The organism is Streptomyces sp. NPDC001604 (assembly GCF_042893475.1).
Taxonomy (GTDB): domain Bacteria; phylum Actinomycetota; class Actinomycetes; order Streptomycetales; family Streptomycetaceae; genus Streptomyces.
Window position 1 is genome coordinate 1 of the sequence record NZ_JBIAUY010000019.1, and the last position, 56,032, is coordinate 56,032.

The 56,032-nt window shown below is 69.8% G+C and carries 54 protein-coding genes and 1 tRNA gene (1 of these 55 cut by a window edge); 29 read left to right on the top strand and 26 right to left on the bottom strand.

What is annotated here, in order from left to right; translation table 11 throughout:
* The 8 genes from ACFY1E_RS37400 to ACFY1E_RS37435 all read left to right on the top strand — a co-directional run.
* Nucleotides 1-487 (top strand): DUF5753 domain-containing protein (locus ACFY1E_RS37400; protein WP_389084319.1); only part of this gene is annotated, 487 nt, incomplete at its 5' end.
* Nucleotides 484-672 (top strand): DUF397 domain-containing protein, encoded by a 189-nt coding sequence (locus ACFY1E_RS37405; protein ID WP_389084321.1) that lies wholly within the window; start codon nucleotides 484-486, stop codon nucleotides 670-672. The genes ACFY1E_RS37400 and ACFY1E_RS37405, both read left to right, overlap by 4 nt.
* A 59-nt stretch (nucleotides 673-731) precedes the next feature.
* Nucleotides 732-1,241, top strand: a complete 510-nt coding sequence (locus ACFY1E_RS37410; RefSeq protein WP_389084324.1) for a YbaK/EbsC family protein — start codon at nucleotides 732-734, stop codon at nucleotides 1,239-1,241.
* Entirely contained in the window at nucleotides 1,238-2,083 is an 846-nt protein-coding gene (locus ACFY1E_RS37415; RefSeq protein WP_389084326.1) for an EamA family transporter, read from the top strand. Before ACFY1E_RS37410 ends, ACFY1E_RS37415 begins: the two co-directional genes overlap by 4 nt.
* A gap of 410 nt (nucleotides 2,084-2,493) precedes the next feature.
* Nucleotides 2,494-3,438 (top strand): ABC transporter ATP-binding protein, encoded by a 945-nt coding sequence (locus ACFY1E_RS37420; protein ID WP_389084329.1) that lies wholly within the window; start codon nucleotides 2,494-2,496, stop codon nucleotides 3,436-3,438.
* The gene (locus ACFY1E_RS37425; RefSeq protein ID WP_389084331.1) at nucleotides 3,435-4,787 is read left to right on the top strand and encodes an ABC transporter permease; all 1,353 of its coding nucleotides are present in this window, start codon (nucleotides 3,435-3,437) and stop codon (nucleotides 4,785-4,787) included. The genes ACFY1E_RS37420 and ACFY1E_RS37425 overlap by 4 nt, the downstream gene beginning before the upstream one ends.
* A 35-nt stretch (nucleotides 4,788-4,822) precedes the next feature.
* Complete coding sequence (locus tag ACFY1E_RS37430) at nucleotides 4,823-7,579, top strand: phosphoesterase (RefSeq protein ID WP_389084334.1); 2,757 nt, start codon at nucleotides 4,823-4,825, stop codon at nucleotides 7,577-7,579.
* Nucleotides 7,580-7,692: 113 nt separating this feature from the next.
* Nucleotides 7,693-7,968, top strand: coding sequence for a DUF1876 domain-containing protein (locus ACFY1E_RS37435; protein WP_389084336.1), 276 nt, complete (start codon nucleotides 7,693-7,695; stop codon nucleotides 7,966-7,968).
* Nucleotides 7,969-8,001: 33 nt separating this feature from the next.
* Here the strand turns inward: ACFY1E_RS37435 and ACFY1E_RS37440 are convergent, their stop codons facing one another.
* The 6 genes from ACFY1E_RS37440 to ACFY1E_RS37465 form a co-directional block, all read right to left on the bottom strand.
* Nucleotides 8,002-9,159 (bottom strand): serine hydrolase domain-containing protein, encoded by a 1,158-nt coding sequence (locus ACFY1E_RS37440; RefSeq protein WP_389084338.1) that lies wholly within the window; start codon nucleotides 9,157-9,159, stop codon nucleotides 8,002-8,004.
* A gap of 34 nt (nucleotides 9,160-9,193) precedes the next feature.
* Nucleotides 9,194-9,667, bottom strand: coding sequence for an organic hydroperoxide resistance protein (locus tag ACFY1E_RS37445; RefSeq protein ID WP_389084341.1), 474 nt, complete (start codon nucleotides 9,665-9,667; stop codon nucleotides 9,194-9,196).
* 104 nt (nucleotides 9,668-9,771) lie between these two features.
* On the bottom strand, nucleotides 9,772-10,248 hold the full coding sequence (locus tag ACFY1E_RS37450) for a MarR family winged helix-turn-helix transcriptional regulator (protein ID WP_389084343.1): 477 nt from the start codon (nucleotides 10,246-10,248) through the stop codon (nucleotides 9,772-9,774).
* Nucleotides 10,245-11,015, bottom strand: coding sequence for an energy-coupling factor ABC transporter ATP-binding protein (locus ACFY1E_RS37455; RefSeq protein ID WP_389084346.1), 771 nt, complete (start codon nucleotides 11,013-11,015; stop codon nucleotides 10,245-10,247). The genes ACFY1E_RS37450 and ACFY1E_RS37455 overlap by 4 nt, the downstream gene beginning before the upstream one ends.
* Nucleotides 11,003-11,764: a cobalt ECF transporter T component CbiQ gene (cbiQ, locus tag ACFY1E_RS37460; RefSeq protein WP_389084348.1), complete on the bottom strand. Its 762-nt coding sequence runs from the start codon at nucleotides 11,762-11,764 to the stop codon at nucleotides 11,003-11,005. Before cbiQ ends, ACFY1E_RS37455 begins: the two co-directional genes overlap by 13 nt.
* Nucleotide 11,765: 1 nt before the next feature.
* Entirely contained in the window at nucleotides 11,766-12,812 is a 1,047-nt protein-coding gene (locus ACFY1E_RS37465) for an energy-coupling factor ABC transporter permease (protein WP_389084351.1), read from the bottom strand.
* A gap of 161 nt (nucleotides 12,813-12,973) precedes the next feature.
* Here ACFY1E_RS37465 and ACFY1E_RS37470 point away from each other — a divergent pair, with 161 nt between their 5' ends.
* Nucleotides 12,974-13,321, top strand: a complete 348-nt coding sequence (locus tag ACFY1E_RS37470; protein ID WP_389084353.1) for an SsgA family sporulation/cell division regulator — start codon at nucleotides 12,974-12,976, stop codon at nucleotides 13,319-13,321.
* A gap of 92 nt (nucleotides 13,322-13,413) precedes the next feature.
* On the opposite strand, the gene ACFY1E_RS37475 is transcribed toward ACFY1E_RS37470, so the two are convergent.
* The 3 genes from ACFY1E_RS37475 to ACFY1E_RS37485 all read right to left on the bottom strand — a co-directional run bounded on the left by ACFY1E_RS37475 (nucleotide 13,414) and on the right by ACFY1E_RS37485 (nucleotide 18,687).
* Complete coding sequence (locus ACFY1E_RS37475) at nucleotides 13,414-15,087, bottom strand: penicillin-binding transpeptidase domain-containing protein (protein ID WP_389084356.1); 1,674 nt, start codon at nucleotides 15,085-15,087, stop codon at nucleotides 13,414-13,416.
* 99 nt (nucleotides 15,088-15,186) lie between these two features.
* Nucleotides 15,187-16,815, bottom strand: coding sequence for a penicillin-binding transpeptidase domain-containing protein (locus ACFY1E_RS37480; protein WP_389084358.1), 1,629 nt, complete (start codon nucleotides 16,813-16,815; stop codon nucleotides 15,187-15,189).
* Nucleotides 16,816-16,947: 132 nt separating this feature from the next.
* The gene (locus tag ACFY1E_RS37485; protein WP_389084360.1) at nucleotides 16,948-18,687 is read right to left on the bottom strand and encodes a dolichyl-phosphate-mannose--protein mannosyltransferase; all 1,740 of its coding nucleotides are present in this window, start codon (nucleotides 18,685-18,687) and stop codon (nucleotides 16,948-16,950) included.
* A gap of 96 nt (nucleotides 18,688-18,783) precedes the next feature.
* On the opposite strand from ACFY1E_RS37485, the gene rsmI reads away from it, so the two are divergent.
* From rsmI to ACFY1E_RS37515, 6 genes are all read left to right on the top strand, one after another.
* Nucleotides 18,784-19,644 (top strand): 16S rRNA (cytidine(1402)-2'-O)-methyltransferase, encoded by an 861-nt coding sequence (rsmI, locus tag ACFY1E_RS37490; RefSeq protein ID WP_389084362.1) that lies wholly within the window; start codon nucleotides 18,784-18,786, stop codon nucleotides 19,642-19,644.
* Between the two features lie 246 nt (nucleotides 19,645-19,890).
* The gene (locus tag ACFY1E_RS37495; protein WP_389084364.1) at nucleotides 19,891-20,298 is read left to right on the top strand and encodes a hypothetical protein; all 408 of its coding nucleotides are present in this window, start codon (nucleotides 19,891-19,893) and stop codon (nucleotides 20,296-20,298) included.
* Nucleotides 20,299-20,347: 49 nt separating this feature from the next.
* Nucleotides 20,348-21,244, top strand: coding sequence for a TatD family hydrolase (locus tag ACFY1E_RS37500; RefSeq protein ID WP_389084367.1), 897 nt, complete (start codon nucleotides 20,348-20,350; stop codon nucleotides 21,242-21,244).
* A 164-nt stretch (nucleotides 21,245-21,408) separates the two neighbouring features.
* Nucleotides 21,409-22,803, top strand: a complete 1,395-nt coding sequence (locus ACFY1E_RS37505; RefSeq protein WP_389084369.1) for a ubiquitin-like domain-containing protein — start codon at nucleotides 21,409-21,411, stop codon at nucleotides 22,801-22,803.
* A gap of 174 nt (nucleotides 22,804-22,977) precedes the next feature.
* Entirely contained in the window at nucleotides 22,978-23,853 is an 876-nt protein-coding gene (gene rsmA / locus ACFY1E_RS37510; protein WP_389084372.1) for a 16S rRNA (adenine(1518)-N(6)/adenine(1519)-N(6))-dimethyltransferase RsmA, read from the top strand.
* Complete coding sequence (locus ACFY1E_RS37515; RefSeq protein ID WP_389084374.1) at nucleotides 23,850-24,743, top strand: 4-(cytidine 5'-diphospho)-2-C-methyl-D-erythritol kinase; 894 nt, start codon at nucleotides 23,850-23,852, stop codon at nucleotides 24,741-24,743. The genes rsmA and ACFY1E_RS37515 overlap by 4 nt, the downstream gene beginning before the upstream one ends.
* Nucleotides 24,744-24,756: 13 nt before the next feature.
* Here the strand turns inward: ACFY1E_RS37515 and ACFY1E_RS37520 are convergent, their stop codons facing one another.
* Complete coding sequence (locus ACFY1E_RS37520; protein ID WP_389084376.1) at nucleotides 24,757-25,350, bottom strand: Uma2 family endonuclease; 594 nt, start codon at nucleotides 25,348-25,350, stop codon at nucleotides 24,757-24,759.
* 355 nt (nucleotides 25,351-25,705) lie between these two features.
* Here ACFY1E_RS37520 and ACFY1E_RS37525 point away from each other — a divergent pair, with 355 nt between their 5' ends.
* The 5 genes from ACFY1E_RS37525 (at nucleotide 25,706) to ACFY1E_RS37545 (ending at nucleotide 33,228) form a co-directional block, all read left to right on the top strand.
* Nucleotides 25,706-26,788, top strand: a complete 1,083-nt coding sequence (locus tag ACFY1E_RS37525) for a peptidoglycan recognition family protein (protein ID WP_389084378.1) — start codon at nucleotides 25,706-25,708, stop codon at nucleotides 26,786-26,788.
* A gap of 110 nt (nucleotides 26,789-26,898) precedes the next feature.
* A complete protein-coding gene (locus ACFY1E_RS37530; protein ID WP_389084380.1) occupies nucleotides 26,899-28,701 on the top strand; it encodes an ABC-F family ATP-binding cassette domain-containing protein in 1,803 nt (600 codons plus the stop codon).
* A 188-nt stretch (nucleotides 28,702-28,889) separates the two neighbouring features.
* Complete coding sequence (locus ACFY1E_RS37535; protein ID WP_389084382.1) at nucleotides 28,890-30,521, top strand: PQQ-binding-like beta-propeller repeat protein; 1,632 nt, start codon at nucleotides 28,890-28,892, stop codon at nucleotides 30,519-30,521.
* Between the two features lie 52 nt (nucleotides 30,522-30,573).
* Nucleotides 30,574-32,262 carry a PQQ-binding-like beta-propeller repeat protein gene (locus tag ACFY1E_RS37540; protein ID WP_389084385.1) on the top strand — a complete coding sequence of 563 codons (1,689 nt, stop codon included), beginning with the start codon at nucleotides 30,574-30,576 and terminating at the stop codon, nucleotides 32,260-32,262.
* 270 nt (nucleotides 32,263-32,532) lie between these two features.
* Nucleotides 32,533-33,228 (top strand): LuxR C-terminal-related transcriptional regulator, encoded by a 696-nt coding sequence (locus tag ACFY1E_RS37545; protein WP_389084387.1) that lies wholly within the window; start codon nucleotides 32,533-32,535, stop codon nucleotides 33,226-33,228.
* A gap of 89 nt (nucleotides 33,229-33,317) precedes the next feature.
* Here the strand turns inward: ACFY1E_RS37545 and ACFY1E_RS37550 are convergent, their stop codons facing one another.
* Nucleotides 33,318-33,629, bottom strand: coding sequence for a hypothetical protein (locus ACFY1E_RS37550; RefSeq protein WP_389084389.1), 312 nt, complete (start codon nucleotides 33,627-33,629; stop codon nucleotides 33,318-33,320).
* A 21-nt stretch (nucleotides 33,630-33,650) separates the two neighbouring features.
* On the bottom strand, nucleotides 33,651-35,342 hold the full coding sequence (locus ACFY1E_RS37555; RefSeq protein WP_389084392.1) for a sodium:solute symporter family protein: 1,692 nt from the start codon (nucleotides 35,340-35,342) through the stop codon (nucleotides 33,651-33,653).
* A 179-nt stretch (nucleotides 35,343-35,521) separates the two neighbouring features.
* Here ACFY1E_RS37555 and galT point away from each other — a divergent pair, with 179 nt between their 5' ends.
* From galT to galK, 3 genes are read left to right on the top strand one after another with little or no spacing between them, the layout of a single operon-like run.
* Nucleotides 35,522-36,580: a galactose-1-phosphate uridylyltransferase gene (galT, locus tag ACFY1E_RS37560; RefSeq protein WP_115907702.1), complete on the top strand. Its 1,059-nt coding sequence runs from the start codon at nucleotides 35,522-35,524 to the stop codon at nucleotides 36,578-36,580.
* Complete coding sequence (gene galE, locus ACFY1E_RS37565; RefSeq protein ID WP_389084395.1) at nucleotides 36,580-37,554, top strand: UDP-glucose 4-epimerase GalE; 975 nt, start codon at nucleotides 36,580-36,582, stop codon at nucleotides 37,552-37,554. Before galT ends, galE begins: the two co-directional genes overlap by 1 nt.
* A complete protein-coding gene (galK, locus tag ACFY1E_RS37570) occupies nucleotides 37,554-38,717 on the top strand; it encodes a galactokinase (RefSeq protein WP_389084397.1) in 1,164 nt (387 codons plus the stop codon). Before galE ends, galK begins: the two co-directional genes overlap by 1 nt.
* On the opposite strand, the gene ACFY1E_RS37575 is transcribed toward galK, so the two are convergent.
* A complete protein-coding gene (locus ACFY1E_RS37575) occupies nucleotides 38,710-39,153 on the bottom strand; it encodes a GNAT family N-acetyltransferase (protein ID WP_389084400.1) in 444 nt (147 codons plus the stop codon). The genes galK and ACFY1E_RS37575 overlap by 8 nt on opposite strands.
* A 304-nt stretch (nucleotides 39,154-39,457) precedes the next feature.
* Here ACFY1E_RS37575 and ACFY1E_RS37580 point away from each other — a divergent pair, with 304 nt between their 5' ends.
* Nucleotides 39,458-40,225 carry a response regulator transcription factor gene (locus ACFY1E_RS37580; protein ID WP_351473656.1) on the top strand — a complete coding sequence of 256 codons (768 nt, stop codon included), beginning with the start codon at nucleotides 39,458-39,460 and terminating at the stop codon, nucleotides 40,223-40,225.
* Nucleotides 40,226-40,346: 121 nt separating this feature from the next.
* On the opposite strand, the gene tamR is transcribed toward ACFY1E_RS37580, so the two are convergent.
* Nucleotides 40,347-40,844 carry a MarR family transcriptional regulator TamR gene (tamR, locus tag ACFY1E_RS37585; RefSeq protein WP_030941878.1) on the bottom strand — a complete coding sequence of 166 codons (498 nt, stop codon included), beginning with the start codon at nucleotides 40,842-40,844 and terminating at the stop codon, nucleotides 40,347-40,349.
* An 89-nt stretch (nucleotides 40,845-40,933) separates the two neighbouring features.
* Here tamR and ACFY1E_RS37590 point away from each other — a divergent pair, with 89 nt between their 5' ends.
* From ACFY1E_RS37590 to ACFY1E_RS37600, 3 genes are all read left to right on the top strand, one after another.
* On the top strand, nucleotides 40,934-41,752 hold the full coding sequence (locus ACFY1E_RS37590) for a trans-aconitate 2-methyltransferase (RefSeq protein WP_389084404.1): 819 nt from the start codon (nucleotides 40,934-40,936) through the stop codon (nucleotides 41,750-41,752).
* Nucleotides 41,749-42,117, top strand: coding sequence for a VOC family protein (locus ACFY1E_RS37595; RefSeq protein WP_389084406.1), 369 nt, complete (start codon nucleotides 41,749-41,751; stop codon nucleotides 42,115-42,117). Before ACFY1E_RS37590 ends, ACFY1E_RS37595 begins: the two co-directional genes overlap by 4 nt.
* 64 nt (nucleotides 42,118-42,181) lie before the next feature.
* Nucleotides 42,182-42,355, top strand: a complete 174-nt coding sequence (locus ACFY1E_RS37600) for a CsbD family protein (protein ID WP_389084409.1) — start codon at nucleotides 42,182-42,184, stop codon at nucleotides 42,353-42,355.
* Nucleotides 42,356-42,382: 27 nt separating this feature from the next.
* Here the strand turns inward: ACFY1E_RS37600 and ACFY1E_RS37605 are convergent, their stop codons facing one another.
* Both ACFY1E_RS37605 and ACFY1E_RS37610 read right to left on the bottom strand, forming a co-directional pair.
* Entirely contained in the window at nucleotides 42,383-43,060 is a 678-nt protein-coding gene (locus tag ACFY1E_RS37605; RefSeq protein WP_030941872.1) for a TetR/AcrR family transcriptional regulator, read from the bottom strand.
* Nucleotides 43,057-44,064 (bottom strand): acyl-CoA desaturase, encoded by a 1,008-nt coding sequence (locus tag ACFY1E_RS37610; RefSeq protein ID WP_389084411.1) that lies wholly within the window; start codon nucleotides 44,062-44,064, stop codon nucleotides 43,057-43,059. The genes ACFY1E_RS37605 and ACFY1E_RS37610 overlap by 4 nt, the downstream gene beginning before the upstream one ends.
* Nucleotides 44,065-44,377: 313 nt before the next feature.
* On the opposite strand from ACFY1E_RS37610, the gene ppc reads away from it, so the two are divergent.
* A complete protein-coding gene (gene ppc, locus ACFY1E_RS37615) occupies nucleotides 44,378-47,107 on the top strand; it encodes a phosphoenolpyruvate carboxylase (protein WP_389084414.1) in 2,730 nt (909 codons plus the stop codon).
* 67 nt (nucleotides 47,108-47,174) lie between these two features.
* On the opposite strand, the gene ACFY1E_RS37620 is transcribed toward ppc, so the two are convergent.
* The 8 genes from ACFY1E_RS37620 to ACFY1E_RS37655 form a co-directional block, all read right to left on the bottom strand.
* The gene (locus ACFY1E_RS37620) at nucleotides 47,175-47,855 is read right to left on the bottom strand and encodes an LPXTG cell wall anchor domain-containing protein (RefSeq protein ID WP_389084416.1); all 681 of its coding nucleotides are present in this window, start codon (nucleotides 47,853-47,855) and stop codon (nucleotides 47,175-47,177) included.
* Between the two features lie 135 nt (nucleotides 47,856-47,990).
* Nucleotides 47,991-48,506 carry a hypothetical protein gene (locus ACFY1E_RS37625; protein WP_389084419.1) on the bottom strand — a complete coding sequence of 172 codons (516 nt, stop codon included), beginning with the start codon at nucleotides 48,504-48,506 and terminating at the stop codon, nucleotides 47,991-47,993.
* 42 nt (nucleotides 48,507-48,548) lie between these two features.
* Nucleotides 48,549-49,151 (bottom strand): aminoacyl-tRNA hydrolase, encoded by a 603-nt coding sequence (gene pth, locus ACFY1E_RS37630; protein WP_389084421.1) that lies wholly within the window; start codon nucleotides 49,149-49,151, stop codon nucleotides 48,549-48,551.
* A gap of 66 nt (nucleotides 49,152-49,217) precedes the next feature.
* A complete protein-coding gene (locus ACFY1E_RS37635) occupies nucleotides 49,218-49,814 on the bottom strand; it encodes a 50S ribosomal protein L25/general stress protein Ctc (RefSeq protein ID WP_389084423.1) in 597 nt (198 codons plus the stop codon).
* A 215-nt stretch (nucleotides 49,815-50,029) separates the two neighbouring features.
* On the bottom strand, nucleotides 50,030-51,010 hold the full coding sequence (locus ACFY1E_RS37640; protein ID WP_351473629.1) for a ribose-phosphate diphosphokinase: 981 nt from the start codon (nucleotides 51,008-51,010) through the stop codon (nucleotides 50,030-50,032).
* 75 nt (nucleotides 51,011-51,085) lie between these two features.
* Complete coding sequence (gene glmU / locus ACFY1E_RS37645) at nucleotides 51,086-52,534, bottom strand: bifunctional UDP-N-acetylglucosamine diphosphorylase/glucosamine-1-phosphate N-acetyltransferase GlmU (RefSeq protein WP_389084425.1); 1,449 nt, start codon at nucleotides 52,532-52,534, stop codon at nucleotides 51,086-51,088.
* Between the two features lie 121 nt (nucleotides 52,535-52,655).
* Nucleotides 52,656-52,727: transfer RNA gene (locus tag ACFY1E_RS37650), tRNA-Gln, on the bottom strand.
* A gap of 23 nt (nucleotides 52,728-52,750) precedes the next feature.
* Nucleotides 52,751-53,614, bottom strand: coding sequence for a hypothetical protein (locus ACFY1E_RS37655; protein ID WP_389084428.1), 864 nt, complete (start codon nucleotides 53,612-53,614; stop codon nucleotides 52,751-52,753).
* 167 nt (nucleotides 53,615-53,781) lie between these two features.
* On the opposite strand from ACFY1E_RS37655, the gene ACFY1E_RS37660 reads away from it, so the two are divergent.
* Complete coding sequence (locus ACFY1E_RS37660; protein WP_389084431.1) at nucleotides 53,782-55,086, top strand: sensor histidine kinase; 1,305 nt, start codon at nucleotides 53,782-53,784, stop codon at nucleotides 55,084-55,086.
* Between the two features lie 22 nt (nucleotides 55,087-55,108).
* Here the strand turns inward: ACFY1E_RS37660 and ACFY1E_RS37665 are convergent, their stop codons facing one another.
* Nucleotides 55,109-55,603 carry an SUKH-3 domain-containing protein gene (locus ACFY1E_RS37665; protein WP_389084680.1) on the bottom strand — a complete coding sequence of 165 codons (495 nt, stop codon included), beginning with the start codon at nucleotides 55,601-55,603 and terminating at the stop codon, nucleotides 55,109-55,111.
* Nucleotides 55,604-55,677: 74 nt separating this feature from the next.
* Nucleotides 55,678-56,032, bottom strand: the 3' portion of a protein-coding gene (locus ACFY1E_RS37670; protein WP_389084433.1) for a YwqJ-related putative deaminase. 173 nt of this gene lie beyond the right edge of the window; only the last 355 of its 528 coding nucleotides appear in the window; its start codon lies off the right edge, out of view; it ends in the stop codon at nucleotides 55,678-55,680.

Consider the following 56,032-nt stretch of genomic DNA (forward strand, 5'->3'; position numbering starts at 1 on the left):
TGGGTTGTTGCAGACGCCGGAGTACACACGGGCGCTGTTCGAGGTGAGGCAGCCCGCTTACTCGCAGGACGAGGTGGACCGTGGAACCACCGCACGCGTAGCCCGAAAAGTGATCTTCAAGCGGGAGCCCGCTCCGATGCTCAGCTTCATCCAGGAACAGGTGACGCTGGAACGGCCCATCGGTGGAAGGATGGTGCTGCGCAGACAACTGGAACACCTCCTGGAGGTATCGCAGTTGAGGAACGTCACGCTCCAAGTCATGCCGACCGACCGTGAGGAGCACGCCGGATCGTCGGGCCGGATCCAGGTGTTGAAGTTCGCCGACGGCACGGCGATCGGCCGTTGTGCTGGTTCGTTCAACGGCCGCCCGGTCGAGGATCCCAAGGACCTCCGGATCCTGGAACAGCGTTATGGCATGATCCGGGCGCAGGCTCTCACGCCACGGGAGTCGCGAGCGTTCATCGAGCAAGCGCTGGGGAGACTATGAGCACGCCGGAACTGCATTGGTTCAAGAGCAGCTACAGCGACACTGACGACATCAACGACTGCGTCGAAGTCGCCGTAGCCCCCGCCACCATCCACATCCGCGACTCCAAGACCCCCGACACCGCCCACCTCACGGTGACGCCCGCCACGTGGGAGAACTTCCTCGGTCACGTCTCCGCACACTGACCCCACGCAGGGGACAACTCGGTCGCGTGCCACGTACACGCAGCGCTAGCGTGCCGTGCATGACGACCGCCGATGCCACCGACAGCTCCGGAGCCAGCCCCCGTTTCGCCGCCGCCCTCGGCGAACTGGGGCTCGACGACCTGCACCGCCGTATCCGCCGGTTCCCGGACGCGACCCGCACCGCTGCCGAGGCGGCCGCCGCGATCGGGTGCGAGCTGAGCGAGATCTGCAAGTCGCTGATCTTCGCGGCGGACGGGGTCCCCGTGCTGGTGCTGATGGACGGGGGGTCGCGGGTGGACGTCGAGCGGGTGCGGGAGGAACTCGGCGCCGAGAAGGTGACGCGGGCCAAGGCGGACGTCGTACGGGAGACCACCGGGTACGCGATCGGGGGTGTGCCGCCCTTCGGGCACCGTACGAAGACCCGGGTGCTGGCCGACCGTTCGCTGCTGGAGCACGAGGTCGTGTGGGCCGCCGCCGGGAATCCGCACGCCGTGTTCCCCATGGAGCCCAAGGAGCTCGTCACCCGCGCCGGAGCCACCCTGGTGGACGTGCGCGAGCGCAACTCGTGACGCCGCTGGTCGCCACGGCCGTCCTGTGCGCCGCGGTCACCCACGCCGGCTGGAACGCGATCGCCCACCGCATCACGGACAAGCTGGTCGGGTTCACGCTGATCGCGGGCGGCGGAATGCTGATCGGCCTTGCGATGGTGCCGTTCGTCCCCCTCCCGGCGGCCGGTGCGTGGCCGTACCTGGCCGCCTCCGCCTTCATCCACCTCGCGTACTACGTGCTGCTCATGCGGTCCTTCCGGCTCGGGGACTTCGGGCAGGCGTACCCGATCGCCCGCGGTACCGCGCCGCTGGTCGTGACGGTGCTCGCCGCCGTGTTCGCGCACGAGGTGCCGAACGGGTGGGCGGCCGCCGGAATCGCCCTGTCCTGCGCGGGCCTGACCGGCGTCGCGCTGTGGGGGCTGCGCGGCAGCAGGCCCAACTGGGCGGCGATCGGTGCGGCCCTTGCCACCGGGCTGACCATCGCCGCGTACACGGTCGTCGACGGGCTGGGGGTGCGGGCGTCGGGCTCGTCCCTCGGGTACATCGCCTGGCTGATGGCGGTGGAGGGGTTCGCGATCCCGGTGTACGCGCTGACCCGCTGGCGGGGTGAGTTCCTGGCCGTTCTGCGGCCGTTCGCGGGCGTGGGCCTGCTGGGCGGTGCCATGTCCGTCGCCGCGTACGGGCTGGTCCTGTGGGCCCAGACCAGGGCCGAACTGGCGCCGATCGCGGCCCTGCGAGAGTCGTCGATCATCGTGGGGGCGGCCATCGGGGCGGTGTTCTTCAAGGAACGCTTCGGGGCACCGCGGGTCGCGGCGGCGGTGTTGTTGGTGGCGGGGATCGGGCTGATGCTGCGGGCGGGCTGAGCGCCCGGGCTTGGCCGTTGATCGTGCGCGGCGCCGCTGTGGCTTGTCGCGCCCACGCGGCGGAGCCGCATGTCGACACAGCCCGCGCCCCTTTTGGGTTGGTGTCGCGCCGTGCTTGGCTGCGGCTGCGTCGTGGCTTGTCGCGCAGTTCCCCGCGCCCCTATGGGGCGCTGCGCACGTGGCGTGGTTGTCTGCGCCCGCCTGGCGGAGCCGCATGTCGACACAGCCCCGCGCCCCTAAGGGGCGCTCCACCCGCACCCCGTGCCGCCCCTGTCCGATTCACGTCGGTGTACGCGCCCGCGATTTGCCTACGCCTTGACGATCCGTTCCGCCGGAGTTCAACTCGGCGTTTGTGCCTGGGTTGTGTGTTGTCCCTATGGTCCCAGCGGACATCGGGAGGAGGGGGGCTCATGGGGACACTCCACGCAGTTGTGGCCCGCGGGATCACCAAGTGCTTCGGCGACGTCGTCGCACTCGACGGTGTCGACCTTGATGTGACCCAAGGTCAGATCCATGGTCTGGTCGGTCCGAACGGTGCCGGCAAGACGACGTTGCTCGGTCTGCTGCTGGGGCTGGCCGTCGCCGACAGCGGGCGGCTCGAGGTCCTCGGCGCGCCGGTGGGGCGGGCGTTCGACGCCCCCGAGGGCGTCGCCGGTTTCGTGGACGGGCCCGGCCTGTATCCCTCCCTCACCGCCCGGCAGAACCTCGCCGCGCTGGCCCGGCTCCGCGGCGAGGACGCCCGGAGCGCGGGCATCGACGAGGTGCTCGACCAGGTAGGTCTCACCGCCGTCGCCGACGACAAGGCCCGCGGCTTCTCGCTCGGTATGCGGCAGCGGCTCGGGCTTGCCGCCGCCCTGCTCACCAGACCCCGGCTGCTCGTGCTCGACGAACCCTCCAACGGCCTCGACCCGGCCGGGAAACGCCACGTGCACCGCGTCCTCACCCGGCTCGCCGCGGACGGCACCAGCGTGGTGCTGTCGAGCCACCGTATGGACGACCTGGAGGCGCTGTGCTCCGAGGTCACCATCCTCGCCACCGGACGGGTCGTCTTCTCCGGCCCGCTCGGCAAGCTGGCCGCCGAGAACCGTGAACTCGACTACCGCGTCAGGACTTCCGATCCGCAGGCCGCGCGACGGCTGGCCGAGGCCTCGGACGGGATCCGGGTCGTCGACGACGCCGGGACACGGCAGGACGAGGAACTGCTCGTCGTGCGCGCCCTGGTGCCCGCCCTCGACGAACTGGTGGCGGGCCTCGTGCGCTCGGGCGTCGCGGTGCGTGAGCTCGCGCCCGTCGTATCGCCGCTGGAGGCCGCGTTCCTCGCCCTCACCGAGCAGCAGGAAGAGGCCGGCCGATGACCGCGACCGTCACCGCCGACAAGGTTGTCAGAGCCCGCCGGGTCCCCGTCTCGCGCGGCTACCGCTTCGAACTGGTCAAGCTGGTCTCGCAGTGGCGGATCCGGCTGCTGGTGCTCGCCTGCTGGATCGCTCCCGCCCTCTTCGTCGCGGGTGTGAGCCGGCAGAGCACGCTGCCCTCCGACACGCTCTTCGGGCGCTGGATGCACGCCACCGGGTGGGCCGGACCGCTGGTCATGCTCGGGTTCGCGGGGACCTGGGCGCTGCCGCTGCTGACCTCGGTGGTCGCCGGTGACGTGTTCGCCGCGGAGGACCGGCTCGGCACCTGGCGGCATCTGCTGGTCGCCGTACGGTCGCCGCGGCGGATCTTCGTGGCGAAGTCGCTCGCCAGCCTCACCGTCATCTTCCTGCTGGTCGCCGGTCTTGCCGTGTCCAGCACGGCCGGCGGGCTGGTGTCGGTCGGCAACCAGCCGCTGGTCGGCCTCGACGGCCACCTCCTGGCACCGGGGGACGCCGCCCTGCGGGTCCTGCTCGCCTGGACCGCGGCCCTCGCGCCGACCCTGGCCCTCGCCGCGATCGGACTGCTCGGGTCGGTCGTGCTGGGGCGGTCCCCGATGGGGCTGCTGCTGCCCCCGCTCCTCGCGCTCGCGATGTCGGTCGCGCAGATGCTGCCGCTGCCCGTCGCCGTGCGCCTCGCCCTGCCCGGCTACGCCTTCATCGCCTGGAACGGCCTGTTCACCAGCCCCGCCCAGCTCGGCCCGCTCCTGATCGGCGTCGCGGTCGGCCTGCTGTGGGCCGTGCTCGCGACCGTACTGGCGTATCTACTCTTCCTGCGGCGGGACTTCACCAACCTCGCCTACGACGGTTCCGGGCGCCGGGCGCTCACCGTCGGCGCGCTGCCGCTGGCCGGGCTGACCGCTGTCACCGTCGGCGTGGTCGCCGTGGCGACCCCCGCCATGGGATCCGGCATCGACCAGGACAAGGTCCAGCGCTCGGTGGCCACGGCCTTCGCCCACCTCTACCGCATGCAGACGCAGGAGCTGCACCGTCCCGCCGTCACCGAGGCCCAGCTGCGGGCCTCGGCGGCCTGCACCAAGAGCGACGGCCAGTCGGCCCAGGAGGGCGCGGGCAACGACTGGCGGTGCGTCGTGACCTGGCATCTGCCCGGCGTCCCGGTCCCGGGGACGGCGATCTACCAGCTCGACATCACCTCAGACGGGCGGTTCGTGGCCGACGGCGACGGTCCGAAGGAAGTCAACGGCTACTTCCTGCTGCGGACCTCGACCGGCGACGCCCCGAATCCGCTGTGGCAGTTCGACGGCAACGTCGAGCTGCTCACCACCCCCCACTGAAGGTTCCAGCGAAGGGTCCACTGAAGGGACAACCCGTGCAGGTAACACGCCAGCGCCGGATCAACGAGAAGAATCAGGTCAACCTCTTCGGCAGACGCGTCGGCCGCCGCGCCCTGCTGGTCACGGCGGGCATCGCGGTCGCCCTCGGCGTCACCGGCACCGCGGTCGCATCGACGTGGCAGTTCGGCACTCAGCAGGTCGCCGACGAGACCGCGAACGGCCAGGTCATCTCCAGCGACCAGTACATCAAGCCGTACGGCACCCGCTCCGTCGTCAACGACGGCAAGATCATGTCGTCGACGGTCAGCCCGGACGGCAGCCGGCTCGCGGCCTCGGTCGCCGACGGTGACGCCTCGCTGGTGATCATGGACCTGAGCACCGGCCAGGTGAAGCAGAAGGTCGGCACCAACGCGGCGGACGACCTGCGCATCAAGAGCGGCTCCGTCGGCCAGGAGGGCCCGACGTACTCGCCCGACGGCAAGCAGCTGTGGCTGGGCCAGACCGACGGCTACACCAAGTTCACGGTCGGCGCCGACGGCACCCTCTCCAACCCGGTGGCCGTCCCGATCCCGGCCGACGGCACCAAGCACGCCCTCGTGGCCGCCGCGGTCTTCTCGGCCGACGGCTCCACCGTCTACTCCGCGGTCAACGGCCAGAACCGGGTCGTCGCCATCGACGCGGCCACCGGAACCGTCAAGCAGAGCTGGGCCGTCGGCAACGCCCCCCGGGGCATCGCCCTGGTCGGCGGCAAGCTGTACGTCAGCAACGAGGGCGGCCGTCCGGCCAAGGACGGCGACACCACCATCAACTCCTACGGCACCCAGGTGCCCGCCAACCCGGACACCGGCGCCGCCACCACCGGCACCGTCAGCGTCATCGACACGGCGGACCCGTCCGCCGCCGTCGCCGGCATCGACGTAGGACTGCACCCGACCGCGGTGTACGCCAACAAGAGCGCGGTGTTCGTCACCAACACCGCCGACAACAGCGTCTCCGTCATCGACACGGCCAAGGACAAGGTCGTACAGACCATCGCCACCCAGCCCTGGCCGGAGGCGAAGGTCGGCTACGAGCCGAACGCCGTGACGCTCACCGACGACGGCCGTCTGCTGGTGACGCTCGGCCGCGCCAACGCGGTCGCCGTCTACCGCTACAAGTCCCCGCAGGAGCCCGCCCGTTACGTCGGCCTGCTCCCGACCGACTACTTCCCCTCCGGGATCGCCACCGTCGGCAAGAACGTCGTCGTCTCCAACACCCGCGGCATCGACGCCCGCCGCCCGACCGCCGCCTCCGGCCACGGCACCCACGACACGACGTCGAGCCTGACCCAGTTCACGCTGCCGGACGACAAGACCGTCAAGGCCCAGACCGCCAAGGTCTTCAGGCAGAACGGCTGGACGCCCGGCTCGGTCCTGACGGCCGGCGGCAAGACCTCCGGGAAGGCGCTCCCGGTCCCGCTGCGGCTCGGCGACCCCTCGACGATCAAGCACGTCTTCCTGCTCGTCAAGGAGAACCGGACCTACGACCAGGTCTTCGGCGACCTGCCGCAGGGCGACGGAAACCCCTCGCTCACCACGTTCGGTGAGAACGTGACGCCCAACCAGCACGCCCTGGCCGAGCAGTTCGGCCTCTACGACAACTTCTACGACGTCGGCACGAACTCCGCCGAGGGCCACAACTGGCTGATGCAGTCGGACAACCCGGAGTACACCGAGTCCTCCGCCGGCGAGTACCAGCGCAGCTACGACACCGAGAACGACGCCCTCGGCCACCAGAAGACCGGCTTCATCTGGAGCGGCGCCCAGGCGGCGGGCAGGTCGGTCAAGGACTTCGGCGAGTTCCAGTCGCTGGAGACCAAGCCGGCCGGGGCGACCTGGCAGAACCTGTACTGCGACAGCAAGAACATGGAGGCCACCGGGGCGCAGACCCAGTACCCGATCCAGACGGGTTCGGCGATCCCCTCGCTCAACAAGGTGTCCGTGCAGGGCTTCCCGATGTTCGACCTCGACGTCCCGGACATCTACAAGGAACAGATCTGGAAGCAGGACTTCGAGAAGAACGGTCCCGCGAACCTGAACATGTTCTGGTTCTCCAACGACCACACCGGCGGCCCGGCCAACGCGGCGGCCGAGGTCGCCGACAACGACCTCGCGGTCGGCCGGATGGTCGACGAGATCTCCCACAGCAAGTACTGGAAGGACTCGGCGATCTTCGTCGTCGAGGACGACTCCCAGAACGGCCTCGACCACGTCGACGGCCACCGCGCCCCGGTCCAGATCATCAGCCCCTGGGCCAAGCACGACACCGTCGACAGCCACTACTACTCGCAGATCACGATGGTCCGCACCATCGAGCAGATCCTCGGGATCCACCCGATGAACCAGCTCGACAGCGCGGCCACCCCGATGTACGGGGCGTTCAGCCTGAAGCCGGACAACACCCCGTTCACGGCGGAGCCCAACCGGACCTCGCTGACCCTCGGCGTGAGCCCGCAGCCGTCCTGCGGCTCGGACACCCCGGCCCCGCAGGACACCAAGGCGGCACTCGCGCCGACCTCCGCCGCGGTGCCGCAGGCCCAGCAGAAGCTCGCCGCGCAGTGGAAGGCCTGGGCCTCGCACCAGCGGCTCACCGGCCCGCACGCCGTGCCCGACTACGCCAACAACGAGCAGATGAACCGCTACACCTGGTACCAGACCCACAACTGGACCAAGCCGTACCCCGGCGACAAGAAGGTGTACGCGCCCGCCGACGTGCCGGGCGCCTACCTGCCGTCGGCCGAGAACGACGGCTGACACCCGCCCAGCGCGCCGCGGACCCCGGGCCGACGTCACACCGGCCCGGGGTCTGCGTGCATCCGCGGGCCTGTAGGAGCACTCTGGAAGCAGGTCTTCCGGAGGTGATCGTCATGATGCACACCGCAGTGGGATGGCACGTCGAGCTGGAGTTCCAGGAGGACGACACGCACACGCGGGCGGTCGCGCTGGTACGTCTGTCCGACGGGACGGAGGTCAAGGCCCATGGGCATGCGAGCCGGCACCACACCGACGCGAATCAGCCGCGGGTGGGGGAGGAGATCGCCGGGGCGCGGGCGCTGAATGAGCTTGCCATGCAGTTGCTCACCAAGGCGCATGGGGAGATCGACTCGGCGTCGGGGCGGACTTCGCACTCCATCAACGTTTGAGGCTGCGCCTCGCGGGTTGCGCCCAGCGCCCCTTCAGGGCGCGGCCCGCACCGCCCGTACCAAGGCCTGGGCCCTTGGGTCCGCCGTCACGCTCTTGCGGAAGCCGTTGGTGACATAGCCGAAGGCTGTGCCGGAGTCCGGGTCTGCGAAGGCCAGGGCGCCGCCGCGGCCCGGGTGGCCGAAGGAGGTGGGGGACAGCAGCGGGGATGCCGCTCCGTGGAGCATGTAGCCGAGGCCGAACCGTGTGCCCACCACCAGCACGCGGTCCGGACCCGCGCTGCGTTCGGTGCGGGCCAGCTCCACGGTCTCCGGTGCGAACAGCCTTGTGCTGCCGTCGACTTCGCCGATCAGCGACGCGTAGAAGCGTGCGAGGCCCTCCGCGGTGGCGATGCCGTTGGTGGCGGGTAGGGCAGCCGCGCGGTAGGCGGGGTCGTTCTGGTCCGGGAAGGGGCTGATCGCGGCGAAGGCTCGACGGGTGAGGGAGTCCGGGTTCTCGTAGGCCTCGGTGACCGAGCGCTTCGGGCGCGAGCGCAGACCGCCGACGGGCTCGGGTCCCTCCACGCGGCCGGAGCGGCCCACCCGGCTCGCCTCCGACTCCGGCAGGCCCAGCCACAGGTCGAGCCCCAGCGGCCCGGTGACCTCCGCAGCGAGCCACTCCCCGACCCACCGGCCCGTGACGCGCCGCACCAGTTCGTCGAGCATCCAGCCGTACGTCAGCGCGTGATACCCGTGATCGGTGCCCGGCTCCCACGCGGGCGCCTGCGCGGCGACCGCCTCGGGGCCGCGGTGCGGGTCCAGTGCGTCGGACGGCGTGAGCGGACGGTCCAGCACGGGCACTCCGGCGCGGTGCGCGAGCAGGTGCCACACCCGCGTCCGCTCCTTGCCCGCCGTCTTGAACTCCGGCCAGTACTCGCCGACCGGCGCGTCCAGGTCCAGCTCCCCGCGCTGCTGCAGCAGCAGGAGTACGGCGGCGGCGACCCCCTTGGTCGCCGAGCGCACGACCTGGGCGGTGCCGTGCTCCCAGGGTTCCGTGCCGTCGACGTCCTTGGTGCCGCCCCACAGATCGACGACCTTGCGCCCGTCCCGGTAGACGGTGACGGCCGCGCCGCGCTCCCCCTGCACCTCGAAGTTCCGTACGAACGCTTCCCTGACCGGCTCGAAGCCCTCGGCCACTGTGCCGTTCACGTCCACGCCCGTGCTCCTCCTGCCTGTGGGTACTCCCTACTCACCCAAGCAGAATCGTGACGTCGATGTTCCCGCGGGTCGCGTTCGAGTACGGGCAGACCTCGTGCGCCGCGTCCACCAGCTTCGCCGCGACCTCCTGGTCGAGCACCGGCAGCGAGACGCTGAGGGCGACCGCGAGGCCGTAACCGCGCTGCTTGTTGGGGCCGATGCCGACCTTCGCGGCGACCGTGGAGCCGGTGAGGTCGAAGCCGGAACGTCGGCCCACCAGCACCAGCGCGTTGTGGAAGCAGGAGCTGTAGCCGGCCGCGAACAGCTGCTCCGGGTTGGTGCCGTTGCCGTCCCCGCCGAGCTCCGGCGGCATCGCGACCCTGACCTCGATCTGCCCGTCCTGGCTGGTGACATAGCCGTCCCGGCCGCCATGTGCGGTCGCCTCGGCGACGTACATGATTTTCGTCGGTCGGGTGTCGGCGGTTTCGGCGGTTTCGACGGTCGGATCGTCACTCGTGGCGCTCATGGCCGGCCCCCCATAACAAGTGCGCGCAAGTACATCGCGCACAAGATACTGGCTGGTAGGTCAGCAGCGGGTATCAGGGGGCGGCAACCGTGGGTAACCCGAGATCAGCGCTGCGCGGCGGCCTCGGCCCTCGCCGCCAGTTGCCGGAGCTCCTCGCGCAGCCGCGCGACCTCCGGCGCTTCGAGCCCCGTCGCCGCGAGCAGCGCGCCCGGTACGCACGCCGCGCGCTCCCGCAGTTCCTCCCCGCGCCCCGTGCACGCGACCAGCACCGAGCGCTCGTCGTGCGCCGCGCGCTCCCGGCGCACCAGGCCCGCCGCCTCCAGCCGCTTCAGCAGCGGCGAGACGGTGCCGTAGTCGAGTCGTAGCGCGGTCGCGAGTTCCTTGACCGGGATCTCGCCGCGCTCCCACAGGACGAGCAGGACGAGGTACTGCGGGTAGGTGAGGCCGAGTTCGTCGAGGAGCGGCCGGTAGGAGGACGTCACCGCGCGCTGGGCCGCGTACAGCGCGAAGCACAGCTGGTCGTCGAGGAGCAGCGAGCCCTCGGAGCCGGTCCTGGCCGCCGTGTCGTCCGCGTTCGTCACGCGCCCATTGTCACGGACCGCGGGTCGAAACCGAAGGGCAGCTCCAGGCGGTGGGCGCGCATCAGTTCCTCGTCGGAGAGGAGCTCGGCCGTCTTGCCGTCCGCCGCGATCACACCCTCGCTGAGGATCAGGGAGCGGGGGCACAGCTCGAGGGCGTACGGCAGGTCGTGCGTGACCATGAGGACGGTGACGTCCAACGAGCGCAGGATGTCGGCCAGTTCGCGGCGGGAGGCCGGGTCCAGGTTGGAGGACGGCTCGTCGAGGACGAGGATCTCCGGCTCCATGGCGAGTACGGTCGCCACGGCCACCCGGCGCCGCTGCCCGAAGGAGAGGTGGTGCGGGGGCCGGTCCTTGAACTCCGCCATGCCGACCCGCGCGAGCGCCCGGTCGACCCGCTCCTCCAGCTCGGGCCCCTTGAGCCCGGCCGCCGCAGGTCCGAAGGCCACGTCCTCGCGGACCGTCGGCATGAACAGCTGGTCGTCGGGGTCCTGGAAGACGATGCCCACGCGGCGGCGGATCTCCGCCATGTGCTGCTTGCCGACGGGCAGTCCGGCGACCGTGACGGTGCCCGCACCGCCGGTCAGGATGCCGTTGAGGTGCAGCACGAGGGTCGTCTTGCCGGCACCGTTCGGCCCGAGCAGCGCGACCCGCTCGCCGCGCCCGATGGAGAAGTCGACGCCGAACAGGGCCTGGTGGCCGTCGGGGTAGGCGAAGGCGAGGCCGGAGACGTCGAGAGAGGCAGGGGAAGCAGTACTCACAGGGTCCATCCCAGCAGGCAGACGACGAGGGCGGCGAAGGGGAGCGTGAGGGCGTACGACCACTGCGCCCGGGAGGCGGTCACCTCGTCGATCACCGGCATCGAGCCCGCGTAACCGCGGCTGACCATGGCCAGGTGGACGCGCTCCCCGCGCTCGTAGGAGCGGATGAACAGGGCGCCCGCCGACTTGGCGAGCACGCCCCAGTGCCGCACGCCCCGGGCCTCGAAGCCCCGGGACTCGCGTGCGATCCGCATCCGCCGCATCTCGTCCGTGATGACGTCGCCGTAGCGGATCATGAAGGACGCGATCTGCACGAGCAGCGGCGGGAGCTTCAACCGCTGGAGGCCGAGGAGGAGTTCACGCAGCTCGGTGGTGGAGGCCAGCAGGACGGAGGCGGCGACGCCCAGCGTGCCCTTCGCGAGCACGTTCCAGGCGCCCCACAGGCCGTTCACGCTCAGGGACAGCCCCAGGACGTCCACCCGCTCGCCCTCCGCCACGAACGGCATCAGCACCGCGAACGCGACGAACGGCACCTCGATCAGCAGCCGCTGGAGCAGGAACCCGGCGGGCACGCGGGCGCGATGCGCGACGACTGCGAGCAGCACGGCGTACAGGCCGAAGGCCCACACCGCCTCCCGCGGCGTCGACACCACGACCACCACGAACGCGAAGGCGGCGGCCAGCTTGGTGTGCGGCGGCAGGGCGTGCACGGGGGAGTGCCCGTGCCGGTAGAGCCTGTGTGCGTGCCCGGCGCCCATGTCAGACGCCCGTGCTGACGGGAGAGGCATCGGTCGTACGGCGCCTGCGCACCGCCCAGAAGACCGTGCTGCCTGCGACGACGGTCACGCCGACACCGATCACACCCGCGAGGCCGCCGGAGAGGCGGGCGTCCTCGACGTCCTTGACGCCGTAGCCGGCGAGCGGGGAGCCGTCGGAGGCGTGCTTCCGGGCCCTGCTGTCGATGCCCTTGTCGTGGGCGACCTTCTCCAGGCCGTCGGGGTTCGAGGAGGCGTAGAAGCTGACGAAGCCCGCCAGGACCAGGGAGGTGACCAGGCCGCTGACCCACAGCGCCCGGCGGGAGGTGCGCGCCGCCACGGGCGCCGGGCGGGTCGAGGGAGCGTCCACGAGTTCGCCGTTCACCCGCAGCTTGAGCTTCTGCTCCAGGCCGCGCGCGCCGTACACGAGATCCGGGCGTACGGCGATCACCGCGCCCACGGTCAGCCCCGTGATCGCCGCCTCGCCGACCCCGATCAGCACGTGCACGCCGACCATCGCGGTGGCGACCTTGCCGAGGGAGACGTCGGTGGTGCCGCCGACGGCGTAGATCAGCGTGAAGGCGACCGCCGCCGCCGGGACCGAGAGGAGTGCGGCGACGAAGGAGGCCACCGTCACCGAGCGGCGCCTGCGCGGGAGCAGCTTCACCAGTCCGCGGAAGACGGCGTACCCGACGACCGTCGTGACGATCGCCATGTCCGTGATGTTCACGCCGAGCGCGGTCAGTCCGCCGTCCGCGAAGAGGATGCCCTGCATCAGCAGGACGACGGACACGCACAGCACTCCGGTGAAGGGGCCGACGAGGATCGCGGCGAGCGCACCGCCGAGCAGATGGCCGCTGGTCCCCGCCGCGACGGGGAAGTTCAGCATCTGCACCGCGAAGATGAACGCCGCGACCAGCCCGGCCAGCGGCGCCGTCCGTTCGTCCAGCTCACGGCGGGCGCCGCGCAGGCTCACCGCGACGGCACCCGCGGCGACGACTCCGGTCGCGGCGGAGACGGGGGCGTTGATGAATCCGTCAGGCACATGCACCGTTCGATGATAGTGCCTTGTTGCGAATAACTTGCAAGAGCGAGGTGGTCGTGGTGGGAGTCGTCCCACGCCAGGGGGCGCGCTCGGGAAAATATGGGACATTAGGAGGGGGTGGACGCACAGCTTCCACACAGGACACGCAGCGTGAGAGGGCCGTCACGATGTCTGTAGTCGAGCAGTACGCACGAGCCCACCTGGTCACGGATGCGGTGGTACCGGAGGACGAGACGGTGCCGGTGGTCCTGCGGTATGACCCCGAGGTCGATCCGCGTGAGGTGCGGGTGGGGCTGCCGGGGGCGCATGAATGGAGTTTCTCGCGGTCCCTGCTGGAACAGGGGCTGCGGGCGCCCGCCGGCAGCGGTGAGGTGCGGGTGTGGCCCTGCGGGCGGGTTCAGGCCGTCGTCGAGTTCCACTCGGCGGACGGGGTTTCGGTGGTGCAGTTCGAGTCGAAGACTCTGCTGCGGTTCTTGCGCCGCACGTATATGGCTGCGGCGCCTGTTTCCCGGTGAGTCCTCTGCGGCGCCGTTGGGGCTGGTCGCGCAGTTCCCCGCGCCCCTCCGGGCGCCCCTTCGGGGCGCCTCTTCGGGGCACGGTCTTCGGGTCAGCCGCCCAGCTTCAGCAGTGCCGCCACGATCGGGCCCGCCGTGTCGCCGCCGTGGCCGCCTGCCTGGACCACGCCTGAGGCTGCGAGGTCGCCGCAGTAGGCGGTGAACCAGCCGTTGGGCTTCTGCTGGCCGTCGACCTCGGCCGAGCCCGTCTTGGCGCCGCAGCCGGACATGCCCGCCATCGCCTTGGCCGCCGTACCGTAGGAGGCCGTGTAGGACATGACCTCCTTCAGTTCGGCCTGGGTCTTCGAGGACATCGTGCGGGAGGCCTTCGCCAGGGTGCGGTGGTCCACCGACGGGGCGACCAGGTAGGGCTGGTGGAAGGTGCCGGCCGCCACCGTCGACGACACCGACGCCATGTTCAGCGGGTTCATCCGCACCCCGCCCTGCCCGATCAGCGAGGCGCCCATCTGCGCCCCGCTCATCACCGGGATCGAGCCGTCGAAGGTGGGGACGCCGATCGACCAGTTGTTGAGGCCGAGGCCGTAGACCTGCTGGGCCTCCTGCGTCAGGGCGCTGTTGGACAGCTTCGGCGCGAAGTTGATGAAGGCGTTGTTGCAGGAGGCCCCGAAGGCGAGCTTGAACGAGCCCTGCTTGATCTCGGAGTTGTCGTCGTTGTGGAAGGTCCAGCCCGCGAGCTTGTACGTCTTGGGGCAGGGGTGCGACTGGTCGGGGTGGACGAGGTCCTTCTCGAACAGCATCGTCGACGTCACGATCTTCATCGTGGAGCCGGGGGCAAGGGAGCCCTGGAACGCCACGTTGAAGCTGGGGTTGTGGTTCGCGACGGCGAGGATCTCGCCGGTCGACGGGCGCATGACGACGACCGAGGACCTGTCCTTCGCGGCGACCTGCTTCTCGGCCGCGGCCTGGAAGACCGGGCTCAGCGTCGTGTTGACCCTGCCCGGAGTGCCCTTGGTCAGCGTCAGCAGCGTCTTGTCGGACAGCTTGGCCTTCTGCGAGGCCTTGCCGCGCACCACGTCCAGCTCGACGCCCGCCTTGCCGCCGGCGGTCTTGCCGTACTTCTCCCGCAGACCGTCGAGGACCGGGCCGAGCGAGGGGTACTTCGCGGTCGTCAGCTCGCCGCCGTGGCGGTCGTACGCCTTGACCGGCGGCGTCCCGGCCTCGCCGGTCACCAGGGTGTCGCCGTCCCTCAGGTCGGGGTGGACGACGGAGGAGTGCCAGTCGACGTACGGCTTGCCGTCCTCCTTCTTGCGTACGACCGTCAGCGCGCTCTGGTACGAGAGCGGCAGCTTGGTGCCCTTGTAGGAGACCGTGCCCTTGACCGTGAAGGGGACCTTGGCGCCGGTGCGGGTGCCCTCGGTGACGGTGGCGTCCGTGATGTGGGCGTCCTTGCTGAAGCCGGTCAGCAGGGCGGTGGCCGCCGTCGGGTCGGTCGTGGCGGCGGCGGCCTGCGTCGCCTTGCCCTGCTGCCAGGACGTGAGGAACTTCTCGGCCGTCGTCTGTACCTCGGTCGCCGACAGCGGGCCGGTCTTGACCTTGGGCTTGTCGTCGGTGGACGAGGACGTCGCCGACGTGCGGTCGTCGGCCGCCGAGCCGCCGGTCAGCGCGTAGACGCCGACGCCGGCGCCGATGACCACCACGGCGATCATCCCGCCGACCACGGCGGGTTTGGTGTTCCGTCGCTCGGCGACGCGCCTTCTGTTGCCCACTGTTCCCGTTCCTCCGAGAGATCCCCAGGGTCCCCGTTGCCCACATCCATCCCAACCAACGACGGCAACAGCCTAGAGTCCCGTCCTCAACGGGTGACTTCAGGAGCCGGTCCGTAGCACAGCTGCGACAATCGGCCCGGCCGCCGTGCCGCCGTGGCCGCCCTCCTCGGTCATGGCCGCCGCCGCGAGGTCACCACGGAAGCCTGTGAACCAGCTGTTGGACACGGCCTGTCCGTCGACCTCCGCGGATCCGGTCTTCGCGCCGAAGTCCCCGCTCAGCCCGGCCATCGCCTGCGCCGCGGTGCCCTGGGTGGCCGTGAGCCGCATCATCTGCTTGAGCTGCGCGGCGGTGCTCGCGGGCAGGCCCTTCGCGGTGGCCAGTTGACGGTCGTCCAGCTTCGGCGAGACCAGATACGGCTGCCGGAACGTGCCCGTGATGGCGGTCGCCGTGACCGACGCCATGTTCAGCGGGCTCATCTGGACCTGGCCCTGGCCGATGGCGTTCGCCGCCCGGTCCGGGCCGCTGACCGCCGGGACCCTGCCGTCGAAGGAGGCGATGCCGGTCTTCCAGTCGTCCCGGCCGAGCCCGAACCGGTCCTGGGCCTCGGTGGTCAGCGAGGAGTCCGAGAGCGGCTTCTCGTCGATGAGCTTGATGAAGGCCGTGTTGCAGGAGCGCAGGAAGCTGTTGGCCAGGGTGGCCTTCTCGTTGGGCTGCATGCCCTTGAGGTTCTTGAAGGTCTGTCCCTGCCACACGGCATCCGCAGGGCAGGGCGCCGGGCCGTTCATCGAGGTCACGCCGTTGTCGATGAGCATTGCGGCGGTGATGATCTTCATGGTGGAGCCGGGCGCCACCTCGCCCTGGAAGGCCGCGTTGAACTGGTCCCTGCGGTTGTTGGCCACCGCGAGGACCTCACCGGTGCTGGGCTTGACGGCCACCACCGACGACTGCGCGAACTTCTTCACGGCCGTCTCTGCCGCCGCCTGGGCGCTCGCACTGATCGTGGTCTGCAGCCTGCCCGCCCTGCCCTTGGTGAGGGTGAGCAGCGAGGTGTCGCCCGCGTCCGGGGACTGGTGCTTGATCGCCAGCTCGATGCCGGGGGTGCCGCCCGCCTTGTCGCCGTACCGCTCGCGCAGGGTGTCCAGGACCGGGCCGAGGGAGGGGTACTTCTCCTTCGTCAGCACGGCCCCGTTCCGGTCCACGGCCTCGATCGGCGGTTTCGCCGCCTCGCCGGTGAACAGGGTGTCGCCCTTCTGCAGCTGCGGATGGACCACGGAGGGCCGCCAGTCGACCAGCGCCCGCCCGGTGGTCTTCCCGCGCACGACGGTCAGCTCGCTCCGGTAGGCCAGGGGCTTGGATTTGCCGCCGTAGGACACCGTCGCCCTGACCGTGTAGGGGACCGTCGCGCCGTTCGCCGTACCCGGGGTGATCTTCACGCCGGTGATGTGCGCGGCGTCGCTGTAGGAGGTGAGCAGCGGTTCGGCTGCCGCGTCGTTGTTCGTGTACGTGGCCGCCTGGGCCGCCCGGCCCTTCTCCCAGGCCGCGAAGAACTTCGCCGAGGTCTCCTTGATCTCGTCGCTGCTCGGCGGACCGGTCCTCACGGACGCGGAGCCGCCCGAACCCCCGTCGCCGTTCAGCGCGGACACGATGTTGTAGGCGCCGTATCCGGCGCCGCCCACCATCACAGCGAAGACGCTGCTGATGACGGTGATCTTGACCCCCTTGCCCATGAAGGGCTCCCTCCCCGTTCCCCGTTGGTCCCTCGCACTGTATGTGGCGTGAGGGGGAGCTGTGAGGGGTGTTTCCCCATGTTGTGTCCGTTCGGATACTCAGGGGTACTCAGGAAGGGCTGAGGAGGTCCGCTATACCCAGGTATCCAGCCACATACGTGAACGCCAGTCGTTGATCGGGATGGCGGTTCCGGTGTACAGCGGCCAGAAGTAGATGAAGTTCCAGGCGATCAGCAGAACCAGCACGCCCGCCCCCGTCGCGCCCGCCACCCGGCGGGTGTCGCTCGACCCCGGTGGCCCGACGATCGCGCCCAGCAGCATCGCCACGGCCAGGCAGAGGAACGGCACGAAGACGACGGCGTAGAAGAAGAAGATCGTCCGCTCCTGGTACAGGAACCAGGGCAGATAACCGGCTGCGATGCCGCAGGCGATGGCACCCGCCCGCCAGTCGCGGCGCAGCAGCCAGCGCCACAGGATGTACAGGACCGCGAAGCAGGCCACCCACCACAGCAGCGGGGTGCCGATCGCGAGGACCTCGCGGGCGCACTTCTGGCCCGCGTCGACGGGGCAGCCGTCCTTGCCGGGCGAGGGGGACTCGTAGAAGTACGAGACCGGGCGGCCGTCGACGATCCAGCTCCAGGGGTTGGACATGTACGTGTGCGGCGAGTGCAGGTTGCGGTGGAACTCGTAGACCTCGTGCTCGTAGTGCCACAGGCTGCGCCACCAGTCGGGGAACAGCCAGGTCCAGTTGCCGCCCTTGCCGTCGGTGGCGGCCCAGTTGCGGAAGTAGCCGCCCTTGCCGTTGGTGGGGGAGAGGATCCAGCCGGTCCAGGAGACCAGGTAGGTGACGAGCGCGACCGGGACCGTGGCCACGAACGTGATCGCCGCGTCCGGCAGCACCGCCTTGTACGGGTTCCCGGCGCCGGCCACCTTGCGGGCGCCGATGTCCCACAGGACCGCCATCAGGAAGAACGCGACCATGATGTACAGGCCGTTCCACTTGGTGCCGATGGCCAGGCCCAGCATCAGGCCCGCCAGCCAGCGCCACGGACGCCATCCCAGGCGGGTGGTCTCGGCGATGTGCGCGTCGGGGCGGACGTGACCGCCGGCATCCGGCTGGAGCGCCGTGGCGAGTCTCTCGCGCGCCTTGTCGCGGTCGATGACCAGGCAGCCGAACGCGGCCAGCACGAAGAACATCAGCACGCCGTCCAGCAGCGAGGTGCGGGCCATCACGAAGGCCAGCCCGTCGACCGCCATCAGCGCGCCCGCGAGGCAGCCGAGGAAGGTCGAGCGGAAGAGACGGCGGCCGATGCGGCACAGCATCAGGACCGACAGCGTGCCCAGCAGCGCGGTCATGAACCGCCAGCCGAACGGGTTGAACCCGAAGATCAGCTCCCCGAGCCCGATGACGTACTTGCCGACCGGCGGGTGCACGACGTACGCCGCGTCCGTCGGGATCGTGACGTGCCCGTTCAGCGCCAGGATCTGGTCGTTGGCGTTCTTGTCCCAGTTGACCTCGAAGCCGCGGTGGACGAGCGCCCAGGCGTCCTTGGCGTAGTACGTCTCGTCGAATATCACCGCCTTCGGGCTGCCCAGGTGCCAGAAGCGCATCACGCCCGCCATCAGCGTGACCAGCAGCGGGCCACCCCAGGCCGACCAGCGCGTGATCCGCTCGGTGAGCGCCGGCGGCACCCCGAGGACCTGCCACACCCGCGGGCTGGGCTGCACGTACGGCGGCACCAGACGCTCGCGGACGTCGCTTCTCGGCCCGGCCGTGTAGCCGAAACGGCGCAGCCGCTGCTGCCACGACGGCCGCTGGTCCTGCGGGCTCTGGCCTTGCCGGGTGTCCGGGGAGGACGCGGTACTGGTCACCGCGCCATCGTAGGGAACCGTTCTGTGTGAGTCCCGTGCATGGGCCGGTAAGGGCTCGGATGCGTCCCCTCACCGTCGCCCTGGGAGGATGGGGGCGTGACCGGAATCCTCGTACTCGCAGGCACCCCCATCGGCGACATCGCGGACGCGCCGCCCCGGCTGGCCGAGGAGCTGGCGGGGGCCGATGTCGTCGCCGCCGAGGACACCCGGCGGCTCAGGCGGCTGACGCAGGCCCTGGGGGTGACGCCCAAGGGGCGGATCGTGTCGTACTTCGAGGGCAACGAGAGCGCCCGTACGCCCGAACTCGTCGAGGAACTCGTCGGCGGTGCGCGTGTGCTGCTCGTCACGGATGCCGGGATGCCGTCGGTGTCCGACCCCGGGTACCGGCTGGTCGCCGCCGCCGTGGAGAAGGACATCCGGGTCACCGCCGTGCCCGGGCCGTCCGCCGTGCTCACCGCGCTCGCGCTGTCCGGGCTGCCTGTCGACCGGTTCTGCTTCGAGGGGTTCCTGCCGCGCAAGGCGGGCGAGCGGCTGACGCGCCTGAAGGAGGTCGCCGAGGAACGCCGGACCCTCGTCTACTTCGAGGCCCCGCACCGCCTCGACGACACCCTCGCCGCCATGGCCGAGGTCTTCGGCACCGAGCGGCGCGCCGCCGTCTGCCGGGAGCTGACCAAGACCTACGAGGAGGTCAGGCGGGGCGGGCTCGGCGAGCTGGCCGCCTGGGCCGCCGAAGGCGTGCGCGGTGAGATCACCGTCGTCGTCGAGGGTGCGCCGGAGAAGGGACCCGAGGAACTCGACGCCGCCGAACTGGTGCGCAGGGTGCGGGTGCGGGAGGAGGCGGGGGAGCGGCGAAAAGAAGCCATTGCGGCGGTTGCGGCAGAGGCCGGGCTTCCCAAAAGGGAAGTGTTCGATGCCGTTGTGGCCGCGAAGAATGCCCATTCGGCCAGTGGTTCGTGAGGCTTTGGTGAAGTAGGCCACACCCCCTCTGAGCAGGGCGCATCTCGCCTGAGCAAGCGCCCCACAAAAGGGCAAAGCAAGGTCGTGAAAAGCAAAGCCCAGACCCCCTTCTCTGGGTCGCTGTGGCAAGGAAAATCCAAATCGGCTCCAACAGTCGACAGGGCTGATGCATTCGCTCCGACAGAAGCGTCCACTGGTTGAAGGGACGCACCCGTCCCTTGGTCCAGCAGATCAAGAGGAGCTGGCATGAGCGAGATCTCAGGGCAGTCCGGCCTCCGAGGCGCCGCCACCGCAGTCGTCCACGAGTCGTACTCCTTCGCCTGCATGCGCTGCGGGCACGGCTGGGAGCAGTCGTACGAGATAGAGCACCACAACGACGCCGAGGGCCACGAGTTCGTGATGTACGTGGCCGAGGGGCAGGTCGTGCCGTCTCCGCTGTCCAAGCCCACCTGCCAGAACTGCGACAGCCACGTCGTACGGATCATGCGCCCCGGGCAGGTCTCGTCGGTGCGCGACGCGGTGCACAAGCAGCAGCGGCGGACCCCGCAGACCGAGGCCCAGGAGCCCGCAGCCGAGGGCGCCGAGGCCGGCGAGCGGGACCACCACTGGCATCTCTCCGATCTCCTGCACCCCTTCCACCGCAAGGCGAGCTGAGGACGGCTCCGGCGGCCGGGCGGGCATGCCCCTTTCGTAGGATCGGAGCATGCCCTCCTCAAGCTCCGGCGAGAAGACCGTCGAGAAGAACGCGGCGCCGCCGCTCCCGGAACCCCTCCGGGTGGCCGTCGCCGACTCCCACACCCACCTCGACATGCAGAACGGCACGGTCGAGGAGGGCCTCGCCAAGGCCGCTTCGGTGGGCGTGACGACGGTCGTACAGGTCGGCTGCGACGTTCGGGGCTCGCAGTGGGCCGCCGAGACGGCGGGACGGCACGAGGCTGTCCACGCGACGGTGGCCCTCCACCCCAACGAGGCGCCGCGCATCGTCCACGGCGACCCGGACGGCTGGTCCAGGCAGGGGGCGCGTGAGCCCGGGGGCACGGCGGCGCTCGACGAGGCGCTCGGGCAGATCGACGCGCTGGCCGGGCTCCCCCAGGTCAAGGGCGTCGGCGAGACGGGCCTCGACTACTTCCGCACCGGCCCCGAGGGAATGGAGGCGCAGGAGGCCTCCTTCCGCGCCCACATCGAGATCGCCAAGCGGCACGGCAAGGCCCTCGTCATCCACGACCGCGACGCCCACGCCGATGTGCTGCGCATCCTCAAGGAGGAGGGCGCCCCCGAGCGGACGGTGTTCCACTGCTACTCCGGGGACGCGGAGATGGCCCAGGTGTGCGCCCGCGCCGGGTACTTCATGTCCTTCGCCGGCAACGTCACCTTCAAGAACGCCCAGCATCTGCGGGACGCGCTCGCCGTGGCACCCCTGGAGCTGGTCCTGGTGGAGACCGACGCGCCCTTCCTCACACCGGCGCCGTACCGCGGACGGCCCAATGCGCCGTATCTCATTCCGGTCACGGTGCGCGCCATGGCCGCCGTGCGTGGCATCGACGAGGACGCGCTGGCGACGGCCCTGGCGGCGAACACGGCCCGCGCATTCGACTACTGAGCGTAGTCGTCCATAACCTTACGATAAGGCCCCGACGGACTCGCGTTCGCCACGACCGTGACTCTTCGTAATCACGCCGCTTTGGAGAGTGATACGGGCTCCGCTAGGTTCTGGTGCCCGATCCGGACCCCTCTGGACCCCTACGGCCCCTGGAGCGTGTCGGCGTGAGCAACTCGCAGTACTCGCAGTACTGGCAGTACGGGACGTATGAGGCGTACGACCCGGCGTATCCGCCGGCGTACGCCTACGACGTCCACGGCGCGCAGACCCTGGCCTACGGGGTGCCCGGGGCGTACGAGGACACGTACCGGCCCGCCTACGAGGCGGCCCAGGTACCCGAGCCGCCGCTTCCGCGGCAGGTGGGGAGCGCGGCGGGCGAGGAAGTGCCCGCGCCCGCCGCGCGCGCCGGAACGGGACGCAGGCGCCGGGCCGCACGCCGGCGCAGAGCGCGGCCCATCGAGCTCCCGGACGGCTCGATGCGCCGGCTGCTGCCGCAGGCGCTGGTCGTCGCCTTCCTGGCCGGCGGCACCACCGCGTTCGTCGCCAAGGACAAGGCCATCGAGCTGAACGTCGACGGCAAGCCGCGCACCCTGCACACCTTCGCGGACGACGTGACCGAACTGCTCGCACAGGAGAGCGTCGAGGTGGGGGCGCACGACGTGGTCGCGCCCGCCCCCGGCACGGCGATCCGCAGCGGTGACGAGATCGTCGTGCAGTACGGGCGTCCCGTGCGGCTGACCATCGACGGGCACCGGCGCGAGGTGTGGACGACGGCGGACACCGTGCAGGAGGCGCTCGAGGAGATGGGGGTGCGGGCACAGGGCGCATACCTGTCCGCTGCGCGCTCCCGGCACATCGGACGCGCCGGGCTCTCGCTCGACGTGCGCACCGAGCGCTCCGTGACGGTCATGGCCGACGGTCACGCACGTACGGTCCGCACGAACGCGGCGACCGTGCAGGAGGTCGTCGAGGAGGCCGGGGTCTCCCTGCACGGCGAGGACACCACCTCCGTGCCGGCGGACAGCTTCCCGCGCGACGGGCAGACGGTCACCGTGCTGCGGGTCACCGGCACCAAGGAGGTCCGCGAGGAGGAGATCCCGTTCAAGGTGCAGCGGGAGGACGACCCCGGGCTGTTCAAGGGGACGGAGGTCGTCGACCGGGTGGGACAGCCGGGGCTGCGGCGGATCACGTACTCCCTGCGCATCGTCAACGGCGTCCGGCAGAAGCCGCGCCTGGCCGGCACCGAGGTGGTGCGCGAGCCGCGGCCGCAGATCGTGAAGGTGGGCACGAAGCCGCTCCCGACGTCCGTGCGCGGCGCCGACGACCTGAACTGGAAGGGCCTCGCGGCCTGCGAGTCGGGCGGCCGCCCGCACGCCGTGGACCCCTCGGGCACCTACGGCGGCCTCTACCAGCTGGAGTCCCGCACCTGGCAGAGCCTCGGCGGCACCGGCCGCCCCGAGGACGCTTCCCCGGCAGAACAGACGGCCCGCGCGAAGAAGCTGTACGTACGGCGGGGGGCATCCCCTTGGCCGCACTGCGGGGCCCGGCTGCACGGCTGAGCTGCCGCTGGGCTGCTGTTCGACCGCGGGCCGGTGCGGGCTGATCGCGCAGTTCCCCGCGCCCCCAAAGGGCGCGGGGAACTGCGCGACAAGCCACGACGCGCCCGCAGCCGATCGACGGCCAATCGCGGCACCAGGCGAACCGCTTGGTTGCCGCCACGTACCCTTGTCGCCGTGAGCAGCAGCCCCACCCCCGACGCCCTCCTGGGCCCCGCCGACATCCGCGAACTGGCGGCAGCCCTCGGCGTCCGCCCCACCAAGCAGCGCGGCCAGAACTTCGTGATCGACGCGAACACGGTCCGCCGTATCGTCCGCACCGCCGACGTCCGCCCGGACGACGTGGTCGTCGAGGTCGGCCCGGGGCTCGGCTCCCTCACCCTCGCCCTCCTGGAGGTCGCGGACCGCGTCACCGCCGTCGAGATCGACGACGTACTGGCCACGGCGCTGCCCGCCACCATCGCCGCCCGCATGCCCGACCGCGCCGACCGCTTCGCGCTCGTCCACTCGGACGCCATGCACGTGACCGAGCTGCCGGGCCCCGCCCCCACCGCGCTCGTCGCGAACCTCCCCTACAACGTCGCCGTCCCCGTCCTCCTGCACATGCTGGAGACCTTCCCGAGCATCGAACGCACCCTGGTCATGGTCCAGTCGGAGGTCGCCGACCGCCTCGCCGCCGCACCCGGCTCGAAGGTGTACGGCGTCCCGTCCGTGAAGGCCAACTGGTACGCCGAGGTCAAGCGCGCCGGCGCCATCGGCCGCAACGTCTTCTGGCCTGCCCCGAACGTCGACAGCGGCCTCGTCTCGCTGGTCCGCCGCACCGAGCCGCTCAAGACCACCGCCTCGCGGCGCGAGGTGTTCGCCGTGGTCGACGCGGCCTTCGCCCAGCGGCGCAAGACGCTGCGGGCCGCGCTCGCCGGATGGGCCGGGTCGCCCGCGGCAGCGGAGGCGGCCCTGGTCGCCGCCGGGGTGTCGCCGCAGGCGCGCGGGGAGGCGCTGACGGTCGAGGAGTTCGCCCGTATCGCAGAGAACAAGGAGCCGGGTCAGAAGTGAGCGTCACCGTACGCGTCCCCGCCAAGGTCAACGTCCAGCTCGCGGTGGGTGCGGCCCGCCCCGACGGCTTCCACGACCTGGCCAACGTCTTCCTGGCGGTCGGCCTCTACGACGAGGTCACCGTGACGCCCGCCGACGGACTGCGCATCACCTGCGAGGGGCCGGACGCCGAGCAGGTGCCGCTGGACCGCACGAACCTCGCGGCGCGCGCGGCTCTCGAACTCGCCCGGCGGCGGGGCATCGAACCGGCCGTGCACATCCACATCGCCAAGGACATCCCGGTCGCCGGCGGCATGGCGGGCGGCAGCGCGGACGGCGCGGGCGCACTGCTGGCCTGCAACACGCTGTGGCAGGCAGGCGCCTCCCGGGCCGAACTCCTCGCCATCTGCGCCGAGTTGGGAAGCGATGTGCCCTTCAGCCTGGTGGGCGGGGCGGCGCTGGGCACCGGGCGCGGCGAGCAGTTGCGCACGCTGGAGGTCGGCGGCACCTTCCACTGGGTGTTCGCGATGGCCGACCGCGGTCTTTCCACCCCGGCGGTCTTCCGCGAGTTCGACCGGCTGGCGGAGGGGCTCGACGTCCCCGAGCCCGTCGCCTCCGAGGAACTCCTGCGCGCCCTCGCGAAGGGCGACCCGGACGCGCTCGCCGCGGCCGTCTCCAACGACCTGCAGCCCGCCGCCCTCTCCCTCTTCCCCGAACTCGCCGACACCCTCACCGCGGGCCGCACCGCAGGCGCCCTCGCGGCCCTGGTCTCCGGCTCGGGCCCGACCACGGCCTTCCTCGCCCGGGACCCGGAATCGGCGGCCAAGGTGGCGGAGACCCTCCGCACGTCGGGCACCTGCCGGACGGTACGCACGGCGTCGGGGCCCGCGCCGGGGGCGACCGTGATCTGAGTGGGCGTACGGCTCAGAGGTTGTCGATGGCGGTGAGGTCGATGTCGATGTCGTACGGCTTGTCGGTCTTGATCCGGTCGCGGTGCATGCCGGTGTGGATGTACGCCCTGGTAAGCGGGTCGAGCTCGTAGACGTGGATGACGGGCCTGCCGCTCGCCCCGTTCTCCTCGACGCGCCAGAAGTTCGGGATCTCGGCAGCGGCGTACTTCTGGGGCTTGGTCGTGCGGTCGCGGGACTCCGAGTCCGGGGAGACGACCTCGATGGCGAGGAGTACGTCCTTGGCCTCGTACTTCGTCTGGCCGGGGCCCGTGACGGCGTCGGCGCGGATGACGCTCACATCGGGTTCTGGACCATTGCGGTTGTCGAGCACGACGGTCATTTCCCGTTTGACCCTGAAACCGGTCGGTAGGCTGCTGCGCAGGCCGTTGACCAGCAGGTCGATCGCATCGGCGTGAAAAGCGCGCTGCGGACTCACGAAAACCAGACTCCCGTCGATCAACTCGGTGTGCGGCGGGAGATCAGGCAGCGTGAACAGGTCGTCCACGGTGTAGCCGTCCTGCGGCGGCACCGGCCACTGGACGCGGTGCTTTACGGACTCGGCGGTCATGGTTCCTCCCATGGACGGGATCCTGCTGCCCGTCCTCCAAGGTAGCGGCCCGTTCCCGATCACGTCATCACAAAGAGTGACCACACTGATCATGCGGAACCAGATGGGCGGCGCCGGACCATGGCGCCCCACGCGATCTTCGCGTGATCTTCACGGCAAGGTGCCGGATTTCCACAGGGATGTACGGCAATCGCGGTACTGATGGGGCCGGTGGGGCCAATAGGGTCGGTTGCGCTTTCAAGCGCCCGGTGTGGCGCACCTACGCCCCCTGCACAGCCGAAGGGTCACGCACGTGTCCGAATCCCCCACACCCTCCCCCGCTCATCGTAGGAAGCGCTCACTGTCCCGTCGTGGCGTGATCGGTGCCGCTGCGGCCGTGGCCGGCGCGGCCGCCGTGACCCCCGCGGTCTTCGCGGCCACCGACTCCGGCTCCGGCTCCGGCTCCGGATCCGGCTCCGGTGACGGTGGCGGCTCCAGCCCCAACGGTTCCGGCGGCTCCGGTACGACCCCGGAGAAGTTCCCCGCCACCCGCACCGAGGCCGCCACCGGCACCGGCGAGGCCACCACCGCCTTCGCCGCCTCCTACGTCGGTCTGCGGTGGTCCGGAGCCAAGGAAGGCACCGCGATCCGCCTCGCGGACGGCGCCTGGCAGACCGTGACCGCGGGCTGCTCGGCCGTCGAGGACGGCGGCAGCGCGCTGGTGGCGGCCCAGAACGCCACCGCCTACGAGGTGAAGGTGTCGGGCGGAGTGTCCGACGTGTCCTCGGTGGCGATCGACGTCACCGAGGGCCCCGGCCACACCTTCCACGTGCCCAGCGAACCGACACGCGTACGGGGTGTGCGCTACCTCTCCCGCCCGGCGTGGGGCGCCGACGAGTCCAAGCGGTACAAGGACGGCAAGGTCAACTCGCCCGAGAAGTACTACCCGTTGCAGATCATCACGGTCCACCACACCGCCACGCCGAACAACGACCCCGACCCGGCCGCGACGGTACGCGCGATCTACGAGCTCCACGCGATCACCAACGACTGGGGCGACATCGGCTACCACTTCCTCATCGACGAGTCCGGCACCGTCTACGAGGGCCGATACTCCGGCGACGACGGCATCCCCGCCTTCAACCCGGACGGCGACCTCGTCACCGGCTTCCACTCCGTGGGCTACAACTCCGGCAACCTCGGCATCGCCCTCATCGGCACGCTCACGGAGAACGGCCCCACGGACGCGGCCAAGGACTCCCTGATCCGGCTGATCAAGGTGATCTGCCGGTTCAAGGGCCTCGACCCCCAGGCGAGGGTCACCTACGTGAACCCCGTCAACGGCACGAAGAAGGACACGAACACCATCGGCGGGCACCGCGACTACTTCGCCACCGAGTGCCCCGGCCAGGTGATGTACGACCTGCTCGGCGAGATCCGCGCGGCCGCAGCCCGCTGATCTGCGGTGATCCGCCGCGGGATCGGTCACCGACCGGCGCACATTAGGCTGGGAGGCTGACCCCCGCGGCGGAGCCGCATGTCGAGCACAGCCCCCTGGGCAGGAGCGTAATGGCCGTCAACCTGGTCAATGTCGAGAACGTCAGCAAGGTGTACGGCACTCGTGCCCTCCTCGACGGCGTCTCCCTCGGCGTCTCCGAAGGCGACCGGATCGGGGTGGTCGGGCGCAACGGCGACGGCAAGACCACCCTGATCCGCATGCTGGCCAAGCTGGAGGACGCCGACACCGGGCGGGTCACCCACTCCGGCGGCCTCCGCCTCGGCGTCCTCACCCAGCACGACTCCCTCGACCCGAACGCCACCGTCCGGCACGAGGTCATCCGGGACATGGAGGACCACGAGTGGGCGGGCAACGCCAAGATCCGGGACGTGCTGACGGGCTTGTTCGGCGGACTCGACCTCCCCGGCTTCCCGCAGGGCCTGGACACCGTCATCGCTCCGCTGTCCGGCGGTGAGCGGCGCCGTATCGCGCTCGCCAAGCTGCTCATCGAGGAACAGGACCTGATCGTCCTCGACGAGCCCACGAACCACCTCGACGTCGAGGGCATCGCCTGGCTCGCCCGGCATCTGCGCGAGCGCCGCTCCGCCCTCGTCTGCGTGACGCACGACCGCTGGTTCCTTGACCAGGTCTGCACCCGCATGTGGGACGTGCAGAGGGGCGTCGTCCACGAGTACGAGGGCGGCTACTCCGACTACGTCTTCGCGCGCGCCGAGCGCGAGCGCATCGCCGCCACCGAGGAGGTCAAGCGGCAGAACCTCGTCCGCAAGGAGCTGGCCTGGCTGCGGCGCGGTGCGCCCGCCCGTACGTCCAAGCCGCGCTTCCGCGTGGAGGCCGCCAACGAGCTCATCAAGGACGTACCGCCGCCCCGGGACAGCAGCGAGCTGATGAAGTTCGCCTCCTCCCGGCTCGGGAAGACCGTCTTCGACCTGGAAGACGTCACCGTGCAGGCCGGACCCAAGGTGCTCCTCAAGCACGTCACCTGGCAGCTCGGCCCCGGCGACCGCATCGGCCTGGTCGGCGTCAACGGCGCCGGCAAGACCTCCCTGCTGCGGGCCATGGCCCAGGCCGCGCGCACCGAGGGCGAGGCGCAGCCCGCGGGCGGGCGGGTCGTCGTCGGCAAGACCGTCAAGCTTGCCTACCTCTCCCAGGAGGTCGCCGAACTCAACCCGAACCTGCGGGTCCTGGAGGCCGTGCAGCAGGTGCGCGAGCGCGTCGACCTCGGCAAGGGGCGGGAGATGACCGCCGGTCAGCTGTGCGAGACGTTCGGCTTCAACAAGGAGAAGCAGTGGACGCCCGTCGGCGACCTGTCCGGCGGTGAGCGCCGCCGTCTGCAACTGCTGCGCCTGCTCATGGACGAGCCCAACGTCCTCTTCCTCGACGAGCCCACCAACGACCTCGACATCGAGACCCTGACCCAGCTCGAGGACCTCCTCGACGGCTGGCCCGGCTCGATGATCGTGATCTCCCACGACCGGTTCTTCGTCGAGCGCACCACCGACCGCGTGTTCGCGCTGCTCGGCGACGCCACCCTGCGGATGCTGCCGCGCGGCATCGACGAATACCTGGAACGGCGCCGGAAGATGGAGGAGGCGGTCGCGGCCTCCTCGCCCGTCGCGGCCAGACCCGCCCCCGAGAAGAGCGCCGCCGACCAGCGCGCCGCGAAGAAGGAACTCCAGAAGATCGAGCGGCAGTTGGACAAGGTCTCCGAGAAGGAGACCAAGCTGCACGCCCAGATCGCCGAGAACGCCACCGACTTCGCCAAGGTGGCCGAACTCGACGCCCAGCTGCGGGACTTGGCGGGCGAGCGCGAGGACCTGGAGCTGCGCTGGCTGGAACTCGCCGAAGACGCGTGAAGTTCCGATGAAGGCTGAGTGCTGTGTTTTCTGGGGGGACACCCCCCAGACCCCCCACGCATAACGGCGGCATCACGGGCCGGTTCTCCCTTGGGAACAGGGGCTGAATCGGCCCGGTGTGCTGTCAGTTGCAGGTGGTAGAAAGAGGGCTTGGCTAAAAATCAGTGACTGAACGGGGGAACGCGCTGATGACCCAGCCGCCCAACCAGCCGCCGTACGGCGGTTTCGGAGCACCACAGGGCGGTTTCGGACCACCGCCCCCGATCCCACCCCACCAGCCGGGCCAGTACCCCCAGCAGCCCGGCCCCTACGGGCAGCCGCAGCAGCCCGGCCCGTACGGCGCGCAGCCCGGTTACGGCTATCCGCCGCAGCCCCAGTACCCCGGCGCGCCCGGCACCCCGCCGCCCGGCTCCGGCAACCCCTTCAAGGGCAGGCCGGGCCTGGTGATCGCGGCGGCCGTAGCCGCGCTGGCCGTCATCGGAGGCACCGTCTACGCCGTGACCAGCGGCGGCGGCGACAAGAAGCCGGTCGCCGGGCAGAGCGACGACCCGAAGCCCACCGCGTCCGGCTCGGGCGGCACCGGCGGCGGTTCCGACCCGGAGGGCTTCAACGCGAGCCGCAGGACGGGCGAGGCGAAGGTGCTCTGGTACAAGTCGCCCCCGGACGCGCCCGGTGCGGGCGCCGAGGCCCCCGGCATGTGGATCACCGACAAGGCGGCCGTGAAGGCGGCGTACAAGCAGGTCTTCGCCTACGACGTGATCGACGGCAGTCCGGCCTGGGACACCGTCACCTTCCCGCAGAAGATCTGCGCGGTCACCCCGCAGAAGTCGGCCGACGACAAGATCGTGGTGGCCTACGAGAGCGGCACCGGCCAGCGCGCCAAGTGCAACCAGCTCCAGCAACTCGACCTGGGCACCGGCGCCAAGGGCTGGAGCGGCACGCTCCCCGAGGGCGCGCTGTTCGACAGCACCCTGAACATCTCCCTGTCGATCAGCGGCCGGACGGTGCTGGTGGGCCGCTCGCAGTCCGGGGTGGCGTACGACATCGACAGCGGGAAGAAGCTGTTCGACAAGAAGAAGTACGGCAGCGCCTGCTTCCCGACCGCCTTCGCCGGCGGCAGCAGGCTGATCTCCGTCGCGACCTGCAACGCGAGCGAACCGAACGAGCACGACGAGATCCAGGAGCTCGACCCGGCGACCGGCAGGGCCAGGTGGACGCAGAAGTTCGACAAGGGCTGGTCGGTCGCGCGGACGTACTCCGTCGACCCGCTCGTTGTCTACAGCACCAACCAGGACAAGAAGGCCTGGAACATTTCGACCTTCGACTCGAAGGGCAGGTTCCGCTCCCAGGTCGGCTTCGACGAGGACTTCGCCCCCCAGTGCGGCTGGGCGCTCCTCGAACGCGACCTGCAGGGCTGCAAGGGCGTGACCGCCGACGCGAACACCCTCTACCTGCCGACCGACGCCACCACCGGGCCGAACGAGATCGTCGCGATCAACCTGGCGAACGGCAAGGAGAAGTGGCGCGTCAAGTCCCCGGCGGACGCATCGATGCTGCCGGTGAAGGTCGAGGGCGGCAGGCTCATCGCCTATGTGCAGCCCTCGTACGACGTGGGCGGCCAGGTCGTGTCGATCGCGACGGGCGGCTCCGGCCACACCCCGGTGAAGCTGCTGCAGAACCCGCAGAGCACGGCGGCCCTGGAGAGCGCCCTCTTCACCAAGACCTTCGACTGGGTCGACGGGCGCTTCTACCTCTCGCCCACCCGGATCAGCGGAGACGACAACTCGAAGGGCAAGTTGATGCTCGCCTACGGCAAGTGACCTCTCCCCAGGCCCCGTCGCCCCCGCTGCCCGCTCCCGAGGTACCCACGCCATGACCCAGCCCCCGCCCCCGCCGCCCCACCAGCCCCCGCAGGGCGGTTTCGGTCCGCCCCAGGGCCGGCCGCCCTCGCCGCAGCCGGGATACGGCTATCCCCAGGCACCGCAGGCACCGCAGCAGCCCAACCCCTACGCCCAGCCCGCACCCCCCTACGGGCAGCCGCCGAACCCCTACGGCCAACAGACCGGTTACGGCTATCCGCAGCCGCCCGTGCCGCCGTACGCGCAGACCGGGCAGCCCGGCGGCGGGCGCAAGGGCAGCTCGCAGGCGCTGATCATCGTGGCGGCGGTCGTCGCCGTCGCGCTGCTTGTCGCCGGGGGCGTCTGGTACGCCTCGTCCGGCAAGGACGACGGCAGGAAGAGCGACGAGGCGAGCTCCAGCGGCGGCGGCACCGGAGGCACCGGTGGCAGCACGGCCGACGGTAAGGAGAAGGTGCCCGCCCACACCGCCTCCCAGCTGCTGTTCAAGGTGCCGGTGCCCCGGGTCGACGACACCACCGTCGTCGCCGGTTCGTGGCTCACGGACAAGGCGTATGTGAAGAGCGGTGTCGCCGAGATCAACGGGTACGACCGCGACAAGGGCGGCAAGCTGTGGACGATCAAGCTCCCCGGCCCGGTCTGCACGGTCAGCACGCACACCACCGACGACGACCGGACGGCCGTCGTCTTCCAGCCCAGGATGCCGCCGAAGGGCAGGTCCGAGGGGTGCAGCCAGGTCGCGGCGATCGACCTGGACGCCGGAAAGAAGCTGTGGACGAAGTCGCTCGGCTCCGGCGGCCGGGCGATGACCTTCGAGAACGTCACCGTCAGCGCGAACACGGTCGCCGCGGGCGGCGACTACGGAGGCGTCGCCTTCGACCTCGCCGGCGGCAGGCGGCTGTGGGCCCCGAAGCCCAAGGACACCTGCATCGACGCCGGGTACGGCGGCGGCGAGAAGCTCGTCGCGGTGCTCAAGTGCGGCTCGTTCACCGAGCCGCAGCTGCACATCCAGACCATCGATCCGCAGTCCGGGAAGACGATCTCGGAGTACAAGCTGGCCACGGGCATCGAGTACGCCGCCGTCGTGTCGACGAACCCGCTGGTCGTGGCGGCCGACGTCGGTCACAGCGCGGGCGACGGCAGCGAGATCTCGGACTTCTTCTCCCTCGACAACAAGACCGGCAGGCTGATCGCCCGGATCTCGGCGCCCGGCAAGGACTACGCGGCCAAATGCGACGCGATCTCCGAGCTGGAGCACTGCACCGGAGTCGCCGTCGGCAACGGCAGGCTGTACCTGCCGACCGAAGAGCACGACGGCACCGGGGACTACAGCCGGACCAACGAGATCGTCGCGTTCGACCTGGCCACCGGCAAGCAGAACGGCCAGCGCGCCGACGCCGGCGACGGCTACACGATCACCCCGCTGCGCATGGACGGCGGCAATGTGATCGCGTACAAGCGCCCGCCGTACAACAAGGGCGGCCAGGTGGTCAGCATCGACGGCGGCTCCTTCAAGGAGACCAAGCTGCTGGAGAACCCGGCGGCGGGGTCGGTGCGGGCCCTGGAGGGGATCCTGTCGCCCGACTACTCCGAGATCCTCTACTCGCAGGGCCGCCTGTACCTGGCCGGCCGGTTCGCCGACAAGCTGTCGAGTTCGGTCTCCGGGGAGAAGGTCCTGGCGCTCGCGCTCGGCGCCGGCGGCTGAACCACTGCTCGACAGCCGCGGCCCCGTCCCTGCTCAGGGGCGGGGCCGTGCGCGTACCGCCCATCACCCTCGTATACGCGGAAAGCCAGAAATTCCGTCGATCAGGGGCAGTTCTCACCGGTAGGGGGAGCGCAATGTCGAACAAGCGTGTAGCTTCCGGGGGCATGAAGAGCGGGGGAGCCGGGAGGGGGCTCCTGTCCGCGCGGGCCGGTGGGCATCCATAGTGCGGCATCCATGGGGATCCATCGGGGGGACTGGGGGGTTTGCTCGATGGGAGTGCGGCTCATGGTGGTCGACGACCACCGACTGCTCGCCGAGGCGCTGGCCTCGGCGTTGAAGCTGCGCGGGCACCGGGTGCTCGCCGCGGCGGCGCCTGCCGCGGGCGCGGCGGAGCTGGTGATCACCCGTGCGCCGGAGGTGTGCCTGCTGGGTACGGCGACTCCGGCCGAGCCGGGCATCTTCGACCCGGTGGTGAAGATCAAACGGGAGCGTCCGCAGGTGGCGGTCCTGGTGCTGGGCCCGGTACCGAGCCCGCGCGGCATAGCCGCCGCCTTCGCCGCCGGCGCCTCCGGCTACGTACGCCATGACGAGCGGATAGAGGGCGTCGAGCGCGCCATCATGAAGGCGAGGGCGGGCGAGGCGGCGGTGGCGCCGCAGCTGCTGCAGGGAGCCTTCAGCGAGTTGCTGAACCCCGCCGCCCAACCGGACGACGAGGGCCAGCGGCTGCTCCAGATGCTCACCCCGAGGGAGGTCGAGGTCCTGGTCCGGGTCGCCGACGGCGAGGACACCCGCCTGATCGCGGCCGGCATGGGCATAGCCCCCTCCACGGCCCGCACCCATGTGCAGAGGGTGCTGATGAAACTGGGCGTGGGCTCACGCCTGGAGGCAGCGGCCCTGGCGGCACGGACGGGCTTGCTGGACCGGGCGGGGCCGGTGAACTCCGCTTCGGAGCAGCCGCCCCCTTGAGGCGCTGCAGGCGCCTTGAGGGGGCGCGAGGAACTGCGCGATCAACCCCACACACCCGCAGCCGGCACACAACAGCAGGCCCAACGGCGCTACTCCGCCCCACCCTCCTCCGGAGGAACCGGCGGCGGAGTCGGCCGCAACTTCAGCCACACCAGGAAGAACACCCCCAGAGCCAACATCGCGATCCCGGTCCACAGATTGATGTTGACCCCCTGCGCCTTGTCGATGGCGGCCTGGCCGTCGGTGATCCCGGTGATCGTGACGATCACGCCGTAGACCACGAACAACCCACCAATGATGCGCCGCAGATCGAAGATGCGAGCCGCCGTCGCCGACTTCTCCTGGAGCTCGGTGACTTCGCGCTGCACGTCATGCTCTGAGTACCCGTGCTGATCAGTCATGGTGAATCGATCCTCCCTCGATCAGAACGAGAACGGGATGTAGCAGGCGGCAGCAAGGACGACCGCGCCCCAGCCCAGCAGGGCGGGCCGGCGGTACCAGGCGTCGTCGCCGGCGGCCGGCGGCTCGGACATGCCGGGTGAGGTGGTGCCGTAGACCAGGCCCTGGAGTTCCTCGGCCGGCTTCGGCCTGGTGAACAGGGACACGGCCACCATCACCACCGCACCGGCGACGAAGCCGACGATCGCGGAGACGAAGTTGGCGCCCTGGTCGGAGGGGATGTCGATGATGCCCCTCTTGTAGATCACGAAGTAGTTCACCATCGCGGCCACCGTGCCGGCGAGCAGGCCCCAGAAGCCGGACTTGGCGGAGGCGCGCCTCCAGAACATGCCGACGATGAAGACGACGAACATCGGCACGTTGAAGAAGGAGAACAGCGTCTGCAGGTAGCTCATGATGTTCGAGAACGACGAGGCGAGGAAGGCCGTGCCGACCGAGGCGCAGACGCCGATCACGGTGATCAGGCGGCCGAAGCGGACGTAGTACTCGTCCTCGCGGCCCCGGACCACGTACCGGCCCCAGATGTCGTTGGTGAACACCGTGTTGAAGGACGACACGTTGGCCGCCATGCCCGCCATGAACGCGGCGAGCAGTCCGGTCACCGCGATGCCGAGGACGCCGTTGGGCAGCAGTTCCTGCATCAGGTAGGGGATGGCGTCGTTGTACTGGTAGCCGGACTTGGGGGTGCCGAAGCCGGGGACGATCGCGGCGGCGACCAGGCCCGGGATCATCACCAGGAAGACGATGAAGATCTTCGGGTAGGCGGCGATCAGCGGGGTGCGCTGTCCGGCGGAGAGGTTCTTCGCGGACAGGGCGCGCTGCACCTCCGCGAAGTTCGTCGTCCAGTAGCCGAAGGACAGCACGAAGCCGAGGCCGAGCACGATGGTCAGCCAGTTCGCGCCCAGCGGGTTGCTGCTGCCGATGCCGGTGCCGCCCCAGGCGGTGGTGAAGTTCGCGCCGTGGCTTGCGGTCAGCTTGTCGGTCAGCCCGCCCCAGCCGCCGACCTTCTTCAGACCGAGCACGACGATCGGGATGAGGGCCGCGAGGATCACGAAGAACTGCAGCACCTCGTTGTAGATCGCGGAGGAGAGGCCGCCGAGGGTGATGTACGCCAGCACGAAGGCACCGGCGACCACGATCGCCACCCACTGCGGCCAGCCGAGCAGCGCCTCGACGACGATGGCGAGGGCGTAGAGGTTCACACCGGCGATCAGGACGGCGGCGAACGCGAACAGGACCGAACTCAGCAGATGCGCCCACTTGTCGAAGCGGAGCAGCAGCATCTCGGGGACCGAGCGGACCTTGCTCCCGTAGTAGAAGGGCATCATCACCAGGCCGAGGAAGACCATGGCGGGGATGGCGCCGATCCAGTACCAGTGCACGGTGTAGGCGCCGTACTGCGCGCTGTTCGCGGCCATGCCCAGGATCTCGGTGGCGGCCAGGTTGGCCGAGATGAACGCGAGACCGGTGATCCAGGCGGGCAGGGAGCGCCCGGAGAGGAAGAAGTCGAGGCTGGTCTTCACCGATCTGCGGGCGGCGAATCCGATGCCGAGAACGACGGCGAAGTAGATGGCGAGAATCGTGTAGTCGAGCCCGTTCGTGGGGAGTCGTAGCTCGGCGGCCAGGCCCATGGCCTGGTATGTGGGGGTTTGCATAAGAACTCGCTTCGTCGCGTGAACTGATACAGAGCGGAACCTATGCCTCCGTGTTCAGTGTCCAAACAGTTTTGTTGATGCTCTTTGTTGGATTGTGATGTTGACGGATGTGAGGGGGCGATGTTCCAATGTGTTTGGTTCTGTTTGATGATTGATGTGGCTCGAATAGGGAGTCCGCAGTGAAGAAGACCTCGACCCGCCTGGCCGACGGTCGCGAGTTGATCTACTACGACCTGCGCGACGACAACGTGCGCGACGCGGTGGACCACCGGCCGCTGGAGCGGACCGTCACGACCTCCGAGATCCGCCGTGACCCTCTGCTCGGCGACGCCATCGCCGTCGCCTCGCACCGCCAGGGCCGCACCTACCACCCGCCGGCCGACGAGTGCCCGCTGTGCCCTTCCACGGGCGGTCGCCTGAGCGAGATCCCGGACTCGTCGTACGACGTGGTCGTCTTCGAGAACCGCTTCCCCTCCCTGGCCGGCGACTCGGGCCGCTGCGAGGTCGTCTGCTTCACCTCCGACCACAACGCGTCCTTCGCCGACCTCACCGAGGAGCAGGCCGCGCTGGTCCTGGAGGCATGGACGGACCGTACGTCCGAGCTGTCGCATCTCCCCTCCGTGGAGCAGGTGTTCTGCTTCGAGAACCGGGGCGCGGAGATCGGCGTGACGCTCGGACATCCGCACGGCCAGATCTACGCGTACCCGTTCACGACGCCTCGCACCGCCCTGATGCTGCGCCAGGTCGCCCAGCACAAGGAGGCGACGGGCGGGGAGAACCTCTTCGACGCCGTCCTGCAGAGCGAACTCGCCGGTGAGCGGGTCGTCCTGGAGGGTGAACACTGGCTGGCGTTCGTGCCGTACGCGGCCCACTGGCCGTACGAGGTGCACCTGTACCCCAAGCGCCGCGTGCCCGACCTGCTGGGCCTGGACGAGGAGGCGCGCACAGAGTTCCCCAAGGTCTATCTGGAACTCTTGAGGCGCTTCGACCGGATCTTCGGCGAAGGTGAACCGCCCACGCCCTACATCGCGGCCTGGCATCAGGCGCCGTTCGGGGCGCTGGAGGACTTCGAGGGCGTCAACCGTGACGACTTCGCGCTCCACCTCGAGCTTTTCACCATCCGCCGAACCTCCGGCAAGCTGAAGTTCCTCGCGGGTTCCGAGTCCGGCATGAACGTGTTCATCAACGACGTGCCGCCGGAGCGCGCGGCCGAGCGACTGCGAGAGGTAGCGAGTTGATGAGCGGTAAGTACCTGGTCACCGGGGGTGCGGGCTATGTGGGCAGCGTGGTCGCCCAGCATCTGCTGGAGGCGGGCCACGAGGTCACGGTCCTCGACAACCTGACGACCGGCTTCCGCGAGGGGGTCCCGGCGGGCGCGGCCTTCATCGAGGGTGACATCCGCGACGCCGCCAAATGGCTGGACCCCTCCTACGAGGCGGTCCTGCACTTCGCCGCGTTCTCGCAGGTCGGCGAGTCGGTCGTGAAGCCCGAGAAGTACTGGGACAACAACGTCGCCGGCACCATGGCGCTGCTCGGCGCGATGCGCGAGGCGGGCGTGCGCAAGCTGGTCTTCTCCTCCACGGCCGCCACGTACGGCGAGCCGAAGGAGGTCCCGATCGTCGAGTCGGCGCCCACCTCGCCGACCAACCCCTACGGCGCCTCGAAGCTCGCTGTCGACCACATGATCACCGGAGAGGCGGCGGCGCACGGTCTGGGCGCGGTCTCGCTGCGCTACTTCAACGTGGCGGGCGCCTACGGCAAGCAGGGCGAGCGCCACGACCCGGAGTCGCACCTCATCCCGCTGGTGCTGCAGGTCGCGCAGGGCAGGCGGGACGCGATCTCCGTCTACGGCGACGACTACCCGACACCGGACGGCACCTGCATCCGCGACTACATCCATGTCGCGGACCTCGCCGACGCCCACCTGCTCGCACTGAAGGCCGCCACCCCCGGCGAGCACCTCATCTGCAACCTGGGCAACGGCGAGGGCTTCTCGGTCCGCCAGGTCATCGAGACGGTCCGGCAGGTCACCGGCCACCCGATCCCCGAGGTCGTGGCCCCGCGCCGCGGCGGTGACCCGGCGGTCCTGGTGGCCTCGGCCGCCACGGCCCGCGAGAAGCTGGGCTGGAACCCGTCCCGCGCGGACCTCGCGGGGATCGTGGCGGACGCGTGGGAGTTCGCGCAGTCCATCAGCACAGCTAGGGAGCAGTAGTGGGCGCAGTGCAGGTGCGGGACGGTTTCGTGGAGCTCTACGGATCCGCGCCCGAAGGTGTCTGGTCGGCGCCGGGCCGCGTCAACCTCATCGGTGAGCACACCGACTACAACGACGGCTTCGTGATGCCCTTCGCGCTGCCGCACACCGCGATCGCGGCGGTCTCCCGCCGCACGGACGGGATCCTGCGCCTGCACTCGGCGGACATCGAGGGTGACGCGGGCGGGGTCGTGGAACTCCGGCTGGACGACCTGGCCCCGGAGTCGGACCGCAACTGGACGGCCTACCCGGCGGGTGTCGTCTGGGCCCTGCGCGAGGCCGGCCACCCGGTGACCGGCGCGGACGTCCACCTGTCGTCGACGGTTCCGTCCGGCGCGGGTCTGTCCTCCTCGGCGGCGCTCGAGGTGGTCGTGGCCCTGGCCCTGAACGACCTCTTCGAACTGGGCCTGCAGCGCTGGCAGTTGGCCCGCCTGTGCCAGCGCGCCGAGAACGTCTACGTCGGCGCCCCCACCGGCATCATGGACCAGACGGCCTCCGCCTGCTGCGAGGAGGGCCACGCGCTGTTCCTCGACACCCGGGACCTCTCCCAGAAGCAGATCCCCTTCGACCTGGCCGCGGAGGGCATGCGGCTGCTGGTCGTGGACACCCGCGTCAAGCACGCCCACAGCGACGGCGAGTACGGCAAGCGCCGCGCGGGCTGCGAGCGGGGCGCGGCCCTGCTGGGCGTCGACGCGCTGCGGGACGTCCCGTACGCGGAACTCGACGCCGCACTGGCGCGGTTGGGCGACGACGAGGAGGCGGTCCGCCTGGTCCGCCACGTCGTCACCGAGGACGAGCGGGTGGAGAAGGTCGTCGCCCTGCTGGAGGCGGGCGAGACCCGGGCGATCGGCCCGGTCCTGAGCGCCGGTCACGCCTCCCTGCGCGACGACTTCCGCATCTCCTGCCCGGAGCTCGACCTGGTCGTGGACACGGCCCTCGCCTCCGGCGCCCTCGGCGCCCGTATGACCGGCGGCGGCTTCGGCGGCTCGGCGATCGTCCTGGCGGAGGCGTCCGACGTGGACACCATCACCAAGGCGGTCGAGGAGGCGTTCGCCTCCGGCGGTCACACCGCTCCGAGGGTGTTCGAGGCGGTACCTGCGGCAGGAGCACGCAGGCTCAGCTGAGCCGCTTCGTGAGTGTGTACTCCGTGATCCCCGGCGGATAGTCGGGGATCACGCACACCACCTCGTACCCCTGCTTCCGGTAGAAGCCCGGCGCCTGGAAGTCCCAGGTCTCCAGCCGGGCCGAGGTGCAGCCCCGCTCGTCGTGCGCGATCCGTTCCGCCTCCGCCAGCAGCCGTGAGCCGAGGCCCGCGCCCCGCCACCGCTCGTCCACCCACAGGTAGGCGACGTGCAGCCAGGTCGTCCAGGTGTGGCCCACCAGGCCCGCGGCCAGCTCGTCCCGCTCGTCCAACACCCAGACGTGCAGCGGATGTTCACGTTCGGCCGGGGTGCCGCGCAGGGCGCGCAGCACGGGGGAGGCCTTCGTGTTGGTGTCGCGCAGCCGGGAACGGAGAAGATCGCGCCGGGTCCTGTCGACTTCTGTCTCAAGACGAAACATGCGGCTCACGATAAACGCGTCGGCCGGCCAGTTCTGCGAATTGCCTTCCGCTCCTGGCCCCCGGCCGTACCCTGATGAGCAGCACCGGTGGGGGCCGGTGCCGATCAGGGGGCGAGACAGTCGGGTACGACACCCGAAGTGGGGGTAGCAGTTTCCGCACAGCGGCGGCCGTGCGGTGTGCCGTTCCGGTCCCAGGTGGTCACAGCGGACGACCTGGGATGCTTCGGGTGCCGTACCTGCGCCCGTGCCGTCTCCCGACAATGGGGTATCCCCTGCTCTTGGAGAGCTTGGGGAAGGGGGTTTCGTGGTTCGCATCCGAGTCCTGGTCGTCGACGACCACCGCATCTTCGCCGAGTCGCTCGCCGCCGCCCTTGCGGCCGAGCCCGACGTCGACGTCTCCGCCGCGGGCAGCGGTCCCGCCGCGCTGCGCAGCCTGGAGCGTGCGGCGGCCGAGGGCCGCCGCTTCGACGTGCTGCTCGTCGACTCCGACCTGGGCGGCAACGTGCCGGGCGTACGGCCCGCCGTGCCCGTCCAGGAAGGCAATGAGGAGGGCCTGGTCGACGGGATCTCGCTGGTCGCCGGCGTGCGTTCCGGGCAGCCGGGCGTACGGATCGTCGTCCTCGCCGAGAAGGACGATCCGCGGCGTGCCGCGCTCGCCCTGCAGGCCGGGGCCTCCGGCTGGGTCGCCAAGGACTGCTCGCTGTCCCGGCTGCTCAATGTCATCCGGGGCGTCCTGCGCGACGAGACCCATCTGCCGCCCGCCCTGCTCACGGGCGTCCTCAGGGAGCTGACGGCCGCGCGCAAGCACCGCACCGAGAGCGAGCGGCTGGTGGAGTCCCTCACGCCGAGGGAACGGGAGGTGCTGCGGTGCATGGTCGCAGGCCTCGGGCGCAAGGCCGTCGCCGAGCGCCTGTTCCTCTCCCCGCACACCGTCCGCACCCATATGCAGAACGTCCTCGGCAAACTGGGCGTCCACTCGACCCTGGCCGCGGTCGCACTGGCACGACGGGCGGGGGTCGGACCCGTCGACCTGGGGCCGGCAGGCCGGGTGGAGGAGAGCAGCAGCGCCTGACCAACACCGTGAACGGGAGCGCCCTTAAGGGGCGCGGGGCTGCATCTGACATCCGGCTCCGCCGCGCGGGCGCGACAAGCCACGACGAACCCGCAGCCGAACGGCGCCCCCAGCGGAGCGCCTAGCCAGGGATGTTGTCGAACGGTGCCGTCAGCTGCCGTAGCAGACCGGCGAGCTCACCCCGCTGGGCGCGCGACAGCTCGGCGAGGATCGCACGCTCCTGGTCGAGCAGTCCGGCCAGGGCCTGGTCCGCGCGGTCCCGGCCCTCGTCCGTCAGCCGCACCAGCACACCGCGGCGGTCGCTCGGGTCGGGCAGCCGCTCCACCAGGCCCTTCTTCGCCAGGCGGTCGATGCGGTTCGTCATCGTGCCCGAGGTGACCAGGGTCTGCGTGAGCAGCTGCCCCGGGGAGAGCTGGTACGGCGTGCCCGCGCGCCTGAGCGCCGTCAGCACGTCGAACTCCCAGGGCTCCAGGCTGTGCTCGGCGAAGGCCAGCCGGCGCGCCCGGTCCAGATGCCGGGCCAGTCTGCTCACCCGGCTGAGCACCTCGAGCGGTTCCACGTCGAGGTCCGGACGCTCCCGGCGCCACGCTGCGACCAGTCGATCGACCTCGTCCTCCATGACGATCAGTGTAGTGGTTGTGTCGATGTGAAGTCTCTTGATGTCAAGTCTCTTGACATCGAGAGAAGTCGCTGGGGAAGGTAGGAGACATGAGCACCCCCACCTGGGACCCCACCCAGTACCTCCGCCACGCCGGCCACCGCGCCCGCCCCTTCGCCGACCTCCTCGCCCGCGTCCCGGACCTGCCCACGCAGCCGCCCCGCATCGCCGACCTGGGCTGCGGCCCCGGCAACGTCACCGTGTTCCTGGCCGACCGCTGGCCCGCCGCCCACATCACCGGCTACGACAACTCACCCGAGATGCTCGACAAGGCCCACGTCGACCACGCGGGGCCCACCCCCGGCGGCGGCCGCCTCGACTTCGCCCCCGCCGACGCCCGCACCTGGGCGCCCGCAGAGCCGTACGACCTGATCGTCAGCAACGCCACCCTCCAGTGGGTCCCCGGCCATGCGCAGCGCTTCGCGGAGTGGATCGCGGGTCTGAAGCCCGGCGGCACCTTCGCCTTCCAGGTCCCCGGCAACTTCGGCGCCCCCAGCCACCGGCTCATGCGCGAACTCGCCCACTCCGCCCACTGGAAGGACCGCCTCGCCGACACCCTCCGCCACGAGGACGCCGTCCTCGCGCCCGAGACCTACCTCGAGCAGCTGACCGCCCTCGGCTGCACGGCGGACGTCTGGGAGACGACGTACATCCACCTCCTGACCGGCGAGGACCCCGTCCTCGACTGGGTGAAGGGCACCGGCCTGCGACCGGTCCTCACCGCCCTCGCCGACGACCCCGCGGCCCGGGACGCCTTCCTGGACGAGTACCGCACGGCCCTGCGGGAGGCCTATCCGGCCGGGGCGCACGGTACGGCGTTCCCGTTCCGCCGGATCTTCGCCGTGGCCACGAGGAGGCGTGAGCCGTGATCACCGCCGTCGACCACGTCCAGCTCGCCGCACCGCCCGGCTCCGAGGACCGGCTGCGGGCGTACTACGCCGGCGTCCTCGGGATGGCCGAGATCCCCAAGCCGCCGGTGCTCGCGGCGCGGGGCGGGTGCTGGTTCCAGGCCGGGAGTGTGCAACTGCACCTGGGGGTGGAACAGGACTTCCGGCCCGCGAAGAAGGCCCACCCCGGACTGCGGGTCACCGGGATCGAGCGCTACGCCGCCCGGCTGCAGGCCCACGGGGCGCAGGTGGAGTGGGACGACAACCTGCCCGGCCACCGGCGCTTCTACTCCGAGGACCCCGTGGGCAACCGGCTGGAGTTCCTGGAGCCGGAAACCGCTGTTTGAGGGCCCCCGCGGAGGTCACCCGCTGAGGTGACACCGACGCCGATCCCTGCAGGGGGTGAGAGACATGGCGAAGGAAGAGAAGACCAGGGCCAAGAAGGAGCAGATGAAGGGCAAGGCCAAGGAGGCAGCGGGCCGTGCCGTCGGCAACGAGCGGATGACCGCCGAGGGCAAGGCCGACCAGATGAAGGGCGACGCACGCCAGGCGAAGGAGAAGGGCAAGGACACCTTCAAGCACTGAGCGGGGCACACCCCAGGGCGCCGGGAGTCAGCTCTTCCGGCGCCCGATCAGGTGCGGCTTCGCCTCCAGCCCGTCCAGGCCGTGCCACGCCAGGTTCACCAGATGCGCCGCGACCTCCGCCTTCTTCGGACGGCGCACGTCCAGCCACCACTGGCCGGTCAGGGCGACCATGCCGACCAGGGCCTGCGCATACAGCGGAGCCAGCTTCGGGTCGAAGCCGCGGGACTTGAACTCGCGGCCCAGGATGTCCTCCACCTGGGTGGCGATGTCCGAGATCAGTGAGGCGAAGGAACCCGTCGACTGCGGGATGGGCGAGTCACGGACCAGGATGCGGAATCCGTCCGTGTACTCCTCGATGTAGTCCAGAAGCGCGAACGCCGCCTGCTCGCACAGCTCTCGCGGATGACCGGCCGTCAGGGAACTGGTCACCATGTCCAGCAGACGCCGCATCTCACGGTCCACCACCACCGCGTACAGCCCCTCCTTGCCGCCGAAGTGCTCGTACACCACCGGCTTGGACACCCCGGCCTTCGCCGCGATCTCCTCCACCGACGTGCCCTCGAAACCCTTGGCTGCAAACAGGGTGCGACCGATCTCGAGCAGCTGCTGACGGCGCTCGGCCCCCGTCATCCGGGTGCGCCGCGCTCGCCGCGGCTTCTCATTCGTCGGGGTGCTGCTGGAGTCGGTCGCCACGGCGTCAATCATGCCGCCTTCGCCGACTCCTTCCGGGGCTCGGAGCCGTCCTCGCCGGTGTTACGGCGTGAATCGATACGCGAGCGTGACGGCCAGCGCACGTCGTAGGCCCAGCCGAGCGCCTCGAACCAGCGGATGATGCGCGCCGAGGAGTCCAGCTGGCCGCGCATCACACCGTGCCGCGCGGAGGTCGGGTCGGCGTGGTGCAGGTTGTGCCAGGACTCGCCGCAGGACAGCACCGCGAGCCACCACACGTTGCCCGAACGGTCACGCGACTTGAAGGGCCGCTTGCCGACCGCATGGCAGATCGAGTTGATCGACCAGGTCACATGGTGCAGCAGAGCCACCCGAACGAGTGAGCCCCAGAAGAACCCGGTGAACGCCCCCCACCAGGACATCGTCGCCAGACCACCGATCAGCGGCGGCAGCGCCAGCGACAGCGCCGTCCAGAACACGAACTGGCGGGAGATCGCACGGATCGCCGGGTCCTTGATCAGATCCGGCGCGTACTTGTCCTGCGGCGTCTGCTCCTCGTCGAACATCCAGGCGATGTGCGCCCACCACAGGCCCTTCATCAGCGCCGGGACCGTCTCCCCGAAACGCCACGGGGAGTGCGGATCGCCCTCCGCGTCGGAGAACTTGTGGTGCTTGCGGTGATCCGCCACCCAGCGGACCAGGGGCCCCTCGACCGCCATCGACCCCATGATCGCGAGCGCGATCCGCAGAGGACGCTTGGCCTTGAAGGAGCCGTGCGTGAAGTACCGGTGGAAACCGATCGTGATGCCGTGGCAGCCCAGGTAGTAGAAGAAAACCAGCATGCCGAGGTCCAGCCAGCTCACCCCCCATCCCCACGCCAGCGGCACCGCGGCGACCAGCGCGAGGAACGGGACGGTGATGAAGAGCAGCAGCGTGATCTGCTCGATCGAGCGCTTCTGCTCCCCGCCCAGCGTGGCGGAGACGGACGTGTCGCCGGTCGCCTTCGGGGCGTCTTCGATCACATCGGAGCTTGTGGTCATGGGCGTCCCCTGTGGGGTCGAGGGTTGAGGGTGTGATGCCGGGGTAGGCCATGGAAACCGTGCCCGGGTTCCATTACGACGGTCCCTACGGTTCCGTAACCTACGGCGTCGTAAGTATGGCAGCGAGTCGCCCGGCGGCAAGAGCCCGAAATCATGCGCGTCCGCATGGACACCTATCCTGGAGTCGGTCGGACAGCGCGGTCCGCTCTGATTCCTTTCCCGGATGCCAGGGCCGTATGCGGCGCCCGCCGCGCGGCCCCGGGCGCCGGGTTCCCCTCCCGGACGAGCTTCAACACTGCAAGGAGCCGCACCTGTGAGCAGTGCCGACGACCAGACCACGACGAGCAGCGAACTGCGCGCCGACATCCGGCGGCTGGGCGACCTCCTCGGCGAGACCCTCGTGAGGCAGGAGGGCCCCGAACTGCTGGAACTCGTCGAGAAGGTCCGCCGCCTCACCCGCGAGGACGGAGAGGCCGCCGCCGAACTGCTGCGCGGCACCGAACTGGAGACCGCGGCCAAGCTGGTCCGCGCCTTCTCCACCTACTTCCACCTCGCCAACGTCACCGAACAGGTGCACCGCGGCCGCGAGCTGCGCGCCAAGCGCGCCGCCGAGGGCGGCCTGCTGGCCCGTACCGCCGACCGGCTGAAGGACGCCGACCCCGAGCACCTGCGCCAGACGGTCCGCCACCTCAACGTGCGCCCCGTGTTCACGGCGCACCCCACCGAGGCCGCGCGCCGGTCGGTCCTCAACAAGCTCCGGCGCATCGCCGCACTTCTGGAGACCCCGGTCATCGAGTCCGACCGCCGCCGCTACGACACCCGTCTGGCCGAGAACATCGACCTCGTATGGCAGACCGACGAACTCCGCGTCGTCCGCCCCGAGCCCGCCGACGAGGCCCGCAACGCCATCTACTACCTCGACGAGCTCCACGCCGGCGCCGTCGGCGACGTCCTGGAGGACCTCACCGCCGAACTGGAGCGCGTCGGCGTCAGGCTCCCCGACGACACCCGCCCCCTCACCTTCGGCACCTGGATCGGCGGCGACCGCGACGGCAACCCGAACGTCACCCCCCAGGTCACCTGGGACGTCCTGATCCTCCAGCACGAGCACGGCATCAACGACGCCCTGGAACTCATCGACGAACTCCGCGGCTTCCTGTCGAACTCCATCCGCTACACCGGCGCCACCCGGGAACTCCTCGACTCCCTCCAGGCCGACCTGGAACGCCTCCCCGAGATCAGCCCCCGCTACAAGCGCCTCAACGCCGAGGAGCCCTACCGCCTCAAGGCCACCTGCATCCGGCAGAAGCTGGAGAACACCAAGCAGCGCCTCGCCAAGGGCACCCCGCACGAGCCGGGCCGCGACTACCTCGGCACCAGCGAGCTCCTTCAGGACCTCACCCTCATCCAATCCTCCCTGCGCGAGCACCGCGGCGGCCTCTTCGCCGACGGCCGCATGGACCGCACCATCCGCACCCTCGCCGCGTTCGGCCTCCAGCTCGCCACCATGGACGTACGCGAACACGCGGATGCCCACCACCACGCCCTCGGCCAGCTCTTCGACCGCCTCGGCGAGGAGTCCTGGCGCTACGCCGACATGCCCCGCGACTACCGGGCCAAGCTCCTCGCCAAGGAACTCAGGTCCAGAAGGCCCCTCGCCCCCACCCCGGCGCCCGTCGACGCGCCCGGCGAGAAGACCCTCGGCGTGTTCCAGACCGTCAAGCGGGCCCTGGAGGTCTTCGGACCCGAGGTCATCGAGTCGTACATCATCTCCATGTGCCAGGGCGCCGACGACGTCTTCGCCGCCGCCGTCCTCGCCCGCGAGGCCGGGCTCATCGACCTGCACGCCGGCTGGGCCAAGATCGGCATCGTGCCGCTCCTGGAGACCACCGACGAACTCAAGGCCGCCGACACCATCCTCGAGGACATGCTCTCCGACCCGTCCTACCGGCGCCTCGTCGCGCTCCGGGGCGACGTCCAGGAGGTCATGCTCGGCTACTCCGACTCCTCCAAGTTCGGCGGCATCACCACCAGCCAGTGGGAGATCCACCGCGCCCAGCGCCGACTGCGCGACGTCGCCCACCGCTACGGCGTACGGCTGCGCCTCTTCCACGGCCGCGGCGGCACCGTCGGCCGCGGCGGCGGCCCCTCCCACGACGCGATCCTCGCCCAGCCCTGGGGCACCCTCGAAGGCGAGATCAAGGTCACCGAACAGGGCGAGGTCATCTCCGACAAGTACCTCGTACCGTCCCTGGCCCGCGAGAACCTCGAACTCACCGTCGCCGCGACCCTGCAGGCCTCCGCCCTGCACACCGCCCCCCGCCAGTCCGTCGAGGCCCTCGCCCGCTGGGACGCCGCCATGGACGTCGTCTCCGACGCCGCCCACGCCGCCTACCGAAAGCTCGTCGAGGACCCCGACCTGCCGACGTACTTCCTCGCCTCCACACCGGTCGACCAGCTCGCCGACATGCACCTGGGCTCGCGGCCCTCCCGCCGCCCCGGCTCCGGGGTCTCACTCGACGGACTGCGCGCCATCCCCTGGGTCTTCGGCTGGACCCAGTCCCGCCAGATCGTCCCCGGCTGGTTCGGCGTCGGCTCCGGCCTCAAGGCACTGCGCGAAGCAGGCCTCGACACCGTGCTCGACGAGATGCACGAACAGTGGCACTTCTTCCGCAACTTCATCTCCAACGTCGAGATGACCCTCGCCAAGACCGACCTGCGGATCGCCGCCCACTACGTCGACACCCTCGTCCCCGACGAGCTCAAGCACGTCTTCGACACCATCAAGGCCGAGCACGAGCTGACCGTGCGCGAGGTGCTCCGGGTGACCGGGGAGGACGAACTGCTCGACGCGCAGCCCGTGCTGAAGCAGACCTTCGCCATCCGCGACGCCTACCTGGACCCGATCTCCTACCTCCAGGTCACCCTCCTCAAGCGCCAGCGCGACGCCGCGGCCGCCGGTGAACAGCCCGACCCGCTGCTCTCCCGCGCCCTCCTGCTCACCGTCAACGGCGTGGCAGCGGGCCTGCGCAACACCGGCTGACACCCCCGCAGCACATGAGGGTGCCCCCGGGCTCGTACGAAGCCCGGGGGCACCCTCATGCCGTACATCAGGCCCTGCGCCGGCGCACCACCAGATAACCGCCACCGGCCACCAGCGCGGCCGCGACACCCGAGAGCAGGCCCACCGGAGCACTGCTGCCCGTCTCGGCCAGGTCACCGCCGGAACCACCCTGCGGGGACGCCGAAGCGGACGCGGACCCGGACGAAGGCTCGGACGAGGACGAAGAGCCGGGCGACGGAGACGACGACGAAGGCGCAGACGCAGACGCCGAGGACGACGCCGACGGCGAAGGCGTCGAACCGCCGCCGCCCTGCGAGTCCTTGCAGTCCGTCCAGAACACCTTGTGCTTGGCGGCGCCCTTCTCACCGTCGAAGTTCCAGAACAGCTTGTAGTGCCCGTCGGGCAGCGACATGTCCGCCGTACGGCCATGACCCTCGGCGTCCAGCGTGATGGCGCCGGTCTTCACCGTCTTGCCCTTCACACCGGCCGTCGGAGCCCAGGCCTCGATGTGCCAGTCGACCTGCTGGACCGCGTCGAAACCGAACGCGTCCAGATAGAACGTGCAGACGTGCGGCTCGTTCCGTTTCAGCTCCTCGCCGGTGGTGGCGTCATGAATCTTCACAGTCCCGTTGTCACCGGGAACAGTGGCGTGAGCGGCAACAGGCGCGGAGAACAGCGCCGCCGCGGCGACGGCGGTCAGAGCGCCGACGCGGTTGAGGGTACGCATGGGGCAAGTCCATCTTCGAGTTACGGACGGGAAGATGTGGAGGGGGCGGCTAAGCATCCAGCCACACCTGACCCAAGGTCAATCACGAACAGACAACGCTCGGATTCTCCACAGAACGGAGAACGGGAAAAGCCGTCAGATAGTCACGAAAGCTGCCGTCAGCAACACGACCCCCGACCCCGCCATGACCCACCCGGCCCGCGTCCGCCCCAGCCCCCCGGCCACCACCACCGAAGCCAGCAGCAACGCCCCGCCGAACGGAACCCAGGCATACAGAATCCCCGCCGGCCCCGACCGCACGACCTCATCGCTGTCCGGCTTCACCACCACCGTGTACGTCCGCCCCTTGCGCACCGCAACCGTCTTCTCGATGACCACCCGGTCCCGACCCGAAGAACCCTGCGAAATCGGCGTATAGCGCCCCGAACACGAATCGTCCCCGCACCGCGCCACCTCGATCGTGCCGCGCTCCCGCCCCTTCGTGAGCATCACATACGGAGCCGTCCGCCACGACGCCCACACCCCGGCGATCAGGATCAACACCGCAACCATGCCCATCGCCGCAAACCGCCCGAACCGCAAAGCGGCAACCGAGGCCCGGCGCGAAACCGGACGGGACGAGGCGGCAGTGGCAGGCATGGCCGGGATCATTGGCCATGCCCCCACACCAGGTCAACTCCGGTGGGGGACAAGTCAGGAGTTGTACGTGCTTTGCGCCCGCTCCAACCCCTCGATCACCAGACACTCCACCGCATCCGCCGCCCGGTCCACGAAGTAGTCCAGCTCCTTGCGCTCCGTGGACGAGAAATCCTTCAGCACAAAATCGGCAACCTGCATACGACCAGGCGGCCGCCCGATCCCGAACCGCACCCGGTGATAGTCCGCCCCGAACGCCTTCGTCATCGACTTCAACCCGTTGTGCCCGTTGTCCCCACCACCGAGCTTCAGACGAAGAGTGCCGTAATCGATGTCCAACTCGTCATGCACCGCCACGACGTTCGCCACCGGCACCTTGTAGAAATCCCGCAGCGCGTTCACCGGACCACCGGAGAGATTCATGTACGACATCGGCTTCGCCAGAATCACCCGCCGATTAGCCGGACCGACAGGCCCGATCCGCCCCTCCACAACCTGCGCCTGAGCCTTCCCCGCCCGCTTGAACCTCCCCCCGATCCGCTCGGCCAGCAGATCCGCCACCATGAACCCGACGTTGTGCCGGTTCATCGCATACTCGGGTCCCGGATTCCCGAGGCCGACGATCAGCCAGGGGGCATTGGCAGGGGTGGTCACGTCCATGTCTCCTTATACGGCAGCCGCTGCTCCCCCAAGGGAAGCAGCGGCTGAACGAAACGACAGCGAGGATCAGGCCTCGGCGACCTCTTCGCCCGCGGCCTCCTCGCCCTCCGCAGCCTCCTCGGCCTGCGAGGCCAGGACCTGAAGGACGACAGTGTCCTCCTCGACGGCCAACGTGGTGCCCTTCGGCAGCGTGATGTCCTTGGCGAGGATGGAGGCACCGGCCTCCAGGCCCTCGACGGAGACAGTGACGGCCTCGGGGATGTGCGTGGCCTCGGTCTCGACCGGCAGCGCGTTCAGCACGTGCTCCAGCAGGTTGCCACCCGGGGCCAGCTCACCCTCGGTGTGGACCGGAACCTCGACCGTGACCTTCTCGCCACGCTTGACCAGCAGCAGGTCCACGTGCTCCAGGAAACCCTTGATCGGGTCACGCTGAACCGACTTCGGGATCGCCAGCTCGTTCGTCTTGCCGTCGATCTCCAGAGAGATCAGGACGTTCGGCGTACGCAGCGCAAGCAGCAGGTCGTGACCCGGAAGGGTCAGGTGCAGCGGGTCGGAACCGTGACCGTACAGAACACCGGGAACCTTGCTGTCACGACGGATACGACGGGCAGCACCCTTACCGAACTCGGTACGGGTCTCGGCGGTGAGCTTCACCTCGGACATGATCACTCCTCGTACAAAACAGGAACGGACGTGGTCACCCGGCCACGAACGGCCTGCTACGAAGAGCGCGTCGATAACGGACCGCCATACCCCGCCACAAACGGGTACGGCCTCCCTCGCCGAGCAACTGCAGCAGTCTACTCGGCCAAGGAGGCCACACCCAAAACGATCTCCGGAAGAGACAGAACCCACCGGGGCCCGCCTGCGCAGAACCCTTACTGCTCGTCGAACAGGCTCGTCACCGAACCATCCTCGAACACCTCACGCACCGCACTCGCAATCGTCGGCGCAATCGACAACACCGTGATCTTGTCCAGATCCCGGCCCAGCTCAGCCGGCGTCGGCAGCGTGTTCGTGAACACGAACTCACTCACCCGCGAGTTCTTCAGACGATCCGCAGCGGGACCGGACAGCACACCATGCGTCGCCGTCACGATCACGTCCTCCGCACCGTGCGCGAACAGCGCATCGGCAGCGGCACAGATCGTGCCACCCGTATCGATCATGTCGTCGACCAGGACACACACCCGACCCTTGACCTCACCCACGACCTCATGGACGGTCACCTGGTTCGCCACGTCCTTGTCACGCCGCTTGTGCACGATGGCGAGCGGAGCGCCCAGTCGGTCGCACCAGCGGTCAGCCACGCGCACACGCCCGGCGTCAGGCGAGACCACGGTGAGCTTGGCCCGGTCGACCTTCTCACCCACGTAGTCCGCAAGCAGCGGAAGAGCGAAGAGGTGATCCACAGGCCCGTCGAAGAAGCCCTGGATCTGGTCCGTGTGCAGATCCACGGTCAGGATGCGGTCCGCACCCGCCGTCTTCATCAGATCAGCGACCAGCCGCGCCGAGATCGGTTCGCGACCACGGTGCTTCTTGTCCTGCCGCGCGTAACCGTAGAACGGCACGATGACGGTGATGGACCGCGCCGAAGCCCGCTTCAGAGCATCGATCATGATCAACTGCTCCATGATCCACTGATTGATCGGAGCCGTGTGGCTCTGGATCACAAAGCAGTCCGCGCCACGCGCCGACTCCTGATAGCGGACGTAGATCTCACCGTTCGCGAAGTCGAACGCCTTCGTCGGGACGACGCCGACCCCCAGCTGCTGGGCGACCTCCTCGGCAAGCTCGGGGTGGGCGCGGCCGGAGAAGAACATCATCTTCTTCTCGCCGGTCGTCTTGATCCCGGTCACAGCTGTCTCCTCAGAGGTGTCTCAACTGGGTGTGCACTTATCACGGTACGCCGACTCCGGCGCACCCGTTTCCGGTCAGTCTTCGCTCTCGACCTGCCGAGACGCCGCCTCAGCCGCCTGCGCCGCCGCGCTCCCCGGACGCTTGCGAACCACCCAACCCTCGATATTCCGCTGCTGACCACGGGCCACAGCCAACGAACCGGGCGGCACATCCTTCGTGATCACGGACCCCGCAGCGGTGTACGAGCCGTCCCCGACAGTGACAGGAGCCACAAACATATTGTCCGCACCCGTCCGGCAATGCGACCCGACCGTCGAGTGGTGCTTCTCCTGGCCGTCGTAGTTCACGAACACACTGGCGGCACCGATGTTGGTGTAGTCACCGATCGTCGCGTCACCGACATAGGAGAGGTGGGGGATCTTGGTCCCCTCGCCGATGGTGGCGTTCTTCGTCTCGACGTACGTACCGATCTTGCCCTTCGCAGCGAGACGCGTGCCCGGCCGGAGATAGGCGAACGGACCGACCTTCGCCTGCGGCCCGATGTGGGCACTGTCGGCCACCGTGTTGTCGACACGGGCCCCGGCGTCCACCCGGGTGTCGGTGAGACGGGTGTTGGGGCCGACCTCCGCGCCCTCACCGAGGTGCGTGGAGCCGTGCAGCTGCGTGCCCGGGTGGACGACGGCGTCCTGCTCGAACGTGACGGTGACATCGACCCAGGTGGTCGCCGGGTCGATCACGGTGACGCCGGCGAGCATCGCGCTGGTCAGCAGCCGGTCGTTGAGGATCCGACGAGCCTCGCTCAGCTGCACCCGGTTGTTGATACCGGCGATCTCATGGTGATCACCCGTGACGGACGCCCCGACACGGTGACCCGCCTCACGGAGGATCCCGAGGACGTCGGTCAGGTACTCCTCGCCCTGGCTGTTGTCCGTACGCACCTTCTTCAGCGCGTCCGCCAGCAGCAGACCGTCGAACGCGAACACACCGGAGTTGATCTCACGGATCGCGCGCTGCGTCTCGGTGGCGTCCTTGTGCTCGACGATCTCGGTGACGGCACCGGTCGCCTCGTCGCGGATGATCCGGCCGTAACCGGTGGCGTCCGGGACCTCGGCGGTCAGCACGGTCACGGCGTTCGAGTCGGCGGAGTGGGTCGCGGTGAGCTGCCGGAGCGTTTCACCGGTGAGCAGGGGGGTGTCGCCACACACGACCACGACGGTGCCGTCGACACTGCCGCCCAGCTCGTCCAGGGCGATACGTACGGCGTGGCCCGTGCCGTTCTGCTCGGCCTGCACGGTGGTGCGTACGGCGGGGTCGGTCTCGGCGAGGTGCGCGGTGACCTTCTCGCGGGCGTGCCCGACCACGACGACGAGGTTCTCGGGGTCCAACTCACGGGCGGCGGCGAGCACATGCCCCACGAGGCTGCGGCCACAGATCTCGTGCAGGACCTTGGGTGTGGCCGACTTCATACGGGTGCCCTCACCCGCTGCGAGAACGACGACGGCTGCCGGGCGAATGGCGCTCACGGGGTTGCCCTTCGGCTGTGGAGTGAGTGGGGACATCCGCAGGATACCGGGGCGTTTCTTGGGGGACATGGGAGCGGGCCCTGACGGTGTTGTCACCAGTCAGGACCCGAACTTGGTTAAGCTCCCCCGCCAGGACTCGAACCCGGACAGATGGCACCAAAAGCCACAGTGCTGCCAATTACACCACGGGGGAACAATCTCGGCTAAACCGGACATTTAGTCAGGTCGCCGAGTGGCGGCTCCTACTATGCCGTACCACCAGCCCTCGATGCGACGGTACAGGTCGGCTCCGTCCCTGACGTCGATGCGGAGGCAGCCGTAGTAGTTCTCCTCGGTGTTCTTCCGGTTGGTGCTGGGGTTGTGTTTCTTGAGTGTGGTCTTCAGTAGTGCGGACGTCTCGATGCCGACGTGATGCGCCCAGAATTCCTCGGCGGCTGCCACGTTGGCGGTCTCGTGGATGTGTACCGCAAATCGGAGGCTGTCGGGCTCTACGCGGAGCAGCTTCAGCCAGGCCAGGAAGACCGTGACCATGTCGGGGTCACTGTTCACGAAGGTCACGCGCTCTCGCCGGCTGTGGGGCTTCCTTTTGGCTCCCTCGGCCCAATACAGGCCTACCCCGATCAGGAATAGCTCCCGGTCGCTCAGTCGGCCCACCTCTGTCATCGCCAGTTGCTTCGTGTGCTGCCGTTCCTCGTCGCGCAGCCGAAGCTTGGCTTCCCAACCTCGCTTCGCGATCGCCGAGGCTTCCTCCTGCGTCCGTTTCTTTCGCTCCGGCGTTGGCAGATCCCGTACCCACAGCGAGATCGAACTCTTCGAGCACCCCAGCTCCACCTGGATCTGGTCGTACGTCCAGCCCTGGAGTCGGAGCTCCCTTGCCCGGTCCCGGAGGTCGTCCTTGGCGTTCGGGCGCTTCGTCCATTCCGGAGGGGGCTCGCCCTCCAGGAGGCGGTTGAGGATGTCGTTGTTGTCGACGTGCAGGCGGTCGCGGATCTGGCGGCGGCTGAGGCCTGCCCGCCGCAGTTCTACCGCCCGCTCCCGCAGTCCCTCGAAGTCGGCGTATTCGCCATGTGAATGTGCCATGGGCATACCGTCCGGGCGGAATCCGGGGTTCCGGGGGCGAACAATGTGCGATTCAGCAGTTCGAGGGATATCGGTCTGTTTCGCTTACGTTCGGTTACGGAGTGTGGTGTAGACCCATCGCGAAAACTCGCCGGAAAACGGGGCGTGGACGCCCTTAGGCTGGAGGCATGACCACGACGGGGGAAGTGCACGCGGCGGCCCGCGGAGGGCCGTGGTGGTGGGCCAGGTGGCGTAGTGCGGCCTTGGATGTCGGCCTGGCGGTGGCGTCCGCGGTGGAGTGTGCGTTCGAGGGTGTTCGGTTTGCTCGGGACGCGGGGATTCCGGTGGCCGCGGGCGTGGTGTTCGGGGTGTCGGCCGGCTCGGCGCTGCTGGTGAGGCGGCAGTGGCCGATTGCTGTGGTGCTGGTGTCGATCGCCATCACCCCGGCCCAGATGGGCTATCTGATGGGGGTCGTCGGGCTGTACACGCTCGCCGCTTCCGAGTTGCCGCGGCGGATCATCGGTTCGCTGGCGGGGATGTCGCTCGTCGGCATGTTGATCGTGATGTTCGTGCGGGTGCGGCAGGACATGGCGCGGGGGTCGTGGGATCTGGGGGACTGGTTCGTTCCGTTTGCTGCGATCACGACGGCGATCGGGATGACTGCGCCGCCGTTGCTGCTGGGCCTTTATGTGGGGGCTCGGCGGCGGCTGATGGAGAGCTTGCGGGAGCGGGCGGACAGTCTTGAGCGTGAGCTGCAGCTGCTGGCGGAGCGGGCCGAGGAGCGGGCCGAGTGGGCGCGGAACGAGGAGCGGACTCGGATTGCGCGGGAGATGCATGACGTGGTCGCCCATCGGGTGAGCCTCATGGTCGTTCACGCGGCTGCGCTGCAGGCCGTTGCCCGGAAAGACCCCGAGAAGGCCGTCAGGAATGCGGCGCTGGTGGGGGACATGGGGCGGCAGGCGTTGACCGAGTTGCGGGAGATGCTCGGGGTGCTGCGGAGTGGGGATGGGGCGCGGGGGGCCGAGCGGTCCGTTCCGTTGGCTGCGGTGGGGGTGGCTGCTGCCGTGGCGGCTTCGAGGGCCGTGGATGAGGGGGAGGGGCCCTGCCTGGAGGAGTTGGAGGAACTCGTCGGGCAGTCGGCGGCTGCGGGGATGGTGGTGGATCTGTCCGTCGAGGGGGATGTGCGGTCGTATGCCGCTGAGGTGGAGCAGACGGCGTATCGGGTGGTGCAGGAGGCGTTGACGAACGTCCACAAGCATGCGGCGGGTGCGAAGACGCATGTGCGGCTTGCGCATCGGGTGTCGGAGATCGCGATGCAGGTGGAGAACGAGCCGCCGCCGGAGGTGGCTTCGGCGTCGTCGGCGCGGTTGCCGTCCGGGGGGAACGGTCTGGTGGGGATGAAGGAGCGGGTGACCGCGCTGGGTGGGGTGTTTGTGTCGGGGCCGACGGATGCGGGGGGTTTCCGGGTGTCGGCGGTGATTCCGGCGGCGTAGTGGCCCTTGTGTTTCCGGGCGTTCAGCCTGCGGTGAGTCGTACGGGTTCGATGCCTGAGATGAGGGCGCCGAGGGCTTGGTCGATGTCGGGGCCGAGGTACCAGTCGCCTGTGTGATCGAGGGCGTAGATGCGGCCTTCGGTGTCGACGGCGAGGAGGGAGTGGGTCTCTGTCTCGGTGCCGAGGGGGCTGACTTCGGTGTCGAGGGCGCGGCCGAGGTCGTTGAGGGTGCGGGCCATGTGGAGGCCGTGCAGGGGGTCGAGGTGGAGGGCTGCGGGGGCGATCTGGCGGCCGGGTCCGGTGGGGGTGATGTGGAGGCCGCCGAATTCGGCCCAGGCTTCTACGGCGGCGGGGAAGACGGCGTGGCGGTGGCCTGCGGGTGAGGTGTGGTCGCGGAGGGCGTCGGCCCAGATCTCGGCCTGTTTTATGTCCCAGCGTCCGGGTTGCCAGCCGGCGGCGCGGAGGGCGGCGTCGACGGGTACGGGGAAGCGCGTGGTCGAGGTGCGGTCGGGGTGCATCTGCCCTTCGATCGTCGAGTTAGCTGGGGTCATGGGTCGGCGCGGGGTCGCCGTTTTGCCTGGGGGTGGGGGGTTCAGCCGTCTGCTGCTGCGGGGTCGACGATGCGGACGCCGTAGTGGGCGCTGAGGGCGGTGCAGGCGCGGCAGGGGGTGGCGAAGCTGCCGTGGAGGGGGTCGCCGTCCTCGCGGATGCGGCGGGCGGTGAGTTTGGCCTGTTTGAGGGCTTTGCGGGCTTCGCCGTGGGTCATGGGTTTGCGGGTGGCGCGTTTGCTGCGGGCGGCGTCGGCGGCGGCTATGTGGCGGGAGATGAGGATGGTTTCGGCGCAGCGGCCGGTGAAGCGGTCGCGTTGGGCGCTGGGGAGGGTGTCGAGGAAGTCCTGGACGAGTGGGTGCAGGGCTGGGGGCTGGTCGCCGCGGGCGGCGGTGCCG

Bases quoted from the DNA above. Each gene is read 5' to 3' on its own strand.
- ACFY1E_RS37520 (WP_389084376.1), bottom strand. From the start codon at position 25,350: ATGACCGCCGAGTCCGTAAAGCACCGCGTCCAGTGGCCGGTGCCGCCG.
- ACFY1E_RS37495 (WP_389084364.1), top strand. From the start codon at position 19,891: ATGAGCGAGATCTCAGGGCAGTCCGGCCTCCGAGGCGCCGCCACCGCA.
- ACFY1E_RS37435 (WP_389084336.1), top strand. From the start codon at position 7,693: ATGATGCACACCGCAGTGGGATGGCACGTCGAGCTGGAGTTCCAGGAG.
- ACFY1E_RS37480 (WP_389084358.1), bottom strand. From the start codon at position 16,815: ATGGGCAAGGGGGTCAAGATCACCGTCATCAGCAGCGTCTTCGCTGTG.
- ACFY1E_RS37665 (WP_389084680.1), bottom strand. From the start codon at position 55,603: ATGCACCCCGACCGCACCTCGACCACGCGCTTCCCCGTACCCGTCGAC.
- ACFY1E_RS37625 (WP_389084419.1), bottom strand. From the start codon at position 48,506: ATGATCCCGGCCATGCCTGCCACTGCCGCCTCGTCCCGTCCGGTTTCG.
- ACFY1E_RS37455 (WP_389084346.1), bottom strand. From the start codon at position 11,015: ATGGACCCTGTGAGTACTGCTTCCCCTGCCTCTCTCGACGTCTCCGGC.
- ACFY1E_RS37550 (WP_389084389.1), bottom strand. From the start codon at position 33,629: ATGACTGATCAGCACGGGTACTCAGAGCATGACGTGCAGCGCGAAGTC.
- cbiQ (WP_389084348.1), bottom strand. From the start codon at position 11,764: ATGGGCGCCGGGCACGCACACAGGCTCTACCGGCACGGGCACTCCCCC.
- ACFY1E_RS37500 (WP_389084367.1), top strand. From the start codon at position 20,348: ATGCCCTCCTCAAGCTCCGGCGAGAAGACCGTCGAGAAGAACGCGGCG.
- tamR (WP_030941878.1), bottom strand. From the start codon at position 40,844: ATGGAGGACGAGGTCGATCGACTGGTCGCAGCGTGGCGCCGGGAGCGT.
- ACFY1E_RS37445 (WP_389084341.1), bottom strand. From the start codon at position 9,667: ATGAGCGCCACGAGTGACGATCCGACCGTCGAAACCGCCGAAACCGCC.
- ACFY1E_RS37535 (WP_389084382.1), top strand. From the start codon at position 28,890: ATGACCCAGCCGCCCAACCAGCCGCCGTACGGCGGTTTCGGAGCACCA.
- ACFY1E_RS37470 (WP_389084353.1), top strand. From the start codon at position 12,974: ATGTCTGTAGTCGAGCAGTACGCACGAGCCCACCTGGTCACGGATGCG.
- ACFY1E_RS37540 (WP_389084385.1), top strand. From the start codon at position 30,574: ATGACCCAGCCCCCGCCCCCGCCGCCCCACCAGCCCCCGCAGGGCGGT.
- ACFY1E_RS37610 (WP_389084411.1), bottom strand. From the start codon at position 44,064: ATGACCACAAGCTCCGATGTGATCGAAGACGCCCCGAAGGCGACCGGC.
- ACFY1E_RS37555 (WP_389084392.1), bottom strand. From the start codon at position 35,342: ATGCAAACCCCCACATACCAGGCCATGGGCCTGGCCGCCGAGCTACGA.
- ACFY1E_RS37425 (WP_389084331.1), top strand. From the start codon at position 3,435: ATGACCGCGACCGTCACCGCCGACAAGGTTGTCAGAGCCCGCCGGGTC.
- ACFY1E_RS37420 (WP_389084329.1), top strand. From the start codon at position 2,494: ATGGGGACACTCCACGCAGTTGTGGCCCGCGGGATCACCAAGTGCTTC.
- pth (WP_389084421.1), bottom strand. From the start codon at position 49,151: ATGGACGTGACCACCCCTGCCAATGCCCCCTGGCTGATCGTCGGCCTC.
- ACFY1E_RS37410 (WP_389084324.1), top strand. From the start codon at position 732: ATGACGACCGCCGATGCCACCGACAGCTCCGGAGCCAGCCCCCGTTTC.
- ACFY1E_RS37590 (WP_389084404.1), top strand. From the start codon at position 40,934: ATGAGCACCCCCACCTGGGACCCCACCCAGTACCTCCGCCACGCCGGC.
- ACFY1E_RS37620 (WP_389084416.1), bottom strand. From the start codon at position 47,855: ATGCGTACCCTCAACCGCGTCGGCGCTCTGACCGCCGTCGCCGCGGCG.
- ACFY1E_RS37575 (WP_389084400.1), bottom strand. From the start codon at position 39,153: ATGTTTCGTCTTGAGACAGAAGTCGACAGGACCCGGCGCGATCTTCTC.
- ACFY1E_RS37655 (WP_389084428.1), bottom strand. From the start codon at position 53,614: ATGGCACATTCACATGGCGAATACGCCGACTTCGAGGGACTGCGGGAG.
- ACFY1E_RS37405 (WP_389084321.1), top strand. From the start codon at position 484: ATGAGCACGCCGGAACTGCATTGGTTCAAGAGCAGCTACAGCGACACT.
- ACFY1E_RS37635 (WP_389084423.1), bottom strand. From the start codon at position 49,814: ATGTCCGAGGTGAAGCTCACCGCCGAGACCCGTACCGAGTTCGGTAAG.
- ACFY1E_RS37530 (WP_389084380.1), top strand. From the start codon at position 26,899: ATGGCCGTCAACCTGGTCAATGTCGAGAACGTCAGCAAGGTGTACGGC.
- ACFY1E_RS37600 (WP_389084409.1), top strand. From the start codon at position 42,182: ATGGCGAAGGAAGAGAAGACCAGGGCCAAGAAGGAGCAGATGAAGGGC.
- galE (WP_389084395.1), top strand. From the start codon at position 36,580: ATGAGCGGTAAGTACCTGGTCACCGGGGGTGCGGGCTATGTGGGCAGC.
- ACFY1E_RS37660 (WP_389084431.1), top strand. From the start codon at position 53,782: ATGACCACGACGGGGGAAGTGCACGCGGCGGCCCGCGGAGGGCCGTGG.
- ACFY1E_RS37605 (WP_030941872.1), bottom strand. From the start codon at position 43,060: ATGATTGACGCCGTGGCGACCGACTCCAGCAGCACCCCGACGAATGAG.
- ACFY1E_RS37545 (WP_389084387.1), top strand. From the start codon at position 32,533: ATGGGAGTGCGGCTCATGGTGGTCGACGACCACCGACTGCTCGCCGAG.